The sequence below is a fragment of the Sanguibacter suaedae genome (assembly GCF_016342785.1).
In the GTDB taxonomy this organism is placed as follows: domain Bacteria; phylum Actinomycetota; class Actinomycetes; order Actinomycetales; family Cellulomonadaceae; genus Sanguibacter; species Sanguibacter suaedae.
On record NZ_JAEINH010000012.1, the window covers coordinates 1 to 57,671 of the forward strand.

At 70.8% G+C, this 57,671-nt stretch carries 50 protein-coding genes and 2 pseudogenes (1 of these 52 running past the window's edge); 19 read left to right on the forward strand and 33 right to left on the reverse strand.

Translation table 11 applies throughout. The annotated features are described in order from the left end of the window. Positions 1–113: 113 nt before the first annotated feature. From JAV76_RS12805 to JAV76_RS12815, 3 genes are all read right to left on the reverse strand, one after another. Positions 114–1,145, reverse strand: coding sequence for an aldo/keto reductase (locus tag JAV76_RS12805; protein ID WP_198734464.1), 1,032 nt, complete (start codon positions 1,143–1,145; stop codon positions 114–116). Positions 1,146–1,276: 131 nt separating this feature from the next. Continuing rightward, positions 1,277–3,487 (reverse strand): FAD-binding protein, encoded by a 2,211-nt coding sequence (locus JAV76_RS12810; protein WP_198734465.1) that lies wholly within the window; start codon positions 3,485–3,487, stop codon positions 1,277–1,279. Between the two features lie 67 nt (positions 3,488–3,554). Continuing rightward, positions 3,555–4,349: a 3-ketoacyl-ACP reductase gene (locus JAV76_RS12815; protein ID WP_198734466.1), complete on the reverse strand. Its 795-nt coding sequence runs from the start codon at positions 4,347–4,349 to the stop codon at positions 3,555–3,557. Between the two features lie 244 nt (positions 4,350–4,593). Here JAV76_RS12815 and JAV76_RS12820 point away from each other — a divergent pair, with 244 nt between their 5' ends. Both JAV76_RS12820 and JAV76_RS12825 read left to right on the forward strand, forming a co-directional pair. After that, a complete protein-coding gene (locus JAV76_RS12820) occupies positions 4,594–8,895 on the forward strand; it encodes an Ig-like domain-containing protein (protein ID WP_198734467.1) in 4,302 nt (1,433 codons plus the stop codon). Between the two features lie 140 nt (positions 8,896–9,035). Continuing rightward, positions 9,036–9,932: a sugar phosphate isomerase/epimerase family protein gene (locus JAV76_RS12825; protein ID WP_198734468.1), complete on the forward strand. Its 897-nt coding sequence runs from the start codon at positions 9,036–9,038 to the stop codon at positions 9,930–9,932. A gap of 4 nt (positions 9,933–9,936) precedes the next feature. Here the strand turns inward: JAV76_RS12825 and JAV76_RS12830 are convergent, their stop codons facing one another. The 3 genes from JAV76_RS12830 to JAV76_RS12840 form a co-directional block, all read right to left on the reverse strand. After that, entirely contained in the window at positions 9,937–11,247 is a 1,311-nt protein-coding gene (locus JAV76_RS12830) for a GNAT family N-acetyltransferase (RefSeq protein WP_198734469.1), read from the reverse strand. Positions 11,248–11,339: 92 nt separating this feature from the next. Beyond that, positions 11,340–11,879 (reverse strand): GNAT family N-acetyltransferase, encoded by a 540-nt coding sequence (locus JAV76_RS12835; protein WP_198734470.1) that lies wholly within the window; start codon positions 11,877–11,879, stop codon positions 11,340–11,342. A gap of 22 nt (positions 11,880–11,901) precedes the next feature. Further along, the gene (locus tag JAV76_RS12840) at positions 11,902–12,510 is read right to left on the reverse strand and encodes a TetR/AcrR family transcriptional regulator (protein ID WP_198734471.1); all 609 of its coding nucleotides are present in this window, start codon (positions 12,508–12,510) and stop codon (positions 11,902–11,904) included. Between the two features lie 156 nt (positions 12,511–12,666). On the opposite strand from JAV76_RS12840, the gene JAV76_RS12845 reads away from it, so the two are divergent. The 4 genes from JAV76_RS12845 to JAV76_RS12860 all read left to right on the forward strand — a co-directional run bounded on the left by JAV76_RS12845 (position 12,667) and on the right by JAV76_RS12860 (position 14,529). Then, complete coding sequence (locus JAV76_RS12845) at positions 12,667–13,254, forward strand: hypothetical protein (protein ID WP_230402283.1); 588 nt, start codon at positions 12,667–12,669, stop codon at positions 13,252–13,254. Positions 13,255–13,303: 49 nt separating this feature from the next. Then, the gene (locus JAV76_RS12850) at positions 13,304–13,801 is read left to right on the forward strand and encodes a MarR family winged helix-turn-helix transcriptional regulator (protein WP_198734473.1); all 498 of its coding nucleotides are present in this window, start codon (positions 13,304–13,306) and stop codon (positions 13,799–13,801) included. Then, positions 13,779–14,201, forward strand: a complete 423-nt coding sequence (locus tag JAV76_RS12855; RefSeq protein ID WP_198734474.1) for an organic hydroperoxide resistance protein — start codon at positions 13,779–13,781, stop codon at positions 14,199–14,201. The genes JAV76_RS12850 and JAV76_RS12855 overlap by 23 nt, the downstream gene beginning before the upstream one ends. Before the next feature lie 100 nt (positions 14,202–14,301). Next, on the forward strand, positions 14,302–14,529 hold the full coding sequence (locus JAV76_RS12860; RefSeq protein WP_198734475.1) for a hypothetical protein: 228 nt from the start codon (positions 14,302–14,304) through the stop codon (positions 14,527–14,529). Positions 14,530–14,542: 13 nt separating this feature from the next. Here the strand turns inward: JAV76_RS12860 and JAV76_RS12865 are convergent, their stop codons facing one another. Both JAV76_RS12865 and xylA read right to left on the reverse strand, forming a co-directional pair. Continuing rightward, positions 14,543–15,988 carry a xylulokinase gene (locus JAV76_RS12865; protein WP_198734476.1) on the reverse strand — a complete coding sequence of 482 codons (1,446 nt, stop codon included), beginning with the start codon at positions 15,986–15,988 and terminating at the stop codon, positions 14,543–14,545. A gap of 1 nt (position 15,989) precedes the next feature. Further along, positions 15,990–17,174 carry a xylose isomerase gene (gene xylA / locus JAV76_RS12870; protein ID WP_198734477.1) on the reverse strand — a complete coding sequence of 395 codons (1,185 nt, stop codon included), beginning with the start codon at positions 17,172–17,174 and terminating at the stop codon, positions 15,990–15,992. Between the two features lie 128 nt (positions 17,175–17,302). On the opposite strand from xylA, the gene JAV76_RS12875 reads away from it, so the two are divergent. The 3 genes from JAV76_RS12875 (at position 17,303) to JAV76_RS12885 (ending at position 22,501) form a co-directional block, all read left to right on the forward strand. Then, positions 17,303–18,514, forward strand: a complete 1,212-nt coding sequence (locus JAV76_RS12875; RefSeq protein ID WP_198734478.1) for an ROK family protein — start codon at positions 17,303–17,305, stop codon at positions 18,512–18,514. 269 nt (positions 18,515–18,783) lie between these two features. Then, positions 18,784–20,121 carry a hypothetical protein gene (locus tag JAV76_RS12880; protein WP_198734479.1) on the forward strand — a complete coding sequence of 446 codons (1,338 nt, stop codon included), beginning with the start codon at positions 18,784–18,786 and terminating at the stop codon, positions 20,119–20,121. 124 nt (positions 20,122–20,245) lie between these two features. Continuing rightward, entirely contained in the window at positions 20,246–22,501 is a 2,256-nt protein-coding gene (locus JAV76_RS12885; protein ID WP_198734480.1) for a SpoIIE family protein phosphatase, read from the forward strand. Between the two features lie 21 nt (positions 22,502–22,522). Here the strand turns inward: JAV76_RS12885 and JAV76_RS12890 are convergent, their stop codons facing one another. Next, positions 22,523–22,861 (reverse strand): STAS domain-containing protein, encoded by a 339-nt coding sequence (locus JAV76_RS12890; RefSeq protein ID WP_198734481.1) that lies wholly within the window; start codon positions 22,859–22,861, stop codon positions 22,523–22,525. A gap of 145 nt (positions 22,862–23,006) precedes the next feature. Between JAV76_RS12890 and JAV76_RS12895 the strand changes: the two genes are divergently transcribed. Then, positions 23,007–23,486 (forward strand): ATP-binding protein, encoded by a 480-nt coding sequence (locus JAV76_RS12895; RefSeq protein ID WP_198734482.1) that lies wholly within the window; start codon positions 23,007–23,009, stop codon positions 23,484–23,486. A gap of 45 nt (positions 23,487–23,531) precedes the next feature. On the opposite strand, the gene JAV76_RS12900 is transcribed toward JAV76_RS12895, so the two are convergent. The 3 genes from JAV76_RS12900 to JAV76_RS12910 all read right to left on the reverse strand — a co-directional run bounded on the left by JAV76_RS12900 (position 23,532) and on the right by JAV76_RS12910 (position 26,055). Further along, positions 23,532–24,233: a ThuA domain-containing protein gene (locus JAV76_RS12900; RefSeq protein WP_198734483.1), complete on the reverse strand. Its 702-nt coding sequence runs from the start codon at positions 24,231–24,233 to the stop codon at positions 23,532–23,534. A gap of 7 nt (positions 24,234–24,240) precedes the next feature. Next, the gene (locus JAV76_RS12905; protein WP_198734527.1) at positions 24,241–25,251 is read right to left on the reverse strand and encodes an aldo/keto reductase; all 1,011 of its coding nucleotides are present in this window, start codon (positions 25,249–25,251) and stop codon (positions 24,241–24,243) included. A gap of 114 nt (positions 25,252–25,365) precedes the next feature. Further along, positions 25,366–26,055, reverse strand: coding sequence for a class II aldolase/adducin family protein (locus tag JAV76_RS12910; protein ID WP_198734484.1), 690 nt, complete (start codon positions 26,053–26,055; stop codon positions 25,366–25,368). A 371-nt stretch (positions 26,056–26,426) separates the two neighbouring features. Between JAV76_RS12910 and JAV76_RS12915 the strand changes: the two genes are divergently transcribed. The 3 genes from JAV76_RS12915 (at position 26,427) to JAV76_RS12925 (ending at position 31,407) form a co-directional block, all read left to right on the forward strand. Then, positions 26,427–27,986, forward strand: coding sequence for a peptide chain release factor 3 (locus JAV76_RS12915; RefSeq protein ID WP_198734528.1), 1,560 nt, complete (start codon positions 26,427–26,429; stop codon positions 27,984–27,986). A 107-nt stretch (positions 27,987–28,093) separates the two neighbouring features. Next, positions 28,094–29,782 carry a ribonuclease J gene (locus tag JAV76_RS12920; protein WP_230402284.1) on the forward strand — a complete coding sequence of 563 codons (1,689 nt, stop codon included), beginning with the start codon at positions 28,094–28,096 and terminating at the stop codon, positions 29,780–29,782. A gap of 140 nt (positions 29,783–29,922) precedes the next feature. Continuing rightward, a complete protein-coding gene (locus JAV76_RS12925) occupies positions 29,923–31,407 on the forward strand; it encodes a GGDEF domain-containing protein (protein WP_198734485.1) in 1,485 nt (494 codons plus the stop codon). Positions 31,408–31,417: 10 nt separating this feature from the next. Here JAV76_RS12925 and JAV76_RS12930 read toward each other — a convergent pair whose 3' ends face one another. The 11 genes from JAV76_RS12930 to JAV76_RS12980 all read right to left on the reverse strand — a co-directional run bounded on the left by JAV76_RS12930 (position 31,418) and on the right by JAV76_RS12980 (position 41,470). Then, entirely contained in the window at positions 31,418–33,118 is a 1,701-nt protein-coding gene (locus JAV76_RS12930) for a dipeptide ABC transporter ATP-binding protein (protein WP_198734486.1), read from the reverse strand. After that, positions 33,115–34,134, reverse strand: coding sequence for an ABC transporter permease (locus JAV76_RS12935; RefSeq protein ID WP_198734487.1), 1,020 nt, complete (start codon positions 34,132–34,134; stop codon positions 33,115–33,117). Before JAV76_RS12935 ends, JAV76_RS12930 begins: the two co-directional genes overlap by 4 nt. Then, complete coding sequence (locus JAV76_RS12940; RefSeq protein WP_198734488.1) at positions 34,134–35,177, reverse strand: ABC transporter permease; 1,044 nt, start codon at positions 35,175–35,177, stop codon at positions 34,134–34,136. Before JAV76_RS12940 ends, JAV76_RS12935 begins: the two co-directional genes overlap by 1 nt. Positions 35,178–35,250: 73 nt before the next feature. After that, positions 35,251–36,870 (reverse strand): ABC transporter substrate-binding protein, encoded by a 1,620-nt coding sequence (locus JAV76_RS12945; RefSeq protein WP_307844223.1) that lies wholly within the window; start codon positions 36,868–36,870, stop codon positions 35,251–35,253. Positions 36,871–37,069: 199 nt separating this feature from the next. Continuing rightward, on the reverse strand, positions 37,070–38,275 hold the full coding sequence (locus JAV76_RS12950; protein WP_198734490.1) for a cation:proton antiporter domain-containing protein: 1,206 nt from the start codon (positions 38,273–38,275) through the stop codon (positions 37,070–37,072). A gap of 142 nt (positions 38,276–38,417) precedes the next feature. Next, entirely contained in the window at positions 38,418–38,966 is a 549-nt protein-coding gene (locus JAV76_RS12955) for a helix-turn-helix domain-containing protein (protein ID WP_230402285.1), read from the reverse strand. 109 nt (positions 38,967–39,075) lie between these two features. After that, positions 39,076–39,273, reverse strand: a complete 198-nt coding sequence (locus tag JAV76_RS12960) for a hypothetical protein (RefSeq protein ID WP_198734492.1) — start codon at positions 39,271–39,273, stop codon at positions 39,076–39,078. A gap of 134 nt (positions 39,274–39,407) precedes the next feature. Further along, positions 39,408–39,737 carry a branched-chain amino acid transporter permease gene (locus JAV76_RS12965; protein ID WP_198734493.1) on the reverse strand — a complete coding sequence of 110 codons (330 nt, stop codon included), beginning with the start codon at positions 39,735–39,737 and terminating at the stop codon, positions 39,408–39,410. After that, entirely contained in the window at positions 39,730–40,479 is a 750-nt protein-coding gene (locus JAV76_RS12970; protein WP_307844224.1) for an AzlC family ABC transporter permease, read from the reverse strand. The genes JAV76_RS12965 and JAV76_RS12970 overlap by 8 nt, the downstream gene beginning before the upstream one ends. Positions 40,480–40,515: 36 nt before the next feature. Then, positions 40,516–40,995: a DUF421 domain-containing protein gene (locus JAV76_RS12975; RefSeq protein WP_198734495.1), complete on the reverse strand. Its 480-nt coding sequence runs from the start codon at positions 40,993–40,995 to the stop codon at positions 40,516–40,518. 64 nt (positions 40,996–41,059) lie between these two features. Further along, complete coding sequence (locus JAV76_RS12980) at positions 41,060–41,470, reverse strand: hypothetical protein (RefSeq protein WP_230402286.1); 411 nt, start codon at positions 41,468–41,470, stop codon at positions 41,060–41,062. Positions 41,471–41,678: 208 nt separating this feature from the next. Here JAV76_RS12980 and JAV76_RS12985 point away from each other — a divergent pair, with 208 nt between their 5' ends. The 4 genes from JAV76_RS12985 (at position 41,679) to JAV76_RS13000 (ending at position 45,152) form a co-directional block, all read left to right on the forward strand. Beyond that, positions 41,679–42,701 carry a protein kinase family protein gene (locus JAV76_RS12985; protein WP_307844225.1) on the forward strand — a complete coding sequence of 341 codons (1,023 nt, stop codon included), beginning with the start codon at positions 41,679–41,681 and terminating at the stop codon, positions 42,699–42,701. A 118-nt stretch (positions 42,702–42,819) separates the two neighbouring features. Beyond that, positions 42,820–43,128, forward strand: a complete 309-nt coding sequence (locus JAV76_RS12990; protein ID WP_230402292.1) for a VOC family protein — start codon at positions 42,820–42,822, stop codon at positions 43,126–43,128. Between the two features lie 184 nt (positions 43,129–43,312). Beyond that, positions 43,313–43,669, forward strand: coding sequence for a hypothetical protein (locus JAV76_RS12995; protein WP_198734498.1), 357 nt, complete (start codon positions 43,313–43,315; stop codon positions 43,667–43,669). Positions 43,670–43,727: 58 nt separating this feature from the next. Beyond that, positions 43,728–45,152, forward strand: coding sequence for a serine hydrolase domain-containing protein (locus JAV76_RS13000; protein ID WP_198734499.1), 1,425 nt, complete (start codon positions 43,728–43,730; stop codon positions 45,150–45,152). A gap of 95 nt (positions 45,153–45,247) precedes the next feature. Here JAV76_RS13000 and JAV76_RS13005 read toward each other — a convergent pair whose 3' ends face one another. Then, positions 45,248–45,580, reverse strand: coding sequence for a hypothetical protein (locus tag JAV76_RS13005; RefSeq protein WP_198734500.1), 333 nt, complete (start codon positions 45,578–45,580; stop codon positions 45,248–45,250). Between the two features lie 237 nt (positions 45,581–45,817). Beyond that, a pseudogene (locus JAV76_RS13010) lies at positions 45,818–45,966 on the reverse strand (ISL3 family transposase); the annotation flags it as partial. Positions 45,967–46,497: 531 nt separating this feature from the next. Here JAV76_RS13010 and JAV76_RS13015 point away from each other — a divergent pair. Then, positions 46,498–46,821, forward strand: a pseudogene (locus tag JAV76_RS13015) (transposase family protein); the annotation flags it as partial. Positions 46,822–46,893: 72 nt separating this feature from the next. On the opposite strand, the gene srmL reads toward JAV76_RS13015, so the two are convergent. Further along, positions 46,894–48,015 carry a PheS-related mystery ligase SrmL gene (gene srmL, locus JAV76_RS13020; protein WP_198734501.1) on the reverse strand — a complete coding sequence of 374 codons (1,122 nt, stop codon included), beginning with the start codon at positions 48,013–48,015 and terminating at the stop codon, positions 46,894–46,896. A gap of 212 nt (positions 48,016–48,227) precedes the next feature. After that, a complete protein-coding gene (gene soxR, locus JAV76_RS13025) occupies positions 48,228–48,716 on the reverse strand; it encodes a redox-sensitive transcriptional activator SoxR (RefSeq protein ID WP_198734502.1) in 489 nt (162 codons plus the stop codon). 87 nt (positions 48,717–48,803) lie between these two features. Here soxR and JAV76_RS13030 point away from each other — a divergent pair, with 87 nt between their 5' ends. Beyond that, on the forward strand, positions 48,804–49,667 hold the full coding sequence (locus JAV76_RS13030) for an MBL fold metallo-hydrolase (RefSeq protein WP_198734503.1): 864 nt from the start codon (positions 48,804–48,806) through the stop codon (positions 49,665–49,667). Positions 49,668–49,910: 243 nt separating this feature from the next. Here the strand turns inward: JAV76_RS13030 and JAV76_RS13035 are convergent, their stop codons facing one another. The 6 genes from JAV76_RS13035 to rhaI form a co-directional block, all read right to left on the reverse strand. After that, positions 49,911–51,437, reverse strand: coding sequence for an Abi family protein (locus tag JAV76_RS13035; protein WP_198734504.1), 1,527 nt, complete (start codon positions 51,435–51,437; stop codon positions 49,911–49,913). Between the two features lie 134 nt (positions 51,438–51,571). Then, on the reverse strand, positions 51,572–51,790 hold the full coding sequence (locus tag JAV76_RS13040; protein WP_198734505.1) for a hypothetical protein: 219 nt from the start codon (positions 51,788–51,790) through the stop codon (positions 51,572–51,574). A gap of 47 nt (positions 51,791–51,837) precedes the next feature. Further along, positions 51,838–52,716 (reverse strand): hypothetical protein, encoded by an 879-nt coding sequence (locus JAV76_RS13045; protein WP_198734506.1) that lies wholly within the window; start codon positions 52,714–52,716, stop codon positions 51,838–51,840. A 163-nt stretch (positions 52,717–52,879) separates the two neighbouring features. Continuing rightward, positions 52,880–54,400: a rhamnulokinase gene (locus JAV76_RS13050; RefSeq protein ID WP_198734507.1), complete on the reverse strand. Its 1,521-nt coding sequence runs from the start codon at positions 54,398–54,400 to the stop codon at positions 52,880–52,882. Next, a complete protein-coding gene (locus JAV76_RS13055) occupies positions 54,397–56,481 on the reverse strand; it encodes a bifunctional aldolase/short-chain dehydrogenase (RefSeq protein WP_198734508.1) in 2,085 nt (694 codons plus the stop codon). Before JAV76_RS13055 ends, JAV76_RS13050 begins: the two co-directional genes overlap by 4 nt. 4 nt (positions 56,482–56,485) lie before the next feature. Then, positions 56,486–57,671 carry the 3' portion of an L-rhamnose isomerase gene (gene rhaI / locus JAV76_RS13060; RefSeq protein ID WP_198734509.1) on the reverse strand. It continues 2 nt past the right edge of the window, so only the last 1,186 of its 1,188 coding nucleotides appear in the window; its start codon straddles the right edge of the window (only 1 of its three bases is visible, at position 57,671); the stop codon is at positions 56,486–56,488.

Consider the following 57,671-nt stretch of genomic DNA (forward strand, 5'->3'; position numbering starts at 1 on the left):
GTGCATCTGCGCGCACGCCCCGTCCTCGAGAGCACGCCCCGTCCTGGCGCTTCAGCGCACCTCCCTGTGGTCCCCGGGTGGCCGGGCACCTCGGGACGACGGGTGGTGGGTGGTCAGCGGCCGCCCGTGAGGTTGCGGTGGCGCTGCTGGACCCCCGCCGTGCCGTAGGGGTAGTCGTCGACCCGCGGGGCGCTGGCGTCGGTGAGGCGCTGCATCTCCTCCCCGGTGAGCTCGAGGTCGGCCGCCTGCATCGTGTCCGTGAGCTGCTCGACCGTGCGGGCTCCGAGGATCACCGACGTCACCCCGGGCCTCGCAGCGAGCCACGCCAGCGACACCTGGGACGCCGAGACGTCGTGGGCGCGGGCCACGTCGTGCACCGCGTCGAGGACCCGCCACGTGCGCTCGTCGTCGTTGCGGGCCTGCCAGGCCTCCATGCCGCGGTTCGGGTTCTCACCCAGGCGCGTGGCACCGCTCGGCGGGACGTCCCGCTCGTACTTGCCGCTGAGCCAGCCGCCAGCCAGCGGTGACCAGGGCAGGAGCCCGATTCCGGCGTCGAGGGATGCGGGGACCACCTCATGCTCGATGTCGCGGACGAGGAGGTTGTACTGGGGCTGCAGGGTGACGGGCGCGGCCCAGCCGTGAGCCTTCGCGACGTGGACCGCCTTGGTGAGCTGCCAGCCGAGGTAGTTCGAGAGCCCGTAGTAGGAGATCTTCCCGGCGGTGACGGCGTCGTCGAGGAAGCGGAGCGTCTCCTCGACCGGGGTCGTCGCGTCCCACGCGTGCACCTGGTAGAGGTCGATGTGCTCGACACCGAGACGGCGCAGCGAGTCGTCGAGCGCCGTACGCAGGTGGCGCCGCGAGAGGCCGAGGTCGTTGGGGCCGTCCCCCATGGGGAACCGACCCTTCGTGGCGACGACCACCTGAGCGGCCTCCGTCGGGTGCGCGGCGAACCAGCGTCCGACGATCTCCTCGGAGCCCCCGGCGCTGTAGACGTCGGCGGTGTCGAAGAACGTCCCGCCGTTCTCGACGAAGGCCGTCATGATCTCGCCCGAGGTGGCCTCGTCGGCCTCGGCGCCGAACGTCATGGTGCCGAGCGCCTGAGTGGACACGACAGCGCCGCTGGCGCCCAGGGTGCGGTACCTCATGGGTTCTCCTCGTGGTGGTCGGACGCGGTCGTCGTCGACCACCCCTTCACACTGCCAGGACAGGGCTCCGCCGGCGATCGCTCGTTCCGACCCGCACCCGGGAGCCCTGCCGGGCGCAGCGCCTCGGTGGCTCAGTACACGTTGCGGTTCTCGCGGTAGGTGCGCCACACGTTCTCGAAGAAGTCGTCGTCCTCCGGGATGGGGCGCACCGGGCGCCAGGTGATGGTGCACTCCCCCGCGCCGGGCGGGACGCCGGGCGCACCGGCCGCAGCCTCGGGGAGGGCGGCCGCACCGGCGGCCCAGGCGGCCTCCTGGACGACGCCGTCGAGCGCCCCGCCGTCGAGGCGGAAGCGGAAGAGCTCCGGCAGGTCGAGCTCGGCGTCGGCGTCGTCCCCGAACCCGACGTGGGGCAGGTGGCCCTCGGGGTCGGTGTAGAGGACGGAGCCGCGGCTGGTGCCGCCGTGCTCCACGTAGTCGGCCATGGCGGAGAGGTACACGTACTGGGTGGTGAGGATGTCGCGCACCAGGAAGGTGCGGTTCACGGACCGGCGGCTCGACGCGTCGGCGGCGACGAGGTCGTCGTAGGTGGCGAGCCACTCCGTGACCTGCGCGAGCGCCTCGTCGATGGACCGCGACGACCGGACGGGACCGGCCTTCTCGCTCATGAGGGCGCTCGTCGCGCGGAGCAGCTCGCCCGTGTTGTCCTCGACGCCGGCCGCGACGCGTGCGGACGCGCGGGCGACGAGGTCGGCGGCGGCCTCCACGAGGGGCGCGGCGACGTCCGAGAAGGCGTCGAGGGCGACGGGCTCCTCGGTGCGCTGGACGGCGATGTACTGGGCGGCGCGCGTCGCCCCGACCTGCCCGGAGTTCAGCGCCGACCCGCCGGGGCGGTAGATGCCGTGCGCTCCCCCGGCCTCGCCGACGGGGAAGAACCCGGTGACGTTGGACTGCCACCAGGCGTCGACGACGAGGCCACCGTTGTTGTGCTGGGCGCACACGTCGACCTCGAGCCAGTCCTTCTCGAGGTCCACGTACGGGTTCTTGCCGAGGTAGAGCTCGTAGGACGGCATGTTCATGTGCTTGAGGCGCTCGATCGGCGTCCCGAACAGGGCGCCGCCCTTCTCGAGGTACGCGTACGCCTCGGGCGAGATGCGCGACGGGTCGAGCTCGTCCTGCACGGGATTCCGCGTGAAGTCGAGGTACACCTTGCGGCCGCGCAGCACGGTCTCCTGGTAGACGAGGAGGTCGATGAGGGACGACCCGTCGAGGGCCTTGCGGATGTCGAAGGGCCACTGGTAGCCCTTGAGGAAGATCATGGAGAGCTGGCGCCCGTAGTCGGGGATGGTGTCGCTGAGGAACTCGCGCTCGTCGCTGCCGTCCGCGGCGGTCGACACGAAGCGCGGCATGACCTGCATGTACGTACCGGACACGTTCCAGCGCGGCTTGGTCGACGCGAGCCCGAACTGCCACTCGGTGAGGTTCTTGCCGTGGACACCGGCCCGGTATGCGGCGCCGGAGGCACCCCACTGGCCGTTGGGGAACACGGAGGTCGCGTACATCCCGGCGGGGCCGCCGGTGGCGTACACGAGGTTGCGGGCCCGGAAGAGGACGTAGGGGCTCTGCGTGCCGTCGTGCACGACGTCGGTGCGCAGGCACAGCAGCCCGACGACCTCGCGGGCGCCGTCGTCGCCCGGGCGGGTGACGACCTCGACGACGCGGCACTGGTCGTAGATGCGGGTGCCGTTGCGGTGCACCTTCTTCTCGAGCTGCTCCACCATGCTGCGCGACGTGTAGGGGCCCACGGACGTCGCGCGGCGGCGCGGGTCGTGGTCCGTCTTGTAGCCGATGAACTCCCCGAAGCGGTTCTGCGGGAACGGCACCCCGAGCTCGCACAGGCGGAGGAACCCGCGGGCGGACAGCGCAGCCTCGCAGAGGGCGTTGTCGCCGTCCATGGCACCGCCGGAGAAGAGGGTCTCGGCCATCTCCCGCACGGAGTCCCCGTCACCGCCGGACAGGGTCATCTTGTAGTAGGTCTGCTTGTCCGAGCCCGCGTTGCGGGACGACCCGGCGTTCACCTTGTCCGCCACCATGACGACGTCCTGCTGGCCGAACTCCCACAACCGGTCGGCGGCGCAGAAGCCCGCGGACCCGGTGCCCACGACCACGGTGTTCGCGGACACGACGGGGACGTCGTACCCGGCGATCCGCAGGGTCGCCACGTCGTAGGTGGCGTTCACCGAGTGGTCACCGGCGACGGGCGTGGTCGCGGGTGCCGACGGGTCCGTCGGTGCGCCCGGAGCCTCGGTGGCCGCGGGGGTGTCGGTGGGGGGCGTGTCAGGCATGAGGTCTCCTGGCGGGCAGGTCGAGGGTGCGACGGGGCGGGTGCGTGCTGGGCTGGAGCGTGCGCGGTCAGAGGCGCGGGATGTGCATGCCGCCGTCGACGTGGAAGACCTCGCCCGTGGAGTAGGGCGTGTTCCCCGAGGCGAGGACGGCGACGGCGCCGGCGACGTCGGAGGGACGGCCCCAGCGGGGGTTGGGTGCGAGGCCGTCGGCGAGGAGCCGGTCGTACTTCTCGGTGACGCCCGCGGTCATGTCGGTCGCGATGACGCCGGGGCGCACCTCGTAGACGACGATGCCCTCGGGGGCGAGGCGCGCCGCGAAGAGCTTGGTGGCCATGGACACCCCGGCCTTGGAGACGCAGTACTCGCCCCGGTTGGTCGACACCGTGGTCGCGGAGATGGAGGAGACGTTGACGATGGTCCCGACGGGCCGGTCGTCGGGCACGTCGTCGCCGCGCGTGGCGATCATGGCGTTCGCGACGCGCTGGGTGAGGAAGTACGGGCCGCGGAGGTTGATGCCGAGGACGCGGTCGAAGCTCTCGTCCCCGGCCTCGAGGAGGTCGGCCCGGACCGACGGGGCGACGCCCGCGTTGTTCACGAGGAGGTCGATGCGCCCCCACCGGTCGAGCGCGGTGTCGACGTAGCGCTCATGGTCGGCGAGCTCGGCGACGGACCCCTGGACGTAGACGACGTCGGCCGGGCCGTCGGGCCCGGCGGCACGGAGCTCGTCGAGGAGCTCGGTGGGTTCGGGGCGGGTCGCGAGGATCGCGACGGCGTAGCCGTCGGCAAGGAGACGACGGGTGATCCCGAGGCCGATGCCACGGTTCCCCCCGGTGACGAGTGCGACCTGTGCGTCGTGCGGCATCGGTGCCGTCCTTCCGTGCTCGAGCGCGGCGGCACCGCGCTGTCGGCCCCCATCGTCGCAGAGTGGGCGCCCCTCGGGCAAACGCTTTCCAAAGGGACCTGGCGGCCGCGCCCGTCCCGTCCGGGCGGGCGCGCCCGGGTGGTCTCCGACCCTCGGGATCATGGAGAGACGTCAGAACCCTCACTTTTGGCTCGGACGAGCCGATGCGCAGTCGCTGCTACCCCCACTCCCACCTGGACGCCCCATGCTCCCGATCACCGACGATCGCAGTCCTCGGACCGCCACCCGCACCACCCCACCCACCGCCCGCCGGATCGCGGTCGCTCTCGTCCTGGCCCTCCTGGGCCTCCAGCTCACGGCCGTGGGCCTCGCCGCCCCGGCGGACGCGGCGGTGATACGGCAGTTCGACCCCGTGTTCTCGGCGAACACCAACGGCGACGTCATGCTCGTGGGGAACACGCTCATGACGTGCGTGGACAGCGCCGACTGCACGACGTCGCGCAACGTCGTCAACGGTCCGGCAGGCTCCAACAGCAACAACAACTTCACGTCCAGGTACGTCGACGTCGACGGGGTCGCCGGCACCTTCAACTCGTCCTCCGCCGACCTGGACCTCCCGTCCGGCAGCGCGGTCCTCTTCGCCGCGATCGTCTGGGGCGGCCGGCTCGGCGCGACGAGCACGACCAACGCCGACGCCGCTCTCCGTGGGCAGGCACGCATGACCGTCGAGAACGGCACGGGCTCCCAGGTCCACGACCTCGTGGCGAGCCGCGTCGACTCGACGGGGAACAACTACGCGTCGTACCTCGACATCACCGACATCGTCGCGGACGCGGGCGACGCCACGTACACCGTGGCGAACGTGCAGGCGGCCGTCGGTGGGAACGACCAGTACGCCGGGTGGTCGCTGGTGCTCGCCGTCGCCGACCCGAGCGCCCCCGCACGGAACCTCACGATCTTCAACGGCTACGGCTCGGTCGCCGGGGGCGACACCGTCCCGACCACGTTCGCGGTCGACGGCTTCCTCACCCCGCCCAGCGGACCCGTCCGCACCACCCTCGGCGTCATGACCTTCGAGGGGGACATGGGCCTGCAGGGCGATGCCCTCCTCCTCAACGGAACCACCATCTCCGACACGCGGAACCCCGCCAACAACCCGTTCAACTCGACCGTCACGGACCGGGGCGTGCCCGTCACGACGCGCAACCCCGCCTACGCGAACCAGCTCGGCATCGACGTCGACCTCTTCTCCGCCGACGCCGTCCTGGGGAACAACGCGACCAGCGCCGCGATCGAGCTGCGCACCTCGGGCGACGCCTACCTGCCGTCGCTCGTCACCTTCGCCACGGACCTGTACGACCCCAAGCTCCTCGGCACCAAGACCGTCACCGACCTCGACGGCGGGTCCGTGCTGCCCGGTGACGTCCTCGAGTACCGGGTCCCGGTGGAGAACATCGGCCTGGACACGTCCTCCCTGAGCCGCTTCTTCGACGCGATCCCCACCGGCACCACGTACGTCCCCGGGTCGATCGAGCTCGACGCGACACCGCAGACCGACGCGCACGACGGTGACACCACCCGGTTCGTGGCCGACGGCAACGGTCACATCGAGGTCTTCCTGGGCGACGGCGCCACCCCGGAGCGGGGCGGCGAGATCCCCATGTCGACCGGCGCGGCCCAGCACGTGGTGACCTTCCGCGTGACCGTCGACGCCGACGCGACGAACGCCCAGGAGCTCATCAACGCCGCCGTGCTCACCTACCGGGGCCAGACCACGTTCGCTTCCGCCGCCTCGGCGACGAACGCCGTGCTCAGCCCCGTCGTCACGGACCCGATCGCGGGCAACGCCCCTCCCGAGGCCACCCCGCACCTCGTGTCGTTCGCACCGGCACCCGGCGCTCGGACCCTCGTCCTCGACGTGCTGGCCGACGACACCGACCCCGACGGCGACCTCCTCACCGTGGTCGGTGTCACCGACGCTGCCGGCGGGACCGTGTCCGTCGGCCCTGACGGCACCGTGACGTACGCGCCGCGCGAGAACTTCGCCGGGCGCGACGTCTTCACCTACACGATCCAGGACACGGCGGGCAACCGCGCCACGGCGGCCGTCCAGGTCGAGGTCGTCAACACCGCGCCGGACGCGGTGGACGACTCGACGTCCGTGCCCGGCGCCACGCCCGCGGTGCTCGACCTCGTCGCGAACGACTCCGACCCCAACGGTGACGCGCTCACCGTGCGGAGCGCAGACCTCATGAGCGCCGAGGGCGGGACCGTCACCGTCACCGACGGCGTCGCCACCTACACCCCGGCGCCCGGCTTCCGCGGCACGGACACGTTCACCTACACGGTGGAGGACAGCCGCGGCGCGTCCGACGTCGCGACGGTCACCGTCACCGTGACCAACAACGCACCCGTCGCCGTCGACGACACGGTGAGCGGGAACATCGGCGTCGCCATCCCCGTGGACGTCCGCGCCAACGACTCGGACCTCGACGAGGACGCTCTCGCCGTGTCCGTCCTGACCGGCCCGTCGCACGGGACGCTGACGCTCGCGGCCGACGGCACGGGGACGTACAGGCCGAACCCCGGCTACAGCGGTCCCGACTCCTTCACCTATCGGGTGTCGGACGGCTTCGGAGGCACGGACGACGCGACCGTGACGATCTCCGTGAACGGGTCCCCCGTGGCCGTCGACGACGCGAGGAGCACGCCTGGCGACACCCCGGTGTCGGTCGCGGTCCTGGACAACGACTCCGACCCCGAGGGCGACCCGCTCACGGTGACGGCCACGAGCGTCCCGAGCCACGGCGCCGCCGCGGCACAGCTCGACGGCACCGTCGTCTACACGCCCGACCCGGGCTGGGCGGGCGACGACACGTTCACGTACACCGTCTCCGACGCCGGTGGCCTGCAGGCGACCGCGACGGTCACCGTGACGACCGCGAACGCCCAGCCGGTCGCACGTCCCGACGCCGTCTCGACAGCGGCCGGCACCCCGGCCACCGACGTGGACGTCCTGTCGAACGACAGCGACGCGAACGTCACGGCGGGCGTCCCCGGTCAGGCCCTCGCGGTCTCGGGAGCGACGGCCGACCACGGAGCCGCGGTGACCGTCGGCGACGCCGGCACCCTCACCGTCACCCCTGCACCCGGGTACCGGGGGATCGTCACCGTGACCTACACCCTCACGGACGGCGCAGGAGGCACCGCTACCGGCACCCTCACCGTAACGGTGGACAACGGCGCACCGTCCGCGCTCTCCGACGGCCCCGTGACCACCCAGACCAGCACACCCGTCGTCGTCGACGTCCTCGCGAACGACACGGACCCGAACCCGGCCGACACCCTCGTCGTCGTCCCTGGCTCCCTGACCGCACCGGTGGACCGCGACGGCGCTCCCCGCGGGACCGTCGAGCTCGTCGACGGCCGGATCCGCTACACACCGCCGACGGGCTGGGCGGGGACGGCCACCTTCGCCTACGACGTCTCCGACGGCAACGGCGGGACAGCCACCGGCACGGTGACGGTCGTCGTCGTCAACGCCGCCCCCTCCGCGGTCGACGACGCGGTCACCACCCCCTCGGGTACCGCGACCACCGTCGACGTCCTGGCGAACGACAGCGACGCGAACATCCCCGGATCAGGTCAGAGCCTCCGGGTGACCGCCACCTCGGCCGACGAGGGCGCCAGGGTCGTCGTGCGGCCGGACGGACGGCTCACCGTCACCCCGGCGGCGGGCTTCGAGGGTGTCGTCACCGTCCTCTACACCGTCGGGGACGGTGCCGGAGGGTCCGCCACCGCGACGTTGCTCGTCACGGTGCGCAACGCCGTGCCCGTCGCGGCACCGGACACGGCGTCGACCGCCTACCTGCAGCCGGTCGACGTGGATCTCCTCGCCAACGACACCGACCCGAACCCCGGCGACCGTCTCTCCGTGAAGCGGGGCAGCGCGACCCGTCCGACGGACGCCGCCGGGACGCCGCGCGGGTCCGTGACCCTCAGCGGGGGTGTGGCGACGTACTCACCTCCGGCCGGGTTCTCGGGCGAGGTGACCTTCCGGTACACGGTGACCGACGGCACGGACGAGCACACGGCGACGGTGACCGTCACCGTCGGCAACGCCGCCCCGGTGCTCGCCCCGGGCGCGCGGACGACCCGGGCGACGACCACGAACGGGTCGACGGTCGTCATCGACGTCCTGGCGGGGATCTCCGACCCTGATGGGGGGACGCTCCGGCTGGTGCAGGTGGCGCAGCCCGCCTCGGGCACCGTCCGGATCGTCGACGACGTGCTCGTCTACTCCCCCGCGCCCGGGTACACCGGGACCGTGAGCTTCACGTACACGGTGGACGACGGCCAGGGCGGGACGCTGACCGGCACCGTGACCGTGGAAGTCGTCTCCGCGCCCGCGTCGCCGGACGTCCGCTCCGGCGAGCCGCTCGCGCGCACCGGCGCCCAGGTGGTGGGTCTGGCCGCGACCGCAGTGCTCCTTCTCGGGGCTGGTGCCGCGCTGGTCCGGGTCACGGGGCGGAGCCGAGCGTCCTGACGGGTCGACGGCACGGCATGCGCACGCGTGCCGTGCCGTTGACTCGGCAGGCGCACCGTCCTAGGCTGCGCGGAAAGCGCCTTCCGCACCGGGGTGGTGGCGCATCGTCGCCCCGGGCCCGCTCCCGGACGGAGAACCCCATGCCGCACGACCTGTCCCGCCTCTCGCTCAACACGGCGACCACCAAGCTCCTCACGCTCCCGGACGCGGTCGACGCAGCCGCACGCGCGGGGTACGGCGCGGTCGGCCTGTGGCGGGACCGCGTCCAGGAGACCGGCGCCGAGAAGGCCGCGAAGGTCGTCGCCGACGCCGGGCTGCGCGTGTCGTCGCTGTGTCGCGGCGGGTTCCTCACCGCGTCCGACGAGGCGGGAATCGCGTCCGCGCTCGACGACAACAAGGCGGCCATCGTCGAGGCGGCGACGGTCGGGACGAGCGAGCTCGTGTTCGTCGTCGGCGGGCTCCCCGCCGCGACCGTCCCCGGCGGACCGGCCCGGACTCCCGAGACCTCCGCCGAGCGCGATGCGGAGCGTGACGTCGTCGCGACGCGGCAGCGGGTCGCCGACCGCATAGGGGACCTCGCGCCCTTCGCGGCGGAGCACGGCGTGCGCATCGTGCTCGAGCCGCTGCACCCGATCTTCGCCGCCGACCGCGCGGTGATCTCCACCCTGGGCCAGGGCCTCGACCTGGCGGCCCCGCACCCGGCCCACGTCGTGGGCGTGGTCGTCGACACGTACCACGTGTGGTGGGACCCGGACCTCCAGGCGCAGGTCGCCCGGGCCGGGGCGGAGGGCCGGATCGCGTCGTACCAGGTGTGCGACTGGATCCTGCCCCTCGCCGCCGACCCTCTCCTGTCCCGCGGCTACATGGGTGACGGCTACGTCGACTTCCGCACCATCACGCGGTGGGTGACAGCCGCCGGGTACACCGGGGACGTGGAGGTCGAGATCTTCAACCAGGAGATCTGGGACACCGACGGTGACTCCGTCGTCGCGACCGTCGCCGATCGCTACGCGGAGCTCGTCCTGCCCCACCTGTGACGGGCTAGAAGCTCGTCACCCCGTACACGGAGCGCTCCGGGGTGAGAAGCGTCCGCAGCCGCTGCACGGCGCCCGGCGCGTGCTCGTGGAGCAGACCGGCGGCGGCGAGGGTCACGACGTCGGAGCCGCCGAGGTAGCACGACGCGAGGACGGACACGTCGAGCTCGACGTCCGCACCCTGCGCAGGGTCGCCGTCCGGGCCGACCAGGCGCTCCACCGTGCCGTCGCCCCCCGACGCGGTGAGCCGGAAGGTGCCGTCCGCGAGGCCCAGCCGGTCGTGGACGCGCAGGGTGACCGTGGCGTCAGCCGCGTAGGGGCGCGCCTCGAGCGCGGCGACGGGATCGAGGATCCGCAACCACACGTGGTCCTGCTCGCGGGCGACGGTGAGGTGCCGGTTGTCGGCGAGCGCGTGGACGAGGACGTCGTCGATGGGCGCGGCCTTCCAGGTGATCTCGGTGACGAGGTCGATGGACGCGAGGAGCTCCCAGAGGCCCAGGTAGGCGTCGTCGGACGCGGTGACGAGGTCCACGACGGTGAGGACCACGTCGTCGCCGCGCTCGGCGCTGCGGTACGTGACGTACCCGTCGGGTGTGCCCTCCGGTGAGAAGTGGAGGGCGGCGCGGAGGTTGGGGTCGGGCTTGGTGCCGTAGTCGACGCCGGCGAGCATGCGTGACCAGTGGCCTGCGTGGCGGTCGACGGACCCTGTGGTCCTCGCGTGGAACGCGTCGAACACGGCCTCGGCGACAGGACCGAGCGTGGTGGGGTCGGCGAGCTCCACGGTCCCGCGGGAGGAGGTGAGGAGCTTGAGGGGTTCGCGCTTGCTCATGCTGATGGTGCGCTGGCGGGTGGCGGGACCGAACCCGAAGCGGCGGTAGATGGTGGCCTCCGTCGCGGTGAGGGCGGCGACGGCCGCACCGCGCTCGGCCGCACGGTGGAGGTCGCCCGTCATCATACGGCGCAGGATGCCGCGGCGGCGGTGCGTGGGGCGCACGGTGACGTCCGAGATGAGGTGCGCGTCGACCAGGCGGCCACCGCCGACGTTGAGGGTCTTGGTGAACGACACGAAGGTCCCGACGGGCTGGTCGGCACCGAGCGTCCCGGGGCGGGTCTCGCGGGCGTACACGCCGGTGAGCTCACGGTCGTCGGTGATCATGCGGCGTGCCTCGGCGGCGACGGTCTCGGGGTCGTCGTGGTGCGTCTCGTGGAAGGCGAGGCGTTCGGCGGCGACCCAGCCGGCGGTCGCGGGCGTCGCGGCACCGTCGACGATCTCGGGGGCGAAACGGCGGAGCTCGTAGTCATGGTCGAAGGAGGGCATCCGTCAACCCTAGGGGAAGGGCCGCAGGTGGGGGTGGCGCGCCGGTGCCGGTGAGGTGCAGGACGGCTACCACGGGGCGTGGACGGCCGACGTCACCGTGCGATGACGAACGGAAGCGGCTCGACCGCAGGGGACGGGTCCGTCGCGAGCCGGGCATGGGTCTCGACGTCGAACCGGGTGTCGTCGTATCGCAGCTTCTGGCGCTCGACACCCTCGGCCGGGAACCCTGCCCGGGTGGCGACCGCGCAGGAGGCGGGGTTGTTGGTCCGGTGCCCGAGCTCGAGCCGGAAGAGACCGTCCTCGAAGGCCCACGGTGCGACTGCGGCGAGCGCCCGCGCGGCGAGCCCGCGTCCGCGCGCGGGCTCTGCGAGCCAGTAGGAGACCCACGCGGTGCCGTGGCGCCGCTCGATCGCGGAGAGACTCACGTTCCCCACGGCCTGGTCGTCCACGACGACGGCCCACGACCGCAGGCCGGAGTCGGAGCGCAGGTAGTGCTCGATGTACGTGGCAGCGAGCGCGTCGGTCGAGAGGTCGGCACCGCCGACCTGGGCGGCGAGGTCCGGCGCGGAAGCGACGGCGAAGCGGAGGGCACACGCGTCCTGCGGGCGCCAGGGGCGGAGGACCGCGGTCACCAGGCAGCCGTCCGGCACCGGGTCATGCGGCGCTCTCGCCGTCGTGGAGGATGCCGAGGACGGCGAGCCGCAGGGTGTCCTCCTCGTGGGCGAGCCGCGTGCTGTCGGCGGGCAGGGCGCGTTCGACCGCCAGGCCGTTGACGACCGTGACGAGGAATCGGGCGCGGCGCTCGTCGTCCCCGGCGGGGACGGCGCCCTCGTCCCGGAGGACCGTCAGCCATCGTTCGATGCGTCGCACCGCGAGGCGTTCGAGGGCGAGGTACGTGGTCGTCGCGTCTGCGGTCGGTGGGGTCGCCACGTAGGCCTGGAAGGTCGACCGCCACGTCTCTCGCGCCTTGTCGCCCGTCCCGATCGCGGCGAGGAGCTGCCGGAGGCACCTGATGAGCCGTTCCGCCGGTGGCGTGTCGAGGTCGTGGATGGGGTCGCCCGGGATCTCGATGTCGTAGAGACCGGCGACCACGGTGTCGACGAGCTCTCGCTGGGTGGGGAAGAAGTGCCGCAGCGACCCCGTGCTCACCCCGGCCCGGGCCGCGACGGCGCGCACCGACAGCCGTGCCGTGGGGTCCTCTCCCAGCATGGTGGCTGCCGCGATGAGGATCTTGTCCCGGGTGCTGTGCTCGTGCGTCGTCATCCGTACCTCCTCACCCCATCCTACTGATACACCGTGCTAGCGTTCTTCATGGTACTAGCACGCTGTACTAGACGAGTGTAGAGGGGAAGACCGATGGAGACACGCTGGAGCCGGTGGCGTCAGGCGAGGCGCCTCAGGTCCGGGGACGGGCGCCCGATGCCTCGGTTCCGGTGGTGGCAGATCTTCTCGAGGTCGGTGTTCGCGATCGACCTCCGAGGACCGGACGGCCGCGCCCGGAACCACTGCGTCGACGTCCGCCCGTGGGGCGACCGCGACGACGGCGAGGTCCGAGCCCGTCTCTACGTCGACGGCGCGCTGGAGCTCGTCTCGCGCGTCCCCGCCCGCTTCCCCGTCCCGGGCGGGGAGATCGAGGTCGCCGTCGGGTCCTTCGGCATGAAGCGGTGCCACCACGTCGGTGACGACAGGACGTCCACCCCGCTGACACCGCACCCCCGGTCGGCAGAAGGCCGACGGGCGCACCTCGACCGCGCACACCCGACCCTCAGCCGCACGGTCGGGGCCGTCTCCCTGGCCCTCGTGCTCGTCGGGCTCTGCCTCGCGCTCCCCCCGATCATCGAGCCCATCTCGCAGATCCCCCCGATCGCCGAATCCGTCGGCACCTTCGAGTCGCCCGTGGACCTCCCGCTGTGGCTCGAGATCACGCTCGGGATCCTGGCCGTCCTCGGCAGCGTGGAGCGCGCCCTGCGCCTGCGCTCCACGTGGATCGACGACCTCGCCAGCTGACGACACCCAAAGGGTTGTGCACAACTTGATCGCGTCCTACTGTCGAGTCATGGAGTCCGCAGCACCCTCACCGTCCGTCCTGCAGCTCGACCAGCAGGTCTGCTTCCAGCTCTACCGCGGCGAGCGCGCCGTCCTCGGCGCGTACCGGGACCTCCTGACCGACCTGGGCCTCACGTACCCCCAGTACCTCGTCCTCCTCGTGCTGTGGGAGGACGACGGGGTGCGCGTCTCGCACATCGGGGCGCGCCTCTCCCTGGAGTCGGGGACGCTCTCGCCGCTCCTGCGCCGCATGGAGCAGGCGGGGTGGGTGGCCCGCACGCGGGACACCGACGACGAGCGTGTCGTGCGCGTCGCGCTCACACCGGAGGGCGCGACCCTCCGGGAGCGCGCCCTCGGGATCCCCGAGGGCCTCGCCCGACGGGGTGGGCTCGACCTCGAGGAGACGGCGACCCTCGCCCACCTCCTCGGCAAGCTCTGCAACAACCTCTCAGGCGTCGCCGACGCCCCGACAGAAGGAGAACACCATGGACGCCCTGTACACCGCTGAGGCCCTCGCCACCGGCGGCGGCCGCAACGGCCACGTCGTGACCCCGGACTCCCGCATCGACCTGGACCTCGCGGTCCCGCAGGCGATGGGCGGCTCGGGTGCGGGCGCCAACCCGGAGCAGCTGTTCGCGGCCGGCTACGCCGCGTGCTTCCACTCGGCGCTCCAGAGCGCCGCGCGCACCGCGAAGGTGAAGATCGACGGGTCGAGCGTCGGGGCGCAGGTGAGCATCGGCTCCATGGGCGACGGCGCGTTCGGCCTGGCCGTGACGCTGGAGATCGTCATCCCCGACGTCCCGGCCGAGCAGGCCCGTGAGCTCGCCGAGGCGGCGCACCAGATCTGCCCGTACTCGAACGCGACGCGCGGCAACATCGAGGTCACCCTCGAGGTCGTCGAGGACTGACCCCTGAGCGAGGCCCCGCGAGCGCGGGGCGGGCGGGCGTGTCGGTGGCCGCGGGTACGGTGCGGGTGAAAATGCCGTCACCACCTGGGAGAACGCGTCGATGCGCCTGCGCCTGCCGTCCGTCTGGCCGGTCGCGCTCGTCGCGATCCTCGTGACCGGCATCGCCGGCGGGGCCTTCGAGGGCTGGTCGTGGGTCCCGCCCCTGGGCCTCATCCTGGTGGGTCTCGCCGCGGCGTTCGTCCCGGAACCCCGGCGTCGCAGGCGCACGCGCTCCGGACGCCGCGCCCGGGCACGGACCCGGCGGGCGGCACGAGCCGCCCGCCGGTGACCGTCCTCGTCCGCTAGACGAGGTCGCGGACCGCCGCGTACTGCTCCCGGACGACGGGCGTGGGGTCGCCGTCGAGGACGGCGTTCGCCGGTGCGGCCGCCGACCACACGGGCGGCTCCTGCGCCCCGGACAGCACCCACGCCGCCTGCCTCGCGGCACCGTCGGCGACGTACTCGCCCGGCTGGGGCACCTCGACGGGCATGCCCAGCACGAGCGGCGCGATGCGCCGGACCGCCTCCGAGCGCGCTCCTCCGCCGATGAGCAGCAACCGGTCCACCTGTACGCCCTGGGCGCGCAGCGCGTCCAGACCGTCGGCGAGACCGCAGAGCATGCCCTCGACGGCCGCGCGCGCGAGGTGCGCGGGGGTCATCGTCTCGAGCCGCACCCCGTGGAGCGTCCCGGTGGCGTCGGGACGGTTGGGTGTCCGCTCGCCCTCGAGGTAAGGCACGAGCACCAGCCCGTCCGCCCCTGCCGGCGCGGACAGCGCCAGCGCGGACAGCCCCGCGTGGTCGACTCCCAGCATGGCCGCAGCCCCGTCGAGCACCCGGCTCGCGTTGAGCGTGCACGCGAGCGGCAGGAACGCCCCCGTCGCGTCGGAGAACCCGGCGACCAGGCCGGACCCGTCGGCGGACGGGCGGTCCGTGATCGCCGAGACGACGCCGGACGTGCCGATGGAGATGGCGACGTCCCCGGGGACCATGCCGAGGCCCAGGGCCGCGGCGGCGTTGTCCCCGGCACCCGGGCCGAGCGTCAGCCCGTGGAAGGTCCCCACGGCCTCCCCCGGAGCGAGGACGCGCGGCAGCGTGACTCGCTCCGACGCGCCCTCGCCGAGGGCGAGGTCGAGGAGCTCCGGGAGGTACTCGCCGGTGGCGCCGGAGAAGTACCCCGTGCCCGACGCGTCGGACCGGTCGGTGACGAGCGCCGAGAGGTCCTTCGCGGCGCCCACCGTGCCACCGGCACCGGAGATCTGCCACGTGAGCCAGTCGTGCGGCAGCGCGACCGCCGCCACACGGGCCGCGTTCTCCGGCTCGTGGGTGGCGAGCCACCGCAGCTTGGTGACCGTGAGCGACGCGACCGGCACGGAGCCGATCGCGTCGGCCCACGCCTGCGCGCCGTCCGTGCCGCGCGCCTCACCGAGCTCGGCGACGAGGTCGAGCGCGGCCCCGGCGGACCGGGTGTCGTTCCACAGCAGCGCGGGGCGGATCACCTCGCCGTCGGCGTCGAGCACGACCATGCCGTGCTGCTGGCCGCCGACGGACAGCGCGGACACGTCGTCGAGCCCTCCCGCGGCCGTGACCGCCGCACCGAAGGCCTCCCACCATGCGGCAGGGTCCACCTCGGTGCCGGCGGGGTGCGCCGCGGACCCGAAGCGCACGAGCGCCCCGGTCTCCGCGTCGCGGATCACGACCTTGCAGGACTGCGTCGAGGAGTCGACGCCTGCGACGAGACGGCGTGCCACGTCAGCTCCCGACGAGGTGACGCAGCGCGAGCTGGTTGAGGCGCACGAACCCGAAGTCGCGCTCCGCGGCGGCGTCGGCGTCGAAGTCCTCGAAGGACGCCGTGTCCAGGAGGAGCTCGGTGACGGACTCGCCCTCGGCGAGGGTCGGGGTGGCGAGCTCGAAGATCCCGGCGGTACGGAACGCCTCCTGGACCTCGGGGTCGGCACGGTACGCCGCGGCCTTCGCCGCGAGCATGTCGTACATCTCCATGTTCGCCTTGGCGGAGTCCCACACGCCCGCGTCGGTCTCGGTGCGCGACGGCTTGTAGTCGAAGTGGCGCGGGCCCGTGTAGCGGGGGGCGTCGGGGCTGCCCGGGAAGCCGTTCTCGACGAGGTCCACGGTGAAGAACGCCGAGAGCAGGTCGCCGTGACCGAACACGAGGTCCTGGTCGAACTTGATGGACCGCTGACCGTTGAGGTCGATGTGGAAGAGCTTGCCCGACCACAGGGCCTGAGCGAGGCCGTGCGTGTAGTTGAGGCCGGCCATCTGCTCGTGGCCCGTCTCGGGGTTGAGACCCACGATGTCGCCGTGCTCGAGCTCGGCGATGAAGCCGAGGGCGTGCCCGACGGTGGGCAGGAAGATGTCACCGCGCGGCTCGTTGGGCTTGGGCTCCAGGGCGATCTTCACGTCGTAGCCCTTGGCCTTGATGTAGCTCGCGACGAGGTCCACGCCCTCCTTGTAGCGCTCGAGCGCGGCGTGGAGGTCCTTGGCGCCGTCGTACTCGGAGCCCTCGCGCCCGCCCCACATGACGAAGGTCTTGGCGCCGAGCTCGGCCGTGAGGTCGACGTTGCGCAGCACCTTGCGGAGCGCGAAGCGGCGCACGGAACGGTCGTTCGACGTGAGGCCGCCGTCCTTGAAGACGGGGTGGGAGAAGAGGTTGGTGGTGACCATCTCGATGGTCAGGCCGGTCTCCTCCGCGGCGGTGCGCACCTCGCCGAGGAGGCGGTCGCGGGTCGCGGCGTCGGACCCGAAGGGCACCACGTCGTCGTCGTGGAAGGTGAAGCCCCAGGCGCCCAGCTCGGCGAGCTTGCGGACGGCACGGGCGGGGTCGAGCACGGGGCGCGTGGCGGCGCCGAACTGGTCCTGGGCGGCCCAGCCGACGGTCCAGAGGCCGAAGGAGTAGTTGATGCCGGAGGTGGTGGTCACAAGGGTCTCCTCGTCGAGATGCGGTGGTCGCTCGCGCCCGTCGGACGCTCCGGGGTACCGGCGTCGGTGCCGTACCCTCGATTTGTTGTATGGCTGAACTTATCCCTCCGGGCCGGTAGGGTCAACCCATGGCCGCCACCCCTGCCGTCGGGCAGCACTCGCTGCGCGAGCAGAACCTCGCGGTGGTCGCCCGCGCCGTCTTCGAGGCCACCGCACCACCCTCCCGCGCCGACGTCGCCGCCGCGACCGGGCTCGCCCGCGCCACCGTCTCCGCGCTCGTCGACGGCCTCGTCGCCGGTGGGATCGTCGCCGAGCTCCCCCCTGTCGCCGCCCGCCGCGCAGGCCGCCCGGCCGTCCCGCTCACCCCCGCGGAGCACACCGTCGTGGGGGTCGGGCTGGAGGTCGCCGTCGACCGTCTCGAGGCCGTCGCCGTGGACCTCACCGGCACCGTCGTCGCCCAGGTGGCCGCCCCGGGCGACCACCACGACAGCGACCCGGGCACGGTCCTCGCGCTCCTCGCCGACCTCGCCGGCGACCTCGTCGCCGCGTGCCCCGCACCCGACGGCCGCCCGCTGCGCATCGCCGGGGCGCGGCTCGCCCTCCCCGGCCTCGTCGAGCCGCGCACCTCCACCCTGCGCGTCGCCCCCAACCTCGGCTGGGCGGACCTCTCCCCCGTCGACACTCGCCTCGTCTCCGAACGCCTCCGGGGGGCGCCCGTCGCCATCGGCAACGAGGCGAACCTCGCGGCTCTCGCACAGCTGGAGCACCGGCGTCCCCGGCCCGACGCGCCCCGCTCGTTCCTCTACGTCTCCGCCGACGTGGGCATCGGGTCGGCCATCGTCCTCGACGGCGACGTGTTCCTCGGCGGGCGTGGATGGAGCGGCGAGCTCGGGCACGTCGTCGTCGACCCCCGCGGGCCCGCCTGCCAGTGCGGGTCCACCGGGTGCCTGGAGCAGTACGCCGGCAAGGACGCGCTCCTCGACGCCGCGGGCCTGCCCCGCGGCGTCGACGTCGCCGCCGCCCTGGCCGGGGCGCCGACGCCTGCCGCCGCGGACGCCCTGGAGCGCGCGGGCCACGCCCTCGGCAGCGCCCTGGCCGACTTCGTCAACCTCATCGACATCCACACCGTGCTCCTCGGGGGCATGTACGCGCACCTGGCACCCGAGCTCGCACCCGTCATCCTCGCCCAGCTCGACGAGCACGTGCTCTCCGCGCCCTGGACCACGTTCGACGTGCGCCCGGCGCCCGTGGCGTCCGGCGCGGCGCCGCTCGGCGGGGCGCGGAGCGTCGTCCGGTCGGTCGTCGAGGACCCCGCCCCCTGGCTCGCCCCGTCGCCCTGACGAGGGCCTTCAGCGGACCGCGACGTCGGGGCCCATCGTGAAAAATCAACGACCAGAGGAATGTCGCAGGTTTCATTGACCCGGTGCGCACGCACTGCTTGTATGTGATCCGTCAGACATCTCGCTCGAGCACACCGACGACGGCGTCCACGAGCACTCCGGATCACCGACGGGCATTTCCGAGGATCCGCACCTCTGTTGCTCCCCACCATTCTTTGTCATTCCGGCCGCTCCCGCGCGCCCGGAAGTCCACAGCGAGAGGAATCGCCATGCCCATTCCCCGACGGAAGATCCCCGCACAGCTCGCGACCGCGACCCCCACGGAGCTCACCGTGGACGATCTCAAGCGGCAGCTCACCGACATCGGTCTCACCTGCCCCGACTCCGCCGAGGACAAGCTCCAGGAGTACATCACGGAGGTCGAGTCGCAGCTGCAGCGCGGGTCGACCGAGACCCTCGCGATCCTGCGCCCGGCGACGGACCCCACACGCCTGGCAGCGGGCCTCGGGGCGCTCCACGAGGACTGGGAGAAGTCCTCGGAGGGCAACTGGACACCGGACGCCACCGGCTTCGGGTACGGGCCGGACCTCGAGTACATCCAGTTCCCCACGCACTTCGACTGGCTCGCCGCGAACAACCCGAGGTTCGCCGGTGTCGCGAACTCACCCCCGACGTACACGGGGGACTTCGACAGCGTGAGCGCCGTGAAGATGCTTTTCGTCAACGTCGCTCTCGACGCATCCTCGACCTTGGTCAAAGGCCTCGACAAGGCGTCCATGCAATCGGTCCTCAGCAATGCGATCTCCCCGCTCTCGGACGCGAACGCCAAGAATTACGAGCCCGGGCCCGACACCCGGGTGATCTTCCTCGTCGAGAATTACGACCCGTCGACGCAGGAGGCGGACGCCATCGGCGTGCTCACCATCTGGTGGGACCTGAAGATCCACGACTACAAGAAGAAGAGCAAGGACGACCCGAAGCACCGGACGTCCCTCGAGGTACGAGCCCGCTCCGTCCTCTACTCCTCGGTGGAGGAGCTCAAGGCGGACGTCCTCGCGGTCGAGACGCACTTCAAGTCCAACGCCTTCATGATGATCCCGAAGCCCACGACCGAGGTGACGATCTTCGAGAAGCGCCCCCCGGCGACCCGGGACACCTTCGTCCACAGCCTGCCGAAGGTCGCCACGGAGGACTCTCTCCAGGCGATCGTCCTCTTCGCGCCGAACCTGCAGAACGTCGGGTGCATCGACAACACCGCGTCACCGACGACCACCACGTACAGCAAGAGCATCACGAGCGGCTTCACGTTCTCCACGACGCAGACGCTCGGCGCGGAGGCAGCGTTCGAGGCCACCGTGCTCGTCGCGAAGGTCAACTTCAAGGTGACCTTCAGCATCTCCTTCACCGAGCAGTGGTCGGAGGAGACGACCGAGACCTTCAGCTTCTCGGTCCCGCCCGGTGAGAAGGCCTTCACCTACCAGGGATACCTTCTCGCGCAGATCCTCACGTTCGACGCAGCGACCGGCACCTACTCGTACGGCAAGCCCGCACGGTTCGTGACGAACATCCTCACGACGAGCGCAGAGCCGCTCGTCGACCCCACCTGACGGTGGGAGCCGGGTGTCGGCTCTCCAGGAGCCGACACCCGCGCGACCCCGCACGACGTGCCACGTCACCTTCGGTCGGTATCGTCACCCCCATGCACGATGACGACCACGCAGGCGCTGCGCGATGACGCCACCCCCGGACGCACCGGGAACCCTCCTCTCCCCCGGCGAGCCCGTCGACCTCGACAACTGTGCGCGCGAGCCCATCCACGTGCCGGGCCGCATCCAGCCGCGGGGCTGCCTCCTCGCCGTGCGGCTGGACGACTGGGTGGTCGTGCAGTGCTCCGAGAACGTCGAGCAGCACCTCGGCCTCCCCCCGGCCTCGGTCCTCGGCAACCCGCTCTCCGCAGCCCTGGGGGCCGACAACGCCGACGCCCTCGCCCGTCACGTGCGGATCGCGTCGACGCTCCACGACCGCAACCCCCTGGTGCTGACGGTGGGCCCCGAAGACCGCAGGTCCGTCGTCGACGCGATCCTCCACCGCGCCCCCGGGCCCGACTCGATCCTCGTCGTCGAGCTCGAGGCCGTCGACGGCCCGCGACCCCTGACCTTCGCCAACACGTACCAGGCCGTCCGTGACGCGGTCGCCGAGCTGAACACCGCGTCGTCCCTCCAGGCCGTCGTGGACGTCGCCGCCCGACGCGTCCGAGAGCTCACCGGGTTCGACCGCGTGATGATCTACCGCTTCGACGCCGACTACAACGGCGAGGTGATCGCCGAGGCCAAGCAGGCGGACCTCAACTCGTTCCACGGCCTGCACTACCCGGCGTCGGACATCCCCGCGCAGGCGCGGTCGCTGTACGAGAAGAACTGGATCCGGCTCATCGCGGACGTCGGGTACGTCCCGTCGCTCGTGGTGCCCACGGACAACCCCGTGTCCGGCAGCCCCCTGGACCTCACCTTCTCGACGCTGCGCAGCGTCTCCCCCATCCACGTGGAATACCTGCAGAACATGGGCGTCCGGGCGTCCATGTCCATCTCGCTGCTGCGCGAGGGCAAGCTGTGGGGGCTCATCGCGTGCCACCACTACTCCGGCCCCCACGAGCCGCCGTACACCGTGCGCGCGGCGGCCGAGTTCCTCGGGTCGACGCTCTCGCTGCGCCTCGTGGCACAGGTGGAGGAGGACCGGATCGCGGAGTCGCGGCGCGCTGCTCGGCTCCTCGCGGACCTCGTCGCCCGCAGCCGCGACGAGGACCGTCCGCTCACGGAGAGCCTCACGGCGACGCGGAGCCTCCTGGACCTCGTCCGCGCCGACGGGGTCCTCGTCTCCGCCGAGGGCGCGGTCGCGACGGCCGGTGCGGTCCCGGACGAGGAGACGTGCCGTGCGACGGCCCGCTGGGCCGCCGCGCAGGGCGACGAGGTGGTCGTCACCGACGCCCTGCGGCTCGCCGCACCCGACCTCGACGTGTCACCGGAGGCCGCGGGCGTCCTCGCCGCCGTGCTCCCCGGCGACGAGGTCGTCGTCTGGTTCCGTCACGAGGCGTCGCGCGACGTCGACTGGGGCGGCGACCCGCACAACAAGGCGATCGCCCACCGGGAGGGCGACACGGTCCGGCTGAGCCCTCGACGGTCGTTCGACCGCTGGCGCGAGGTGGTCCGTGACCACAGCGCCCCGTGGGACGACGAGGTCGTGGAGGCCGCGACCACGCTCCGCAGCCACCTCGTCGAGGCCCTGTACCTCCGCGGACGACGCGACCTCCGCGCCGCTGAGGCCATGCAGCGCAGCATGCTCCCAGCGTCGCTGCCCACGCTCGACGGCTGGTCGCTGTCCGCCCGCTACCTGCCCGCCGACGGTGGCCGCGTGGGCGGGGACTGGTACGACGCCCTCCTGCTGCCCGACGGTCGTCTCGCGGTCATCGTCGGGGACGTCGCGGGCCACGGTCTCGAGGCGGCGGCCTCCATGGGTCAGCTGCGGAACGCGCTGCGGGCGCTCATCGTCCAGGAGGGGTCTCCGTCCGGTGCGCTCACGGCGCTCGACGCGATCGTCCGGTGGACGCTGCCCGACCAGCACGCCACCGTGCTCGTCGCCGTCGTGGACCTGTCCACCGGTGACGTCGAGTACGCGTCGGCGGGACACCTGTCGCCGCTGCTCCTCGGCCCGGGCGGCACGTCCGCCTGGCCGGACCCTCTCGGATCCCCTCCTCTCGGGGTCGTGAGCGTCCCGACGGCCTCGCGGCACGCCACCATCTCGGCCGGTGGTGGCATCGCGCTCTTCAGCGACGGGCTGGTGGAGCGACGCACGGAGTCGATCGACGTCGGTGTGCAGCGCCTGCAACGTTCGCTCGCCGGGAGAGGCGGTCTCGACGCGGCCATGGGCGCCGCTCAGGAGGTGGACGCGTTCGACGACGCGACGCTGCTCCTCCTGTGCCGGGACGAGTGATCCGTCCCGGAACGTCGAGGGTCACTCGCCGCTGTCGGGCCCGTCCTGGAAGTCGAAGAGCGATGTGAGTCCTGTCACATCGATGATCCAACGGGCCCGCTCGGGCACCGCCACGAGCTGAGGCTTCTCGCCGTCCGGGGAGGCCTTGATGGCGTCGTAGAGGATCCGCAGACCGCTGGAGTCGAGGAAGGTCACGTCGGTCATGTCGATCCGCACGGCCTCCTCGGCGGTGCGCCCAGGGGCCCAGACCTCGCGGAACCGTGCGTGCACGTCGATGTCGATCTCACCGGTGAGGACCCACCTGTGCTCGTGCGCCTCGTCCAGAGCGAACGACCCGCTCGCGGTTCCTACCTCAGTCATGGCCCACCCTCACGCGTCTCGCACCGTCGACTCGTCATCTTCCCAGATGACCGGCCTCCCAGCGACAGCACGACCGTGGCGCGCAGGGACCTCGCGGCGGTGGCATAGTACGAGTTCCTGCCAGACGATCACGAGGAGCGCACCTGTGAGTGAGCTGAAGGCAACCCGTCCTCCGGAGCGCTTCGGCCAGCGGAGCACGTGGGTGCTCGACTCGACCGACGGCCTCGCGCGACTCCGCGGGTCGCTCTACGAGGAGCTCACCGGCACCTCCTGGAGCAAGGGCTCGTCGCTCGACGAGGTCCCCGAGAAGATGGTGCTCGTCGTGAGCGAGCTCGCGACCAACGCCCTGCGCCACGGAAAGCCCCCGACCATCGTCACGCTCATGTCGGACGGCACCGAGTACCTCCTCGACGTGGCCGACCACGACACGGAGTCCATCCCCGCCCTCGCGGCGGCGCGCCTGCCCGGGGAGGGCGGGTTCGGCCTGCTCCTCGCCCAGCGGCTCGCGATCGACGTCGGCTGGTACGTGACCGACCGCACCAAGCACATCTGGGCGCGGTTCCCGGCGAACGAGGCGGTCAACGCCCTCGACAGGAACCCGCTCCACCAGCGCGCCGAGGGCTGAGCCCGCGCCCGACGGTGGGCACGTACCGGGTGAGCCGCTCGCGGCTCACCCGGCCAGCAGCCATCCGACCTCGGACGCGAGGAGCGCCCGGCGCGACGGCGAGTCGTACGACCGCACGTCGTGGCCCAGCGCGTCGTAGACGAGACGCGCTGCCCCACCATCACGTACCCACACGACGGGGTGGTCCACCCCGTCGTGCCGCTGCGTGACGAGGACGCGGACGTCCTGCGACACGCGGAGGAACGAGTAGCGCTCGTCGAAGGCGACGATCCGCGCCCGGTCACCGTCCTGCGCGCCGGCGACCGCCGGGTGCGCTGCGTCGACGACCTCGAAGGTCGCCTCGTCGATGGGCGGGTGCATGGACGCGCCGTCCACCCACCGCCCCCCGAGGACACGCTCCCAGTGCGGGCTGTCCGCGAACGTGTTCGCGGCCTGGTGCAGGGCGAGCACGGGCTGCCCGGCGTCGGCCCAGCGACGAAGGGCCTCGTGGAACGGCACCCACGTCGCGTCGTCGCCGTCGAAACCGGGATCGGACCTGCCCGACGCGCAGTTCACCACGAGGAGGTCGAACGCGTCGACGTCGTCGAGGGCGTCCGGGAACGACCCGCGGACGACCACCTCGCCGACCGCGTCCACCGTGCCCCGGAGGACGTCGGCGACGCGGTGGGAGGTGGCCGCCATGTCGTGCCACGGGTCCTCGTACCGGCCGCGGCCGGACAGGACGAGGACCCGTGCGCTGCGCGTCACCGCTGCCTCAGAACGTGGTGCCGTGGACGGCGAGCGGCTCGATCGCGGCGACCTCGTCGGCCGTGAGCGGGGCCGCGTGCGCGGCGGCGACGTTGTCCTCGAGCTGCGCCACGCTGCTCGCCCCGATGAGCGCCGACGTGACGCGGTCGTCGCGCAGCACCCAGGTGAGGGCGAGCTGGGCGAGGGACTGCCCGCGGCCCTTCGCGATCTCGTCGAGGGCGCGGGCACGGGACAGGTAGTCCTCGTTGATGCGCTCGGGCTTGAGGAAGTGCCCGACGGCGGCGCGCGAGTCCTTGGGGATCTCCCCGGACAGGTAGCGGCCGGTGAGCAGGCCCTGGTGCAGCGGCGAGAAGACGATCATGCCGATGCCCAGGTCGCCGACGGTGTCCAGGAGGGACTCGCCGGTGGCGTCCGGTGCGTCCTCGACGCCGGCGTCGGGGAGCTCGACGTGGCGGTTGAACATCGAGTAGCTCGGCTGGTGGATGAGGAGCGGGGTGCCGAGGTCGGCGAGCACCTGCTGGGCGACGCGCGTCTGGGCGGGCGTGTAGTTGGAGATGCCCGCGTAGAGGGCGCGCCCGCTCGTCACCGCGGTGTGCAGCGCCCCCATGGTCTCCTCGATGGGGACGGACGGGTCCGGCCGGTGCGAGTAGAAGATGTCGACGTACTCGAGGCCCGTGCGCTCGAGCGACTGGTCGAGCGACGCGAGGAGGTACTTGCGGGAGCCGCCGTCGCCGTAGGGCCCGGGCCACATGTCGTAGCCGGCCTTGCTGGAGATCACGAGCTCGTCGCGGTACGGGCGGAGGTCGGCGGCCATGTGGCGGCCGAAGTTCTCCTCGGCCGAACCGTAGGGCGGCCCGTAGTTGTTGGCGAGGTCGAAGTGCGTGATGCCGAGGTCGAACGCACGGCGCAGCACCGCGCGCTGCGTCTCGAAGGGGGTGGTGTCCCCGAAGTTGTGCCAGAGGCCGAGGGACAGGGCGGGGAGGTCGAGGCCGCTGCGGCCGGCCCGCCGGTAGGGCATCCGGGAGTAGCGGTCGTCGTCTGCGCTGTAGTGGGTCACGTCCCGATCATGGCACGACGAGCGCGCCCCGGACAGACCGGTCTCGAATCGATTCGAGACCGGTCTGTCGCACAGTCAGGGCAGGCGGGCGCCCTCGGGGACGTCGATGTCGGCGTAGACGAGGACCCTGGGCTCGCCCGCCTGGCTCGCGTGGTGCAGGACCTCGGCGTTCTCCTCGACGGCCACCGCGACCTTGAAGGCGAGCTTGAGCGACGTGCCGACGGCGAGGAGGCCGTGGTTGGCCCAGACGACGGCGTTCACGTCGTCGCCCAAGAGCTCGGCGCTGCGGCGCCCGAAGTCCGCGTTGGTGGAGAACTCGAAGGGCATGACGGGGACGGGGCCCTTGGCGTAGAGGACCATGTTGAGGAGCACGGGGTCGATGCGCCGGCCCAGCGCGCCGAGGACGTTGACGAAGGTCGACTCGGTGTGGACGATCGCCCGGGCGTCGGGACGGCGACGGTAGTGGGCGAGGTGCACCGGCAGCTCGGTCGAGGGCAGGAGGTCGCCCTCGAGGACCGTGCCGTCCATGGCGACGACCACCATGTCGGCGGGCACCATCTGGTCGTAGCGGACGTCGCTCGGGGTGATGACGATCGCGTCGGGCTCGCCCTCGACCGATGGCAGGCGCACCGAGATGTTGCCCTGGGTGTTGAAGTTCAGCCCCGCGCGCACGGACTCCCGGCAGTAGCCGAGGATCTCCTCGCGGAGGGCGGTCGACGCCCTCGAGCGGACCACGGGCGAGGGGTAGGGCGTCGTGAGAGTCATCGTCATGCTCCTCCTGGCCGTCGGCCACTGTCTTGAATCGTTTCATCAATCGTCGCAACATGCCTCGCGCAGCGCGCGGGACGTTGGTCCCGTGCGTCGGCGCACCCCGCCAGGACGCCGCGCCTCCCTCACGCGTGCACCGGTGCGTAAGGTGGACCCGTCCCCGATGTCCGCAACAGCGCCGATCCGCGAGACAATGGACCCGGACGGAGCGCGCGCTCCGACGTCAGACCCCCGACGAGCAGCCGACGACCGCAGGATGTGCAGTGCCCCAGGCAACCCAGGCAGACCAGGCCGACGACACCGTCGCCAGCGCCCCCACGACCGGTGGCGCCGCGAGCGCGACCGCACCGGACGTCACCGTCGACACCGTGCTCACCGAGGCCTCCCGCCGTCGGTCCTTCGCCGTCATCAGCCACCCGGACGCAGGGAAGTCGACCCTCACCGAGGCCCTCGCCCTCCACGCCAAGGCGATCCGCGAGGCGGGGCGCGCCGACGGCAAGACCGGGAAGCGCACCGTGTCCGACTGGATGGACATGGAGCAGGCGCGAGGGATCTCCATCACCTCCGCGGCCCTCCAGTTCACCTACCGCGACGCCGTCATCAACCTCGTCGACACCCCGGGCCACGCCGACTTCTCCGAGGACACCTACCGCGTGCTCTCGGCCGTCGACGCCGCCGTGATGCTCGTCGACGCCGCCAAGGGCCTCGAGGCCCAGACCATGAAGCTCTTCGCGGTCTGCAAGCACCGCGGCATCCCCCTCATCACCGTCATCAACAAGTGGGACCGCCCCGGCAAGGACGCCCTCGAGCTCATGGACGAGATCCAGGAGCGCACCGGCCTCGTCCCCACGCCCCTCACCTGGCCCGTCGGCATCGGCGGCGACTTCCGTGGGGTCGTCGACCGTCGCGACGGCCGGTACATCCGCTTCACGCGCACCGACGGCGGCAAGACCATCGCTCCCGAGGAGGTCATGACCCCCGAGGAGGCCCTCGAGCGCGAGGGCGACGCGTGGACCACCGCCACCGAGGAGTCCGAGCTCCTCGAGGCGTCCGGCGCCGACCACGACCAGGAGACGTTCCTCGCCGGCCAGACCACCCCGGTGCTCTTCGGGTCCGCCGTCCAGAACTTCGGGGTGCACGCTCTCCTCGACGTCCTCGTCGACGTCGCCCCCTCCCCCGCGCCCCGGCCCACCGTGTCCGGGACCACCCGCCCCGTCGAGGCACCGTTCAGCGCCTTCGTGTTCAAGATGCAGGCCGGGATGGACACCGCGCACCGCGACCGCCTCGCCTTCGCCCGCATCTGCTCGGGTGTCTTCGAGCGCGGCATGGTCGTCACCTCCGCACGGACCGGGCGCCCCTTCGCCACCAAGTACGCCCAGCAGGTCTTCGGTCGCGAGCGCACCATCGTCGACCACGCGTACCCCGGGGACGTCGTCGGCCTGGTGAACGCCGCCAACCTCCGGGTGGGCGACACCCTGTACCTCGACAAGTCCGTCGAGTACCCGCCGCTGCCCACCTTCGCCCCCGAGCACTTCGCCGTCATGCGGGCCAAGGACGTGTCCCGGTACAAGCAGTTCCAGCGGGGTGTGATGCAATTGGGTGCCGAGGGCGTCGTCCAGGTGCTGCGCTCCGACCTGCGCGGCGACCAGGCGCCCGTCCTCGCGGCGGTCGGCCCCATGCAGTTCGAGGTGGCCGAGCACCGCATGGCGACGGAGTTCAACTCGCCGGTCACGCTCGACCGGCTGCAGTACGAGATCGCCCTGCGGACCACACCCGAGTGGATCGACCAGCTCAACGCCCAGCTCGGCGTCGAGGTGCTCCAGCGGGAGGACGGCGAGCACCTCGCCCTGTTCCCCGACCGCTGGCGCGTCACGTCCGTGCGCAACCGGCTCCCCGACGCGGTCCTCGAACCGCTCGTCGCCACCTGACGACGACCCCGGCGCGCAACGCGCCCCACGACTTGTGCAGTACCCGTAAGCCCCGCACGACCCATTGTTCACCGGCCCTCACGGGCCACCAGACGACTGAAGGTCACATGCTCAACTCCACGAAGATGAACCTCAACGCGCCCCCCGCCCTGCCCCGGGGCGGTCTGCGCATCACGCCCCTCGGCGGCCTCGGCGAGATCGGCCGCAACATGACCGTGTTCGAGCACGAGGGCAAGCTCCTCGTCGTCGACTGCGGTGTCCTGTTCCCCGAGGAGCACCAGCCCGGGATCGACGTCATCCTCCCGGACTTCACCTCGATCCGGCACCGCCTCAAGGACATCGTCGCGATCGTCCTCACCCACGGCCACGAGGACCACATCGGTGGTGTCCCGTACCTCCTCAAGGAACGCGCCGACATCCCCGTCATCGGGTCCAAGCTCACGCTCGCGTTCATCACCGCGAAGCTCAAGGAGCACCGCATCCGGCCCAAGACCATCGAGGTGGAGGCCGAGGGGCACCTCAAGCAGGGCCCGTTCGACCTCGAGTTCGTCGCGGTCAACCACTCGATCCCCGATGCCCTCGCCGTCGCGATCCGCACCCGCGCCGGCCTGGCGCTCCACACGGGTGACTTCAAGATGGACCAGTTCCCGCTGGACTCGCGGATCACGGACCTCAACCACTTCGCGCGCCTCGCGCAGGAGGGTGTGGACCTGTTCCTCACCGACTCCACCAACGCCGAGGTCCCCGGCTTCACCATGTCGGAGCAGGACCTCATCCCCGCCATCGACACCGTGTTCCGCACGGCGCCCAAGCGGGTCATCGTGTCGAGCTTCGCGAGCCACGTGCACCGCATCCAGCAGGTCCTCGACTCCGCGCACGAGTCCGGCCGCAAGGTCGCGTTCGTCGGCCGCTCCATGGTCCGCAACATGCAGATCGCGGAGGAGCTCGGCTACCTCAAGGTCCCCCGCGGCCTCGTCGTCGACCTCAAGAAGCTCGAGTCGATGCCCGCCGAGAAGATCTGCCTCGTGTGCACCGGCTCCCAGGGCGAGCCCATGGCCGCCCTGTCGCGGATGGCCAAGAACGAGCACGTCATCAAGGTCGAGGAGGGCGACACCGTCCTCCTCGCGAGCTCCCTCATCCCGGGCAACGAGAACGCCATCTACCGCGTGATCAACTCGCTCACCGACCTGGGCGCGAACATCGTCCACAAGGGCAACGCGAAGGTCCACGTCTCCGGGCACGCCAGCGCCGGCGAGCTCGTGTACTGCTACAACATCGTCAAGCCGCGCAACGTCATCCCCGTGCACGGCGAGGCCCGTCACCTGCGGGCCAACGCGGCGCTGGCCGTGAAGACCGGTGTCCCGGAGAAGAACGTCGTCATCGCGCAGGACGGCGTCGTCATCGACCTCGTCAAGGGCCGCGTGTCCATCTCCGGGAAGGTCCCCGCGGGCTACGTGTACGTCGACGGCCAGACCGTCGGCACGGCCACCGAGGACACCCTCGCGGAGCGTCGTGCGCTCGGCACCAAGGGCATCGTCACGGTCCTCGCGCTCGTCGACCTCGACCTCGGGGTCATGGCCGAGAAGCCGGAGTTCATCACCCGCGGGTTCGTCCACGACGGGCACACCTTCGACGACGCCGTCGTGGAGATCGAGAAGGCCCTGGCCCAGATCCCCAAGAAGGACGTCGGCGACATCGACCGCCTCGAGGCCACCATCTCCAAGGCCGTCGCCCGCTGGCTGCAGCGCAAGTACCGTCGCGAGCCGCTCGTCAACGCGATCGTCGTCGACGCCTGACCGGCACGCACCACCCCGGGCCACGCCCGGCAGCACGGCCCCGAGGCCCGCACGGACACCCGTGCGGGCCTCGCCCGTCCCGCAGGACCACCCGCATCATCCCTTCACTTCCTCGCCGACCGGTCGATAGGTGAGGAACAATGAGCGAACCGACGTGCCTCGACGGCCGAGCCCTCCACCTGGGTCTCGCGGCGACGGCGCTCACCCTCGTGATCGCCCACTCCGTGACCGACGGTGTCATCGCGGCCCTCGTCTTCCTCCTGTCGACCCTGGCCCCCGCCGTGGCCGTCCTGTGGGTGCTGAGGACCCGCACCCCACCCGACCCGCGCCCGTGGTGGTTCGTCGTCGGGTCGCTCGTCGTGCTCAGCGTGAACAACGTCTCCCGGGCGGTCCACGTGGCGGTCGCCGGGGAGGACGCCCCGGAGGCGGGGCTCATGCAGCTCGTCAACCACGTGACCATCCCCGTGGGGTACCTGGGACTGTTCGTCGCGAGCCTCCTCGTCGTGGTGCCCATCGCCCGGGGCGACGGCGGGAAGATCGTCGACGCCGCGATCATGTCCGTCGCCGGCGCCGGACTGCTGTGGACGTTCGTCCTGGGACCGGCGCTCGACGCCCGCGAGTCCCCTCCCTCCGTGCGCGTCTACACGCTGTTCGTCGTGCTGGTCGCGTGCGCCATGACCGGGGCCGTCGGCCGGTCCCTCGTCGCCGCCGTCCACGCCCGCACCACGCTCGCCTACCTCCTCCTCGCCGCGTGCGCGACGCTCCTGGGGAGCGTCGCGACGACCACGTCCGCGAACACCGTGACGGGCGTGGTCCCCGGGTGGGTCGACGCCGCCTGGATCGTCGCGTACCTGTCGGTCGGTGCGGCCGTCGTCCACCCGGCGAGCATGTTCCTCGCGTCGCCCGGCCGTCCGGGCTCGCGGAAGTTCACGCGTCAGCACCTGGCGTTCCTCGGGGTGGCGCTGTCCCTCAACCCGGCTCTCGCCGCCGTGCGCGAGATCGCCGGGTACCCCACGGACGCCCTCATCCTCGCCCTGAGCTCGTTGCTCCTCGTCCCGCTGGTCCTCGTCCGCGTGTCCCAGCTGGCACGCCTGCACGCGCAGGCGCAGGAGGACCTCGTCCACCAGGCGACGCACGACGCCCTCACCGGGCTGCCCAACCGGCGCATCGTCGACACGCACCTCGAGGAGGTGCTGCGGCGTGTGGACGACGGCGAGCTGCCCGGCGCTGTGGTGTGCTTCATCGACCTCAACGACTTCAAGATCGTCAACGACGAGTTCGGTCACCACGTGGGTGACAACCTCCTCGTGGCCGTGACGCGCAGGCTGCGCGACGCGGTGCGGGCGGGCGACTTCATCGCCCGGTTCGGCGGCGACGAGTTCGTCCTCGTCCTCACGGGAAACCCCGAGCACCTCGAGGCGACGACCGTGTCACGCATCCACGCCGCGCTCGAGCCGCCCATCACGGTGGGGCCGCTCACCGCGCGGGCGTCGACGAGCATCGGGGCCGTGACGGTGCGCCCCGGGGCCCACCTCACCGCCGACCAGCTGTTGTCGCTCGCCGACGCCCGCATGTACGTCGACAAGCGGCGGCGGCACAGCGCGACGGGCCAGCCGCTGCGCTGAGCCGCCGCTCTCAGGTGCGGGCGGGGAGCTCCGCGCGGGCGCGCCTGCGCACCGCCTGCTCGGCGGGGTCCGGCACGGGGACGGCGGCGAGGAGCGCCCGCGTGTACTCCTCCTTGGGCGTGCGCAGCACGTCCGCCGTGAGCCCGGTCTCCACGAGACGCCCCGCGCTCATGACCGCGACCCGGTCGGCGACGATGTCGACGACGGCCAGGTCGTGGCTGACGAACAGGCACGCGAAACCCATCTCCGCCTGGAGCGTGCGGAACAGGTCGAGGACCGTGGCCTGCACGGACACGTCGAGCGCGCTGGTGGGCTCGTCGGCGACGAGGAGGTCCGGCCCGAGGACGAGGGCCCTGGCGAGGCTCACGCGCTGGCGCTGACCGCCGGAGAGCTCGTGCGGGTAGCGCGCTGCGAACGACGTGGGCAGCTCGACCGCGTCGAGGAGCTCGAGGACCTTGGCCCGTCGGGACGCCTCGGTGCCCTCGTCGTGGACGATCATGGGTTCCGCGATGCACGCCCCGACGCTCGCCCGGGGGTTGAGCGAGGCGGCCGGGTCCTGGAAGACGAACCCGAAGCGACGCCGCACGTCGCGCAGCTCCTTCGCGGACGTCCGGGCGAGGTCGTCGCCGAACACCTCGACGGTGCCCTTGGTCGCAGGGACGAGGCCGACGGCCACGCGGCCGATGGTCGTCTTGCCGGACCCGGACTCGCCGACGAGGCCGAGCACGGCGCCCGGGGCGATCTCGAGGGAGACGCCGTCGACGGCTCGCACGGCGGGGCTTCCGAGGCGCCCGGGGAACTCGACCACGAGATCGCGGATCGCGAGGGCGGGGACCTGGGCGGGGGTGACGTCGGGAGAGCGTGCCTCCCCCGTGGCGGCCGGGACCTGAACCCCGCGCGTCGTGGCGCTGCCGGCCCCGTGCCCGAGGTGGGGCACGGCGGCGAGGAGGCGACGGGTGTACGGGTGCTGGGGGCTGGCGAAGAGGTCCGCGACGGGAGCCTGCTCGACGACCTCCCCGCGGTACATGACGACCACCCGGTCGGCGAGGTCGGCGACGACGCCCATGTTGTGGGTGATGAGGACGATCGCCGTGCCGAGCCGGTCCCTCAGGTCGCGGAGCAGGTCGAGGATCTGCGCCTGGACGGTGACGTCGAGGGCTGTGGTGGGCTCGTCGGCGATGATCACCTCCGGTTCGCACGCGATGGCGATGGCGATCATGACGCGCTGCTTCTGCCCGCCGGACATCTGGTGGGGGTAGGAGCCGACGCGCTTGGCGGGGTCGGGGATGCCCACGAGGTCGAGGAGCTCGACGGCCCGCGCCCTGGCGGCGCGGCGGCTCATGCGCCGGTGCGCGCGCAGGGCCTCGACGATCTGCCAGCCGACGGTGCGCACGGGGTCGAGCGACGTCGAGGGTTCCTGGAAGATCATGGCGATGCGGCGCCCGCGCAGGGACCGCACGGCCTCGCCGCGCAGCCCGGTGAGCTCCTCGCCGTCGAGCGTCGCGGAGCCGGTGACGGTCGCATACCCGGGCAGCAGCCCGAGGAGCGCCCGGGAGCTCACGGACTTCCCGGACCCGGACTCGCCGACGACGGCGACGATCTCCGCGGCGCCGACGTCGAAGCTGGCCTCGCGGACCGCCTGGACGGCTCCGGCGTCAGCGCGGAAGGAGACGCTCAGGCGGTCGATGCGGAGGACGGGTTCGGTGCTCATGAGCGCTCCTCGTCGGTGGCGTCGCCCGCGGCGACCTCGGCCTCGTCGGCGGTGGTGGTCCCACCGCCGCGGGTGCGCAGCAGGGGGTTGAGGACGTCGTTGAGGCTCTCACCCACGAGGGTGACGCCGGTGACGACGAGCACGATGGCGAGTCCGGGGAACATGCCGGTCCACCAGATGCCGTTGGTGGCGTCGGACAGCGCCTTGTTGAGGTCGTACCCCCACTCGGCGGCGGCCGACGGCTCGATACCGAAGCCGAGGAACCCGAGGCCGGCGAGCGTGAGGATCGCCTCGGACGCGTTGAGGGTGGCGAGGACGGGGATGGTCTGGGACACGTTGGGCAGCACGTGCTTGAACATGATGCGCCGCGGCTTGGCGCCGGTGATGCGGGCGGCGTCCACGTAGGGCTCGTGCTTGACGGACACCGTGGCGTTGCGCACCACCCGGAAGTACTGGGGCACGAAGACCACGGTGATGGAGATGGCCGCCGCGGCGATGCCCCCGGCGGGTGTGGAGCGGCCGCCGGTGATCATGATGGCGACGACGATGGCGAGCAGGAGCGACGGGAACGCGTAGAGGGCATCGGTGACGAGCACGAGGACGCGGTCGAGGCGGCCGCCGACGTACCCGGACACGAGACCGAGCGGGACGCCCACGACGAGCGACAGGGCGACGGCGAGGAGGATCACCATGAGCGCGGTGCGCGCCCCGTAGAGCACGCGGGACAGGACGTCCTGCCCGCCGACGGTGGTCCCGAACCAGTGGGCGGCGGACGGTGCCTGCTGGGTGCCGAAGATCTCGCCGTCGGCGGTGCGGTCGGCGTTGAAGCCGTAGGGCGCGAGCAGGGGCGCGAAGATCGCGACGAGCACGAACAGCGTGATGATCACGAGCCCGGTGATGAGCATGCCGCGCTGGAGCCCGTGGGTGGAGCGCAGGAGCGCCACGCCGGGCACCCCGCGGCGCTTGGGCGAGCGGCCTTCGAGACCTGCGGTCTCTGCGGCGACGATGGCGGTCATCAGTACCTCACCCTCGGGTCGACGAGTGCGTTGATCAGATCGATGAGGAAGCTCGTCACGGCCACGACGACGGCGATGGCGGTGACGATCCCCTGGACGGCGACGAAGTCCCGGGCGAGCAGGTACTGGGACAGGATGTACCCGAGGCCCTGCCACTCGAAGGTGGTCTCCGTGAGGATCGCACCGCCGAGGAGCATGGCGATCTGCATGCCCATGACGGTGACGATCGGGACGAGGGCGTTGCGGAACGCGTGCTTGCGGACCACGGCCCCCTCGGCGACGCCGCGGGCGCGGGCTGCGGTGACGTAGTCGGTGCGCATCGTCTCGAGGAGGTTGATGCGGATGAGGCGGATGAACACGCCGGCGGTGAGGAGCCCGAGGGCGAGGGCGGGGAGCACGGCGTGCTGGAGGACGTCGACGATGTACTCGGGCTCCCCGTAGAGGATCGCGTCGACGATCATGATGTTCGTCTTGGGGCTCACGTTGTTCAGCGCGATGGACACGGCGGGGGCGGCGCGCCCGGAGGCCGGCAGCCACCCGAGGGTCGCGGAGAACAGGAGCTTGAGGAGCAGCCCGATGAAGAACACGGGTGCGGCGTAGACGAGGATCGCGAAGAGGCGGATCGACACGTCGGGCAGCTTGTCGCGGTAGCGGGCGGCGAGGCGCCCGAGGGGCACGCCGACGCCGAAGGCGACGAGGAGCGCCCAGAAGCTCAGCTCGAGGGTCGCGGCACCGTTGGTGACGAGGACCTCGCTGATCTCGCGGCGGTCGGTGAGCGCGGTGCCGAAGTCGCCGCGGAACAGGCCGCCGAGGTACTCGAGGTACTGGGTGAGGATGGGGCGGTCGAACCCGGCCTCGGCGCGCCGGACGTCCAGCTGCTCCGGGGTGAGGCGTCCGCCCTGCGCGGCGGTGATGGGGTCACCGATGACCCGCATGAAGAAGAACACGACCGTCACGAGGATGAGCACGGTCGGGATGATGAGCGCGAGCCGCACGAGGAGGTACCTCACGAGCGGGCTGCGGGGGAGGATCCGGGCTGCCATGGTTTCCGTTCGTCGACGTCGGGCGCGCGCGACGGGGTGGGGCACCCGCAGGTGCCCCACCCCGTCGGTGCGGTCAGTCCTTGCTGAGGACCGAGTAGCGGAACTGGAAGGACGCGTTGAGCGTGTCCTCCAGCCCCGTCACCCCGTCGCGGGCGGCCGCGACCTGCGCGCCCTGCAGCAGCGGAACGGTGGAGAGGTGCTCCTCGGCGAGGAGCGTCTGGATCTCCTCGAGGATCTCCGCACGTGCGTCCGCGTCGGCCTCGGTGCGCTCGGCGTCCAGGAGCCGGCTCACCTCGGCGTCCTCGAAGTGGTTGCCGAGGAAGTTGTCGGTGTCGAAGAACGGCGTGAGGTAGTTGTCGGCGTCGGGGAAGTCCGGGAACCAACCCAGCTGGTACGCGGGGTACGCGTCGGCGGTGCGCTCCTCGGCGTACGTGACCCACTCGGTGGACTGGAGGTCCACGGTGAACAGGCCGGTCGCCTCGAGCTGACGCTTGATGGCGTTGTACTCCTGGTCGGAGCTGGGCCCGTAGTGGTCGGGGTTGTACTGGAGGTTGAGCGCGACGGGCGTGGTCACGCCGGCGTCGGCGAGGAACGCGGTGGCGGCGTCGACGTCGGGGTCGGCCCCGTAGATCTCCTCGAAGGGGGTGGCCGCACCGGGCAGGCCCTCGGGGACGTTGGAGTACAGGGGCGTGTAGGTGCCCTTGTAGACCTGCTCGGAGAGCTCGGCGCGGTCGATCGACGAGGCGAAGGCCTTGCGGATCGCGAGCTTCTGCTCGGGCGTCTCGCCGGGCATGGTGTTGAGGTTGAAGACCACGTAGCGGATCTCACCGCCGGGCCCGGTGACGACGTTCACGCCATCGGTCTCCTCGAGGGCCTCGATGTCCGTGGGGGTGAGGCTGCGGGTCGCGACGTCGATGGCGCCGCTCGCGATGTCGAGGCGGAGGTTGTTGGAGTCCGTGTAGTACTTGAGGGTGGCGCCCTCGTTCTTCACGTCGCCCTGGACGCCCGTGTAGTCGGCGTAGGGCTCGAACTCGACGAGCTCGTTCTTGCCGTAGCTCGTGATCGTGTACGGGCCGGAGGTGGCCATCTCGTCGACGATGGCGTCGTCGTCGAGGAGCTCGTCGGCGGGGAACGTCGCCTGGTCGACGATGGGGCCCACCGGGGAGGCGAGCACCTGGGCGAAGGTCTGGTCGTTCGGGGACTTCAGCGTGAACTCGACCGTCGTCTCGTCAGGTGCCGCGACGGACTCGAGGTTGGCCAGGAGCGACGACGGCCCGTTGGGGTCGGCGATCTCCAGCTGACGGTCGAAGGTGAACTTCACGCTCTCCGCGGTGAGCGGGTTGCCGTTGGCGAACGTGAGCCCTTCCTTGAGGGTGCACGTGTAGACCACGTCCGACGTGAAGTCGCACTCCTCGGCGGCGTCGGGGCCGAGCTCCGCTCCCCCGGGCTCGAAGCTCATGAGGAACGAGAAGATCTGCGTCTGGACGTGGTAGGACCCGTTGTCGTACGACCCGGCGGGATCGAGCGTCGTGAGCTTGTCGGTGGTGCCGATGATGATCCCGGCCGAGCCCGACGATCCGTCGGTGCCGTCGGAGCCGCCGTCGGTGCGGCCGGAGCCGCACGCGGTCAGTGCCAGCAGCGTGACGGCCGCGACGGCGGCAGTCCCTGCTGAACGAGTGGTACGTGCAATCACTGGAGGTCCTCCTGGATGACAGGTGGTGACGGGCGTCGGGGCGCCGAGGTGGGCGGGTCCCGTCCGGAACGATCGCATCAGCGTATTACCACCGTGTAACACCCGATGCGTCGGAAGGGTAACGATCGTCCTGTCCGCCAGAGCGTGCACGGGTGTGCCACATCGTGGACACGCCCCGCCGAAACGGCGTCTTTGCAGGTCAGCGCGCGGCAGCGCGGGCGTAGGCGCGCCGTCCGGGCGTGCCGGTGAGCCCGAACGCCACGACGCTCGCGGCGACCGCGAGGGTGCCCGCGGCGAAGAGCCGCGGGTCGTCGGCGCCCTCGTGGGCGGAGTGCGCGAGGTAGAAGACGGCGCTCACGCCCATGGGGCCGAACCACCCGACGAAGGTCGCGTCGCGCAGCCGCAGCCCGAGCGGCCGGGCCAGGGCGAGGACCACGGGCAGGCGCCGGACACCGAGGACGAGGACCACGAAGAGCACCGCGGCGGGGCCGAGCGCCCCCCAGTCGGACCACGGGAGGACCGCACCGAGCACCAGGAGGAGCGGCAGCACCGCGTACCGGTTGATCGCCTCGTCGATGTCGTCCTGGGCGACGCGCTCCCCGTCGCCGACGACCGCGTTGTAGGCGAGGCCTGCGACGAGGACGGCGAGGACCTCGGCGGTCCCCGCGAGGCGCCCGACGCCGAGCGTCGCGACGGCGAGGAGGAGGGTGAGGACGAGCTCGGGACCCTTCTCGAGGTCGCGGTCGCGCGTAGCGCGCTGCAGGGCCCACCCGGCGAGGACCCCGAGGGCCGCCCCGACGAGGACGGCACCGAGGACCTCCCACACAAGGCGCCCTGCGACGTCGCCCGGCCCTGTGGTGGGGAGCACCACGGCGAGCGCGACACCGACGACGGGGAGGGCGAGACCGTCGTTGGCACCGGACTCGGCGGTGAGCATCTGCCGCAACCGGGTGGGCAGGTCGCGTTCTGCGGGTTCGCCGGTGACGACGGACGCCGCGAGGACGGGGTCCGTGGGGCACAGGCACGCACCGAGGAGGAGGGCGAGGCCGAGGGGCAGGCCGAGCAGGAGGCCGGCAGCGGCCCCGAGGGCCACGGACAGGGGCATGACCACGCACAGCAGGACGAGGACGGGGCGCACGATGCGCCGCAGGTCGTGGACCGGGAAGCGGAGGGCGGCGGCCATGACGGACCCGGCGAGGAGGAGCCGGGATCCCTCGAGGAGCACGAGGTCCCGGTTGTGGTCGTCGAGGTCGAGGAGCCCGAGCGCCGCCGGGCCGAGGACGACGCCGACGGCGAGCGCGACGAGGGGTTCGCTCACGGGGAGCTCGCGGATGGAGCGGCTCACGAGCGCGAGGGCGACGGCGACGACGCCGACGCACGCGTAGAGCAGGTGCAGGTCATTCACGCCTGGTCCTCCGGAGGTGTCGGGTGCGTCGTTCCCGATGCTCTCCCACTTCCCGGTGCTCCGCACACTGCACGACGGGGCGGGAACGCCCGTGGACGTCTTCCCACCGGCAAGGAGCGATCCCATGCCGCACGGGCGCGCGTCAGCAGGTGCGGGCAGTCTCGCAGTGCGGTCTCGTGACCCGCGTCAGGACCTCGTCGTACACGTGCCGCGGCAGCGCGCCGGACACGACAGCATCCTCGACGTCGTCGAACGACCCGCGCACGGTCACGAGGAGATCGTCCATCGGTCCTTCAAGCCCGTCGGACGGCAGATAGGGCCACCGTGAGAGCTCATCGACGACCTGCTCACGCGAGAGGTCTCCAGCAGCGAATCGCATGATGATCTCCTGCGGGTCTGAACCGTGGAAACCCTCGCGGACAGGTGCCAGCTTCGCCTCCTCCTGGAGGTTCTGGCTCACCGCCGACTGGGAGATCCCCAGCTCACGAGCGATCGCGCTCTGCGTCGCAAGACCGCTGTGCGTGACAGCACGCAGTCCCCGCAGGAAGTCCAGGCGCGCTACCGACTGCCGGGCCCTGGCTGCGCGGAGCGACCCGATCGCAGACTGCAGGTCGTCGACGCCGGTCGCCCCGCGATCATGAGGAGCGGGCACGGACGGCCGCACCCACTCTCCGACGTCGATCCCCTCCACACCCTGTGCAGTGCACTTCCGTCTCGAATCCATGGACAGACCCCTCCTGTTGATCGGCGACCTTCATAAGAGACCTTATAGCCGCCGCGCGGAGACCTCCTCTCCCGTGTCACTTCGCTGCATACCTACTGAGGTACTCCTCGACGTCGAGGCCTGCGGCTTCGAGCATCGCCCGCCCGGCAGCGCGCGCCTCGTCTCCGGTGAGTGCGGGGCTGGCCTCCACGTCGTGGAAGTCGCCGGCCTCCGCCCAGGCCACAAGATCCGCAGTCTGCTCGGGCGTGGGCCCTTCGTCGTGCTGGGTGTTCATGTTCCCTCTCCTCCATCCCGGACCGCTCGCGCGGTCGGGTCGTAGCAAGAACTGCCGTCCAGGAGACCCACCAGTTGTTGATGTCCCCGATCGGCGTTCATTCTGGCGGGTCGCGCGCCCTGAGCGGGGTGGTGTCAGGCGAGGACTGTGTTCACGAGGAGGACGTAGAGGGCGGTGCCGACGACGATGCTCAGCAGCGCGTTGCGCCGCCACAGGTGGACGGCCACGGTGACGAGGAGCGCAACGGCCTCCGGGAAGCCGCGCCACCCGGAGGTGAGGGACACGTCCTTGAGGGTGTAGACGACGAGGACGACCATGACGCCGACGGGCATGTACCGGGCGAGGAACGTCATGAACGTCGACGCGCGCAAGGGTTCGAGGACCGCGAAGGGCAGGGCGCGCAGGGCGAAGGTGACGACGAGGATGGTGGTCAGCGCCGCGAGGAGGTAGCCGGTGCTAGGCATGCTCCGCCTCCTCGTCGGTGGTGCCGGGGTCTGGCTCACCCGGGGGGTCCAGGTGGCTACGGTGTCGTCGGCGGACCGCGATCCGGTACCGCACGGTGAGTGCGCCGAGGTAGAGGAGCATGGCCACCACGAGCATTTGGCCGGGTGCGACGAGGAGCGCTACGAGCGCGCACGCGAGGGCCATGAGGGGCGAGGGGACGTCCTTGGTGACGCGGTGGGCGTCGATGGCGAGGACCACGAAGAGGGCGGTGAGCGCGAAGCCCATCCCGGACGGGATGGACGGGAGCACCTCGCCGAGGGCGGCCCCGAGGATGCCACCGAGGACCCAGTACGACTGGCAGAAGACCTGCATCCAGAGGATGCGCGCGGTGGTGCGTTCCTCGGGCGGGATGTGGTGGGCGAGTGCGTACGCCTCGTCGGTGAGCGCGTACATGCTGTACGTGCGGGCGGCCCGGCCGCGCACGGCATGCAGGGGGAAGGACAGGGCGTAGAAGACGTGCCGGAAGTTCACGAGGACGGTCGCGAGCGCGATCTGCGCGAGCGGCGTCAGGGCGACGACGAGCCCGATGGCGAGGAACTCCAGGGACCCCGCGTAGATGAACACGGAGAACAGGGGCGCCCACCACCAGGCGAGCCCGGCGTCGACCACGAGGAGCCCGAAGGCCACCCCAAGCGGCACCAGCGCCACCCCGACACCGACGGTGTCGCGCGCGGCGGCACGGAACGGACGACGGGAGGGCACCGGCACACGTTACCCGCCCGTCAGGCGGATGGCCGCTCATCCTGCCTGGGGTTGCGGCGGGGCTCCGTCGGACGAGCCGTCCGACGTGAAGAAGGACAGCTGCCCGTTCGTCTCGAGCACCGCGAGGCGGATGTCGGCCACGCGTTCGATGCCTTGCTGACGCGCTGCCCCGAGCAGGTCGTCGAGCGCGAGCCGCTCCGCTCGCATGATGTCCAGCGCGGGCTCGCCGTCGTGCACCACCACGACGGGCGTACCGTGCGTCAGACGTCGGGCACGAGGGAAGCGCGCGTTGACCCAGGACAGGATGACCGTGAGGAGGGCGAAGGTCCCCACCGCGAGCATGGCGCCCGTTACCGAGTAGTCCTGCTGCGTGACTCCTTGCTGGACGAGGTCCCCCATGGTGATGAACACGATGAGCTCGAAGGAGCTCAGCTCCCCCAACGTCGACCGCCCCACCACCCGTGTGACCATCCGCAGGAAGAAGAAGATGACGGCGGCGCGGATCACGATCTCCATGCGATGTCCTTCCGGCGGGGAGCGGCGGCGAGGAACGCACGGGGCGGGCGGCCGACGGTCACCGTCATGGCAGCAGCCGGGTGGCGAAGTCCACGCTCACCACCTGCTCGCCATCGACCAGGACGGCGACCGTCCCGCTCCTTCCTGTCTGGGCGGCCGGCTGCACGTAGGCGTCGAAGTCGACGGTGAACGTGGTGCCGGGCGGAGGGGAGAAGGTCCAGTACCGCCACGTGCCGTCCGCGGTCTCCTCCGCGGGCGCCGGGTCCAAGCCCTGGGTCTCGTACATCTCGAAGTACTCGCTCGTCACTGCCAGCGTGATGTCCTCGTCGAAGCCGTCAGGCCTGTCCACCCGCACCGACCACGGGACGTCGAGCCCGGTCCGGGCCAGCGACGCGTGCTCCACCGACAGCTCGTAGCCCCCTCCGGAGGCGCTGGCCGTGGTGCTCCGCACCCCGAGCACACCGAACAGACCCAAGCCCACGAGGACGACTAGGGCGGCGGCGCCGACGCGCCTGCCGGTGCGCGCCCGTGGACCCGCACCATGAGGTCGGACCTTGCTCAGGGTCGACTCCGGGATCAGTCAATCGGTCTCCATGGCCCGTGTCTAGCACCGATGCCTCACCCCGGCGATCCGGGCGGTGTGCCAGCCTGACCCGTTCCCCCGCTCGGGGCAGAATGGCGTGGTGCTCACCACCCGGCGCGTCCGACACGACCTCCTGTCGGTGTCGCTCGCAGTCCTCGACGACGAGGAGCTCGCGGAGCTCCTCGATGACGCGCCCACCGGCGCCGTGGGCGCGGGCGGTGGTTCCTTGGTGCTCGATGTCAACGGCATCACGGTGTTCGCCAAACGCATCCCGATCACCGACCGGGAGCTGGAACACCCGCTCAGCACCGCCAACCTGTTCGATCTGCCTATGTCCTGCCAGTACGGCATGCATCCCCTGCCTGGACCTGGTTTCGGGGCGTGGCGCGAGCTGGCCGCGAACATTGCCGTCACGGAAGGTGTTCTCGCGGGCGAGGCCGAGTCCTTCGCACTGCTTCATCATTGGCGGGTGCTCCCGGGGCGCCCACCTATCGCGCCCGAGCACCAGGACGTCGACGCGGTCGTCGCGCAGTTCGGCGGTGACCGTGCGGTGCGTCACCGCTTCCACGAGCTGGCCGAGGCAGGCTCCAGCCTCGTGCTCTTCCTCGAGCACATCCCTCATCCGTTGCTCGAGGAGCTCAGCAAGGATCCGATCGGCAGCGCCCAGACGTTCGAGCGACAGCTGTTCGACGCCGTCACGTTCCTCCGCGACCGCGAGATCCTGCACATGGACGGACACCTCGGGAACCTGCGCTCCGACGGCGAACAGATGTACCTGGTCGACTTCGGGCTCACCACGTCCCCACGGTTCGACCTCTCGACGGTCGAACGCACCTTCGTCGCCGAGAACGTGGAGCACGACGCCCACTACGCGGCCATGCGCCTGGTGAACTGGCTCGTCACCGCAGTCGGCGGTGTCGTCGCAACGAACCCCGCAGGCCTCGCTGAACGGAATGCCTACGTCCGCCGCTGCGCCCAGGGCGACATCCCGCAGGGCCTCCCGGCGGTCGTGGCGGACATCCTCGCTCGGCATGCTCCCGCCGTGGCTCGGATGAACGACTTCTGCTGGCGGCTCGTCGACGGCGACATAGATGCCCGGTACTCCTCGTCGCCGTCGCGCTGACCAATCGCAGCAGGGATACTCAGGGCGTATGACCGGACTGGGAGCGGTGCATCACCTGGAGCTGTGAGTCCCTGATCTCGCCGAGGCTCGCAGCTCCTGGGGTTGGCTGCTCACCGCCCTGGGGTATCGCGAGAACGACACCTGGGACGGTGGTTGCAGCTGGAGGCGCGGCGAGACGTACATCGTCCTCGAGGCCGGACCGGACGTCCGGGGTGAGGAGCACGACCGGCGTCGTCCCGGCCTGAACCACCTCGCCTTCCACGGTGGGACAGCCAACCAGGTGGAGGCCCTCGCCCGCGAGGCTCAGGGCCACGGGTGGTCGGTGCTCTTCGCAGACCGGCACCCGCACGCGGGTGGCCCCCTGCACTACGCCGCCTACCTGGAGAACGGGGACGGCTTCGAGGTCGAGCTCGTGGCATCCGCCTGACGGACCACCTGGGTCGGGCACCGGTCGCCCGGCTCTTCCCATTGATCGATGATCGCCTCGTAGACCTCCAAATCCAGCACCCGATCGCTGTATGCGCGCGGAGGTATTGATCCGGTGGCAGAGCGCGCGGCATACTCTGAGCGCCGGGGCTGCAGAGGTTCCCCGATAACCATCAGGGGGATCTGTGAAGGCCTACCTGCTTGTTGTCTACGCGCGACTCGGACTCGGCTTTGACGAGCCACGAATATCTTGCGTGAGAGACGAGAAGGAACTGCAGGGCGTGGTCACGCACGTCAATACGGTGCATCCCGAGTTCGAGGTCCGATGGGAGTCTGTCCCCTGGGACCACGTCGACGGAGATCACACACCTGGAAGAAGCGACCTCGTCCACCTCGTCAGCGTCGGCGCTCATCGAAACCTCATCGGCGTACGAGCATTCGACGTCAGGGATAACGCGGACATGTTCGCCGCCGACGACCCCGAGTACGTTGTCGAGTCGTGTCGTCTCGGTGAGATCGACTGGGAGCCTCTTCGCGGTTGAGTAGTTGCGAGACCGCTGCGACGACGCCGGACGCGGACGATCGCGTTAGGGTGCGTTGGTGCTTTCTCGACGCGCGCTCCTGCCACGGTCTGCACCGGCAGCCTCCGGGGTCTCGTCCCGCGCGGTGCTTGCGCTCCTCGACCAGCTCGAGGCTCACACCGTCGAGTGCCACTCACTCATGGTCGTGCACAAAGGTCACGTCATCGTCGAGGGCTGGTGGGCGCCGTTCTCGGCAGGACGCCCGCACCTGCTGTACTCGCTGACCAAGTCGTTCGTGTCCGTCGCGGTGGGGATCGCGGTGGGCGACGGGTTGCTCTCGGTCGAGGACCGCGTGGTCGACGTGTTGCCTGAGCACGTCCCGGACGACGTCTCGGCGCAGGGACGCCGCATCACCGTCCACCACCTGCTGACCATGACGTCCGGGCACGGGACGAACAGCCTCGAGGAGGCCTGGCGGCTGGAGCCTGACGACCTGACCCGGGGCTTCCTGCGCATGCCGTTCACCGAGCCCGAGGGCACCCGCCACGTCTATGACGACGCGACCACGTACGTCCTGGCGCGGATGGTCGAGCGGGTGACGGGCCGTGGCGTCCCGGAGCTGCTCGACGAGCGCCTCTTCGCTCCGATGGGCATCGGTCACGCCGAGTGGGACCGGGTGGGCAGCGGGGCGTCCTTCGGGTTCCACGGTCTGCACCTGACGACCGAGGCCGTCGCCGCGTTCGGCGAGCTGCTGCTCCGCGGAGGCCGTTGGGGAGACAGGCAGCTGGTCCCGCGCGAGTGGGTCGAGCTCGCGACACGGGTGCACGTCGCCACACAGCACGTCGAGGGATCGGTGGAGGGCCCTGACGCGTGGTGCGGCTACGGCTACCAGTTCTGGATGTCACGTCACGGCTACCGCGGGCACGGAGCATTCGGCCAGCGGTGCGTGGTCGTCCCGTCCCACGACCTCGTGGTCGCTGTGACCGGTGCTACGGAGCCTCAAGCAGTGCTCGACCTGTTGTGGGACCACCTGCTGCCAGGCATCGACGACGTGCACAGCGCAGAGGACGACGCCCTCCTCGCCGAGCGGCTGCAGCAACTGTCACTCGAGCCGGTCCGGGGCGCGGCCGCCCCTGAGCGGTCCGTCACCGCGAGACTCGACGCCTCGACCGAGGACCCGCCCTTGCCGGACGGGACCACGGTGACCATCGACCCCGCGGACGGTGGGTGGCTCGTGGGGCTCGGCTCGTACAACGTCGAGGTCGGCCACGAGGAATGGCGAGAGAGCTCACCGCTCGGCCGTCCGGTCGTCGCGACCGGCGCCTGGCAGGGCCAGACGTTCGTCGCCGACCTCTACGTCGTCACCACCCCGCACCGGGTCCGGCTGGTGGTCGACGCCGGCACGCGCTCGGCGGACGCGACGTGGAGCACCGTACCCCTGACCAGTCCATGCCTCGAGATGCATCTGCGGTCGCCACTGATGACACGGCCCGACGTCGCGTAGCTGGTCTCGAACTGGCTAGCACGACGTCGATCGCCGCAGACGGCTGCCCAGCGGCGTGCGGGCATACCGCTGGGCAGCCGTCATGATCGAGACGGTCAGAATTCACTGCACCACTTGGCCCAGAGCTCACCGAGCGTCAGAGAGGCGACATCCTCCTCGAGTGATCTCAGTCGCCGCTCCCCGGCCGTGCCGAACCAGGATCGTTGACGGAACGTCGGCCACTCCTGTCCATCGCGCCATTGCAGACGGATACGGCGCCTACCGAGCAGATCCCTGTCAGTGGTGGCGGTCACGACGTCTCGGGCGCGCATGAGGCCCAGATCTGGAGGGACGAGAACGCACATCTCGGCCGTCGCGCGCTCGCCGTGGTCTTCCTCCGCGATGCACAACGCGCATGCCCTGACCATGACGACGGCGACGGGGTGCATCCGCCAAGGGTGGGCGCACGAGGGACAGGCCCCGGTGACAGTCTCCATCTCCCCAGGTTCCCAGGGTGACTATCGATCCCGCACCGGCATTCGTACGCGGTCATCCGACCTTTGCCCGGGCACCCCGGTCGCCCTCCATCCAGTCTGGCTCCACCATCGCCGACCGGCCTTGTGGAAGAGCTCCGAGCCGGGGCAGCCACTTTGCCGGCAACGGCCTAGTAAACCGGCTCGTCGGAGTTGAGGGTGCAGCCAGGGTCTGAAGCCTCCGGACTCGAATAGGGATCTCGCGATGCGGTCGATGAGTTTGCGGAAGCCGAGTGCCGCGCCTCGAAGGGGCCATTGCTGGTGCCGGGTCGGTCGAAAGAGGCGAGCACATCCGCGGCCCGAGCTGGGCTGCGCGGCGCGGCGTGGCGCGGATGAATAGTTGGTCGCCTCTTGCCGTGGTCATAGACCGTCCTTACGCTCAAGAGTGTTACGCCGAGCTTGACCTCACCTCACACTTGGAGTCGACGTGAAACGTACCTCTCGCGTAGCTCTCACGTTCGCTACCGCTTCTCTGCTCACGTTGGGGATCGCGCCCGCGGCGCCTGCCGCCGCGCCTGCCGCAGCATCGGTCAAGGTCGTCCCCACCGCTTTCGGTGGCGAGTGCTCCACGTTCCAGTGGATCATCGCCCCGCACCCGTGCTTCGTCTTCACCGTCCTGATGTGATGTAGCGCCGCTCGATTCGATCTGATCGAGGTCAGCACCGGTCGCGCGGTTTCGGTGCACTCTCGATTCCGTCAGCATGTCGTCTCTGCACTCGGTCGATGCTTTATCGGGTTCTTCGCAGGTGAGGGTGTAGGCGGGGGTGGCTGGATAGGCATCAAGGTCCCCCGAGGATGGAGTCTTCTACACGCGCCATCCGGTAGATCTCGACGTGCTCAACGCTACCTTCACCGCATCCTTCCTCACCACGTTCTGCCGCCTCGATGAGCCCGGCCTCGAGGCCGTCGGGCAGCATCTCGACGCGGATCGGGCGGTGATCGAGTGCCGGATCGTCCACGACGATCCGTGGTGCCGCACGTGCGGAGCAGAGGGCGTGCCGCGGCACACCGTGGTCCGTCGGCTCGCGCATGGGCCCTTCGGGCACCGGCCCACATTCCTGCAGGTGAGGTTGCGCCGCTACCGATGCGCCCACTGCGGGAAGACGTGGCGGCAGAACACGTCGAAGGCCGCGGCGCCTCGCGCGAAGATCTCGCGGCGGGCTGGGCTGAGACAGTCCGACGGTCAACGTCTCGACCCATCACCCACCTGTTCCGGACTGAACTTGTGATCAGATCAGTTCCATCACCGGACCTTCGTGCACAGCCTTGTAGATGGTGTTGCGGATCGTGTTGGCTTGTTCCGACGTGAGTGTGCGGTCGATGGGGCGCAGGGTGATCCTTACGAGGAGGTTCACCTGGTCCGGTTCGATGCCGAGGCGCGAGCGAGCCGCTGCCGGCAGATCGTCGTAGGTGGTGCGGCTGAGCAGCTCGACCGATTCGATGACGTCTGCGTCGTCTCCAAGTGCGGTTCGGATCCGGTCGCCCAATGTCTCTTCGTCCTCCTCCTGGCCCGTCACGACTGAGATGTCACGCCTGGAGGAAGGGAGCATGGAGACGTGCTGCCATGATTCCAACGTGAGCATCTGTGCGGCGATCCGGGGGTCTTGCGCTCTGAGGTATCGGATGTCCGGTACAGCCTTGCGCAGCATCAGTGCGCGTTCCAGGCCCATACCCAGCGCGAGGCCCGACCATCGGTCGGGGTTGAGGCCCGAGCCGCGCAGGACGTCGGGGTGGATGCGGCCACACTCGGCCAGTTCGAGCCACTCGCCGTCGTGGAGCACGTCGATCTGACGTCCACTGGTCGTATACGGGTGCACCACGTCGGTCACCTTCCACTCCGCGTCAGGCAGTATCGCCTCGACGACGCGCCCGATCATCGTGACGATCTCTGCGTCGTCGGTCGACGGAGTGCTGCGGATGCGCCACAGGTCCGCCTGGTGTGGCTCGCCCACATGGGTGCGGTCGACCGCGTCACGGCGGTAGACCAGGCCTGGTGCCACGATCAGCTCATCGACGTCCTGCTGGTCTGCATAGACCTCTAGCGCCGCTGGGAGCTCTGCGCTCGTGTGGCTCCGGAGCATGACCGTGGGGCTGACGTACCGGGTGTAGCGGCGAACACGAGTGACGTCGTCACGGGCATAACCGAGACGGTCATAGTTGTCGCGAACAGGCACGACAGGGACGTTGCGCACGTAGCGAAGGGTGGTGCCGCTCCACTCGGTCAGCAAGGCCGTCACGACGGCCTCGAGGAGCGCTTGGATGGCGTGCTCGCCCTGGGCCGGGTCGGTCAGGTCGCGCAGGGACAGAGAGCGCGAGAGCTGGTCAGGGGTCAGGTAATCGAGCTGTGACATGGGGGTCTCCGAGAAGGTTGCTGGCTGGCGAGGATCGAGTTCCCCCAGCCGTGCCTGCGGAGACCGTGCGCCCTAGGGGCGCACGAAGAAGACCCCGCGGCCATGTCCCGGCCGGGGGTGCGAAAATCGCCGATCCCAAGTCACCCCAGCAGGGTACACGCGGATTTCGCGCAGCATCAGGTGGGCCCGATTCCTAGTGCGCCCTCGCCCTCTCAAATGAAGGATTGATCACCCCCGGTGTCGGCGGAGATGGCGCCTCTCAACCACCTGCTGCCCGCCCCCTCGCGTTGCGCTTGATCCTCCGGATTGAACAGAGTGCATCGCCCCAGCGACAGGCAGCCACAGCCGATGCACCCATCAAGGTCCTTCCGCAATGCTTGGAGGACCTCGATGCGGCCCTCGAGCATCTGCGCCCAGCGCTCGCTCATCGCACGCCATTCCCGCTGGGTGGGCGCACGGTCGTCCGGGAGCCCGGACAGAGCCTCGGCGACCTGGTCCAGAGTCATCCCGATGCGTTGACCGGCTGCGACGACAGCAAGCCGCCGCAAGACGTGTCGCGGGAAGAACCGATGACCGTTCGGGCCACGAACTGCTCGGATCAATCCGAGCTCCTCGTAGAAGCGCAAGGCGGACACGCTGACCCCGGCTCGCTGGGCGGTCACGCCGATGGAGAGGAGCTTGTCGGGGTCAACAGGAGGCATGAGGACCACTCTCAGCCACCGGGTGCTTGACCTCAAGTGAACTTGAGGGTGTTCGCTCGGTCGAGTTACCGCCACCGAGAGGACGACATGACCATCTGGACCTGTGCGACATGCGCGATCGAGCACCCCGACACCCCATCGCCGCCGGAGACGTGCGCCATCTGCTCCGACGAACGCCAGTATGTGCCAGTGGGAGGGCAGCGTTGGATCACGAGGGACGAGCTCGAAGCGCAAGGGATGCGGATCGACGTCACCCAGCTGGAGACGGACCTCCATGGAGTGACGACACGGCCTCGGCTCGGCATCGGCCAACGGGCGCTCCTCCTGCGGACCACCGGAGGCAACCTGCTGTTCGAACCACCGGGATTCATCGATGCTCAGGGGGTGGAGACGGTGCGAGTCCTCGGTGGTGTGTCGGCAATTGCGTCGAGCCATCCCCATCTCACGGGGTCGTCGATCCAGTGGAGTCATGCCTTTGGCCGCGTACCTGTGTACGTCTCACGTCAAGACCGGGCCTGGACCCGACGTCCCGATGACGTCATCACCTACTGGTCCGACCGTATCGAGATCCTCCCCGGAGTGACGATGGTGGAGGTCGGCGGTCACTTCGCGGGGAGCAGTCTCGTGCACTGGCAGGCGGGCGCCGAGGGTCAAGGAGCACTGCTCACCGGGGACACCATCGCCATAGGCGCGGATCGGAAGTCCGTCAACGTGATGCGCAGCTACGTCAACAACATCCCGCTCCCTGCGCGCGCAGTCCGCAGGATCATGGACCATGCCGCGTCATTGCCCTTCGAACGGCTCTATGGAGCGTTCGGTGAGCTGCACCAGGACGCCCACACCATCGTCCAGCGTTCCCTGGCCCGGTACATCGCCTGGCTCAGCGACGACGTGGGCGATCGGGCGGTGCTTGCAGCGCTGGACCAATCGCAGTCTTCCAGCAGGGGGTAATGGGGCTTCGCGGGGGTCACGAGGGGTAGATCCTTCGAGCAGGCGGGTGTAGGAGTACCTCCATCCAGCAAGACCGGGACCTACCCCTCGCCTACGCCCACGCTCCCCGACGTCGTCTCACCAACGTCATGACCCACTACATCTAGGCCGACAATCGACCCACTCGGAGCTCTAGCATCACGCACCGTCCACGCACTTGAACTTCACGCACACCGCGGTATCGCGCGAACCGCAGGCTCTGGGTCACCGCTCCCCCGAAACGGCGAAGCTGCGCCTGACGTCCGTCTCGTCGATCGCCGCCGCGAACTCCTTCTCGGTGACCGAGTTCAGCAGGTCGAGGGGAGATCGGTCCGAGCCGTCCGAGTTCTGCGGCAGTTCCGGGTGCGGCGTCTGCCACCAGTCCAGGAGCGCTCGGGCGACTTCGGTCGTCTCCGACCCTCCGCAGGACGAGGCGAGCTCCTTGTTGATCTCGGCGAGCGCGTCGACGATCCTCCCGTCGCGGAACTGGAAGGCCGGGTAGAACTTGGTCTCTCCGAGCTCGACCTCGATCACGACTCGGTGCTTGAGGTAGGTCCGCAGCAGGCTGCGCTGAGCGGCCTTCTTCGCTCGCGCTGCCTGAGCCGGGGTTCGAGTCCGTTCTGATTCGATCACTTCCGCTTCCGTCAACGAAGCACGGGTCTCGGCGGCGGTCATGCACTCGGCTCGGTCGAGCAGGCTCGCGGCCACCATCGGTGAGCGGCCGAGCGCGAAGGCCCGGTCCCAGATCGGGCTGCTCCGCCAGTCGTCCGGGAATCCGAGCTGCGCCATGCCGAAGCCGACGGCGCGGGACTGCTCCTCGATGAAGTCGGTCAGGTCCACGACGTCGCCCTTCTCCGGCGCGATGCTCAGCAGGAGGTGGCGCATGACGAGCAACACGCCGTAGAGCCTGTTGCTAGTGCCGCGGTCCGCGAGCGGCGCGAGCAGGTCGTCGGCATCTTTTCGAGCCTGTCCCGGCGCGTCGATGATCACATCGAACGCGCGGTTCCACAGGCGGCCGTAGTGCGCGCAGATGTTCCGCACGTTCCTGAGGTTGTTCAGCCAGTTCCCGAGGGCACCGCGGTCCCCGTGGCCGTCGGCGGTGCGGACTTGGAACCGGGCTGCGAGGATCTCCTGGTCGGACTGCAGCATCAGGTCATAGAGACTGCCCAGCACGCCGAAGGACATCACCTCCGTGGCCACCCAGATGGGCAGGTGGGGACCGTACTGCTGGCGGAAGTGCACGACGAAGTCGCCGCGGGCGCGCTTCTCGTGCCGGTCGTACTCCTCGAGCCACTCACGGTATGCGGTGGTCGGCTCGAGCGGCATGTTGGGATTTTTCTGCGTCGTCGCGCCGAGCGCCCAGGGGTGCCTGTGCGCGAACGTGTCTACCCTGCCGAGCCGGTGGCCGATGAAGAACCTGAAGGCTGTCTCGATGGTGCTGAGGATGTCGCTGAGGCGCATGCGGAGCTCATGGTCGAACTCGTACAGCGAGACCACGTGCGCGAGGCGGGTACCGGGTACGAACGTGTCCAGGCGGATCTCTCGGCCTTCTTCGTCGAACCGGTGCGCGGCAGGCGCAGGCCGGTCGCGGTAGAGGTGCCAGTAGCCCGACAGCCGGTAGTAGCCGTAGCGCTCCAGGACGTCGGCCGCGTAGGCGTCGTCACCGCAGTCCATGCCCCGCCCGCGCAGCCGACGGATCTGTTCGGGGACCGTGAGGAACGGCTTCGCGTAGGTGCTGTTCGGGGTCGTCACGTGTGCATCGTCCTGGCGTCCCCGACACCGGGGGTAGAAAGAGAACAGGCCCGCGTCTCATCTAGAGAAGCGAGCCTGTCGTGTTACGTCGAGGATATGGGTTCCACCAGTGCCGGTCAAACACGGCGCGACCGTCACCGGCGCGAGCTGGGGGCCCTCCTCCACCGCTCCGAGAACCAGTGCCGCCCGATCCGCACCACACCCACGAGCGCGCAGACGTACCCCACGAGGAGAATCAGCCCGAGGCCGATATCCCCCTCTTCCACGACGCCGATCAGGAGAAGGACTCCGTACACGGCGATCAGCACCGCGCCGACGATCAGGGTGGCGGTGCCGGGCATCCGTGGGCTCATGCGCTCCACGATAAGCAGGCGGCACCGCCCCCCGTGTGACCAGGCCGTCAGAGGCCGATCTCGTGGATCTCCGTGTAGACCGGCTGCAGCATGGCGATCTCCCACGTCACGACGTCGTCGTAGTTGCTCAGCGGGACCTGGTTGCGGACGTTCATCGACGAGTCGCCACCACCCGCAAGGGTCTCGACCGTCGCCGTCTCACCGTCCTCGACGGGTTCGATCACGGTGGTTCCCTTGGCGATGACGTCGCCCTCGGCGTCCAGTCCTACGATGGTCACCGTGTCGTCATCCGCGCTGGCGATGCGGTCGGGCATCTGGGCGTTGCGCCCGATCATCGTGATGTGCGAGACGAGCTTGGCGGTCGCTCCCGTCCCGACGACTCCCTCGACGTCGAGCTCGGTCTCGTAGTAGTCCAGGAGCGGCGCGCGGGACAACGAGTACACCGACGGGGTGATGTCCGAGGTCGGCGTCGCGTCCTCGGAGTCGCCCGAGAATTCCGTGAGGACCTCCAGGTCGAACGCCTGGGCGTGGTAGGACTGCCCTGGGTCGAGCGGGATCGTGAGGTCCTCGTTGCCGGTGTCCCCACCCTCGACGGCAGCATCGAGCTTGACGATGAACACGCAGGGCTTGTCGGACACGTTCGTGATAGTCACCGGGAAGTAGTGCCGCCACTCACGGTCGAGGTCCTCGGCCCACTCGTCGGACGCCGCGGCCATCTCGCCGAACGTCACCTCGAGCTCGTCCGTGACGTCACCCTGCTCGCACCACGGGTTGTCGCCCTCGGTGGCCTCCGTGCCCTCAGCGGCCGTCGCGGTCTCCGTGGCGGACGCGGCACCGGCCGCAGGCTTGGGGTCCGAACCACCCGAGCACCCCACGAGTACCGACGCGGCCAGCCCGCACACAAGTGCCTTGTGCCAGTTCTTCATGAGGTCATGCTCCGTTCGATGTCGATCAATCTCGTCGCGCACGCCCTCCGGCGCACGGTACTGCCCGGCGGCGAGCGGACGCAGGGAGCGTGATAGCGCCCTAGGAGGGTACCGAAGTCCATGACCGCACCAGGCAGGGCTTCCGTCCCCTCCGTGAGCAAGGTCAGCGCAGCCGCGCCTCCGCGGCCGCCCAGTGGTGCTCGTCGACCCCTGACTGCCCGGGCTCGTACCGGACGAGCCCGGCACCGCGCGCCCCGACGGCACGCAGGTCCGCGAGCGACCCGTGGAGAACACCCACGGCCCGCGCCTGGACCAGAACGTTCCCGAGCGCCGCACCCTCGACGGGCCCGGCGACCACGGGCAGTCCGGTCGCGTCGGCGGTGAGCCGGCACAGGAGGGTGTTACGCACTCCCCCGCCGACCACGTGGACCACGTCGACCTCACGGCCCGCGAGCGCGCACGCCTCGCTCACGGCGCGTCGGTAGGCGAGGGCGAGGGAGTCGAGGATGCAGCGGACGGTCTCGGCCTGGGACTGGGGTGGTGTCTGGCCGGTGCGCGTGGCGGCTGCGGCGATGCGGTCGGGCATGTCGCCGGGGGCGAGGAACTCGGGCGAGTCGGCGTCGATGACCACGGTGAGCGGGGGGACCTGGGCGGCGGCTGCCAGGAGGTCGGGGAGGTCGGCGGGGAGGCCGGCAGCGGCCCAGGTGCGCAGGCACTCCTGGAGGAGCCAGAGGCCCATGACGTTGCGCAGGTACCGGACGGTGCCGTCGACGCCGAGCTCGTTGGTGAAGTTGGCGTCCTGGCTCTCGGGGGTGAGGACGGGGGCGTCGAGCTCGAGGCCGACGAGGGACCACGTGCCGCAGGAGACGTACGCGAAGCGTTCGGTCTGGGCGGGGACGGCGACGACGGCGGACGCCGTGTCGTGCGACCCGACGGCGACGAGCGGGATCCCGGCGGGAAGTCCCAGGCCGTGCGCGACGTCGTCGAGGACAGGCCCCAGCACCTGGCCGGGTTCCACGAGGGGTGGCAGGAGGTGCGCGAAGTCCCCGACGTGCACGGCGAGGCGCGCCAGCAGGCCCGTGGCCCACTCGCGTCGTCGCACGTCGAGCAGGCCCGTGGTCGACGCGTTGGTCACCTCGGCGACGCGCCGGCCGGTGAGCCAGTAGCCGAGGAGGTCGGGCACGAGGAGCATGTCTCGTGCTGCGGCGAGCTGCGCGGTCCGCGCGGCGGCCGCGAGCTGGAACTCGGTGTTGAACGGCTGGGTCTGCAGGCCATTCACCGCGTAGTGGTCCCGGGCCGGGACGCGCTCGTAGACGCGTTCCGGCACCCCGTCGGTCCGGGTGTCGCGGTAGTGGACGGGGTTCCCGAGGAGGACCCCGTCGGCGTCGAGGAGGCCGTGGTCCACGGCCCAGGAGTCGATGCCGACGCCCGCCAGCCGGTCACCGCGCGTGTGTGCCTCGCGGCCGGCGGCCCGCAGGCCGTCGAGGACCCCCTGGTGGAGGCGCAGCACGTCCCAGTGCAGCGTGCCCCGCACGTCGACCGGGCCGTTGGGGAACCGGTTGACCTCGTGGAGCTCGACGCGCGGCTCGGCACCGCCGAGCACCCGCCCCACGATGACGCGCCCGCTCGACGCCCCGAGGTCGACCGCGACGAAAGCGTCGGCCCCCTGCCGTGCGGGCGTCACCGGAGGAACGCGGCGGCGACCCCCGAGTCCACGGGCACGTGCAGGCCGGTGGTCTGGGAGAGGTCCGGCCCGGTGAGGGCGAACACGGCGGCGGCGACGTGCTCCGGGAGCACCTCGCGCTTGAGGAGCGTGCGCTGGGCGTAGTACGCGCCCAGCTCCTCCTCGGGCACCCCGTACACGGCGGCACGCTTGGCGCCCCACCCGCCGGCGAAGATGCCGGAGCCGCGAACCACGCCGTCGGGGTTGACGCCGTTGACGCGGATGCCGTGCTCGCCGAGCTCCGCGGCGAGGAGGCGCACCTGGTGGGCCTGGTCCGCCTTGGTGGCGGAGTAGGCGATGTTGTTGGGCCCCGCGAAGAGGGCGTTCTTGGAGGCGATGTACACAATGTCGCCGCCCATGCGCTGGGCGATCATGGCGCGCGCCGCCTCGCGGGCGACGAGGAACGACCCCTTGGCCATGACGTCGTGCTGGAGGTCCCAGTCCTTGCCGGTGGTCTCCAGCAGCGGCTTCGAGATGGACAGGCCCGCGTTGTTCACCACGAGGTCCACGCCACCGAAGGCCAGCGCCGCCTCGTCGACGAGGGCCGCGACGTCGTCCTCGCTCGTGACGTCCGCACGGACCGCGACGGCCACGTCGGGCCCGCCGAGCTGCTCGGCGACGCGCTTCGCGCCCTCGAGGTCGATGTCCGCGACGACGACGCACGCGCCCTCCGCCGCGAGACGCTCCGCGATGGCCTTCCCGATGCCCGACCCGGCACCCGTGACGAGCGCCACCCGTGTGGCGAGGGCCTTGGGCGCGGGCATGCGCTGGAGCTTGGCCTCCTCGAGGGCCCAGTACTCGATGCGGAACTTCTCCGCCTCGTCGATGGGCGCGTACGTGGAGATCGCCTCGGCGCCCCGCATGACGTTGATGGCGTTGACGTAGAACTCCCCCGCCACGCGGGCGGTCTGCTTGTTCTTCCCGAAGGAGAACATCCCGACGCCCGGGACGAGGACGATCGCCGGGTCCGCGCCGCGCATGGCGGGCGACGCGTCGTCGGCGTTGCGCTCGTAGTAGCCCGCGTAGTCGGCGCGGTACGCCTCGTGGAGCTCGGTCAGGCGGGCCGTGATCTCCTCGACCGTCGCGGTCGCGGGGAGGTCCACGACGAGCGGCTTGACCTTGGTGCGCAGGAAGTGGTCCGGGCAGCTGGTGCCCAGCTCGGCGAGCGGCCCGAGCTTCTCGCGGGCGAGCAGGTCGAGGACCTCGCCGGAGTCGGTGAAGTGCCCCACCTGCGGGGCGTCGTGGCTCGCGATGCCGCGGACCACGGGCGCCAGGCGCGCGGCCTTCGCGCGCCGCTCGTCGGCCGGGAGCGCGCCGTACCCGTCGCGCTCCGCACCGAAGGGGTGCTCGCCCGCCTCCGCGAGGCGGGCCGTGCGGGCCGCCACGAACTCCTCGGCGGTGCGGATGATCTCGAGGCTGCGGGCCTCGACCTCCTCGCTCGTGGCGCCCCAGGCGGTGATGCCGTGCCCGCCGAGGATGCACCCGATGGCCTGGGGGTTCGCCTCGCGGACCGCCGCGATGTCGAGGCCCAGCTGGAAGCCGGGGCGCCGCCACGGCACCCAGGCGACACGGTCGCCGAAGCACTCGGCCGTGAGGGCCTCGCCGTCCGCCGCGGTGGCCAGGGCGATCCCGGAGTCGGGGTGCAGGTGGTCCACGTGCTCCGCGCCGACGAGGCCGTGCATCGCCGTGTCGATGGACGGCGCGGCACCACCCTTCCCGTGGAGGCAGTAGTCGAACGCCGCGACCATCTCGTCCTCGCGCTCCACGCCCGGGTACACGCCCACGAGGGCGCGCAGCCGGTCCAGGCGCAGGACCGCGAGGTTCTTCTCGGTGAGCGTCCCGAGGTCCCCGCCGGAACCCTTGACCCACAGGAGCTCCACCGGCTCCCCCGTCACCGGGTCCGTCCGGGTCCCCTTGGCGGACGTGTTCCCACCGGCGTAGTTCGTGTTCCGCGGGTCGGCACCCAGGCGGTTGGAGCGGGCGACGAGATCGGCCGCCGCGTCCTGCGTCGAGGGGGTCGTGGAGGTCGTGGTGTCGGTCATCGGTTCAGGCTCCCCATCCGGCCTGCGCGCCACCGACGCGCTCGGCCACGATCTTCTCGGTGTACCCCGAGGCCGCGAAGGCGGTCAGCGGGTCGGGTGCGAGACCCTGGGACTCGCGGAGCTCGGCCAGGAGCCCGCGGACGTCGGTGTTGTACGCGTCCATGAGCGCGCCGTTGGCGCCGAGCACGTCGCCCGACCGCTGCGCCGCCTCGAGGACCTCGGTGTCCACGAGGAGCGCCTTGGCGGTGGCCTCCTGGACGTTCATCACGGACCGGATCTGCGCCGGGATCTTGGGCTCGATGTTGTGGCACTGGTCGAGCATGAAGTTCACGCCCGAGTCCGGGGCGAGGGCCCCGGCGGACACGATCTCATGCATGATCCGGAACAGCTGGAAGGGGTCGGCCGACCCGACCATGAGGTCGTCGTCCGCGTAGAACCGCGAGTTGAAGTCGAACGCCCCGAGGCGCCCCTGGCGCAGCAGCTGGGCGACGATGAACTCGATGTTGGTCCCCGGCGCGTGGTGCCCGGTGTCGAGGACCACGACGGCGCGGTCCCCGAGCGCGAGGCAGTGCAGCAGCGCGGTGCCCCAGTCGGGGATGTCCATCGAGTAGAACGCCGGCTCGAAGAACTTGTACTCGACGACGAGGCGGTGCTCCGGGTCGAGGGCCGCGTAGATCTCCTGCAGCCCCTCGGCGAGGCGGTCCTGGCGGGCGCGGAGGTTGTCCTGGCCGGGGTAGTTCAGGCCGTCGGGCAACCAGAGCTTGAGGTCCGTGGACCCGGTGGCCCGCATGACGTCGATGCACCGCATGTGGTGCTCGACGGCCTTCTTCCGCACGGCCGGGTCCGGGTGCGTGAGGGACCCGAGCATGTACTCGTCGTCCTGGAAGAGGTTCGAGTTGATGGCGCCGATGGTCACGCCGAGGTCCGCCGCGTGGGCGGCGAGCGCCTCGTAGTCGTCGACGAGGTCCCACGGGATGTGCAGCGAGACGCGCGGGGCGGCACCGGTGTACCGGTGCACCTGGGCGGCGTCGGCGATCTTCTCGAACGGGTCCCGGGGGACGCCCTGCTGGGCGAACACCTTGAAGCGGGTCCCGGAGTTGCCGAACGCCCAGGAGGGCAGCTCGATCGTCTGTGCCAGGAGGGATTCGCGCGCCTCGTCGGTCAGCCGCAGGCGCGGGTCGTGTGCCACC

Coding starts and splice junctions, on each gene's coding strand:
- JAV76_RS12805 (WP_198734464.1), bottom strand. CDS start 1,145: ATGAGGTACCGCACCCTGGGCGCCAGCGGCGCTGTCGTGTCCACTCAG.
- JAV76_RS12810 (WP_198734465.1), bottom strand. CDS start 3,487: ATGCCTGACACGCCCCCCACCGACACCCCCGCGGCCACCGAGGCTCCG.
- JAV76_RS12815 (WP_198734466.1), bottom strand. CDS start 4,349: ATGCCGCACGACGCACAGGTCGCACTCGTCACCGGGGGGAACCGTGGC.
- JAV76_RS12820 (WP_198734467.1), top strand. CDS start 4,594: ATGCTCCCGATCACCGACGATCGCAGTCCTCGGACCGCCACCCGCACC.
- JAV76_RS12825 (WP_198734468.1), top strand. CDS start 9,036: ATGCCGCACGACCTGTCCCGCCTCTCGCTCAACACGGCGACCACCAAG.
- JAV76_RS12830 (WP_198734469.1), bottom strand. CDS start 11,247: ATGCCCTCCTTCGACCATGACTACGAGCTCCGCCGTTTCGCCCCCGAG.
- JAV76_RS12840 (WP_198734471.1), bottom strand. CDS start 12,510: ATGACGACGCACGAGCACAGCACCCGGGACAAGATCCTCATCGCGGCA.
- JAV76_RS12845 (WP_230402283.1), top strand. CDS start 12,667: ATGCCTCGGTTCCGGTGGTGGCAGATCTTCTCGAGGTCGGTGTTCGCG.
- JAV76_RS12850 (WP_198734473.1), top strand. CDS start 13,304: ATGGAGTCCGCAGCACCCTCACCGTCCGTCCTGCAGCTCGACCAGCAG.
- JAV76_RS12855 (WP_198734474.1), top strand. CDS start 13,779: ATGGACGCCCTGTACACCGCTGAGGCCCTCGCCACCGGCGGCGGCCGC.
- JAV76_RS12860 (WP_198734475.1), top strand. CDS start 14,302: ATGCGCCTGCGCCTGCCGTCCGTCTGGCCGGTCGCGCTCGTCGCGATC.
- JAV76_RS12875 (WP_198734478.1), top strand. CDS start 17,303: ATGGCCGCCACCCCTGCCGTCGGGCAGCACTCGCTGCGCGAGCAGAAC.
- JAV76_RS12880 (WP_198734479.1), top strand. CDS start 18,784: ATGCCCATTCCCCGACGGAAGATCCCCGCACAGCTCGCGACCGCGACC.
- JAV76_RS12885 (WP_198734480.1), top strand. CDS start 20,246: ATGACGCCACCCCCGGACGCACCGGGAACCCTCCTCTCCCCCGGCGAG.
- JAV76_RS12890 (WP_198734481.1), bottom strand. CDS start 22,861: ATGACTGAGGTAGGAACCGCGAGCGGGTCGTTCGCTCTGGACGAGGCG.
- JAV76_RS12905 (WP_198734527.1), bottom strand. CDS start 25,251: ATGCCCTACCGGCGGGCCGGCCGCAGCGGCCTCGACCTCCCCGCCCTG.
- JAV76_RS12910 (WP_198734484.1), bottom strand. CDS start 26,055: ATGACTCTCACGACGCCCTACCCCTCGCCCGTGGTCCGCTCGAGGGCG.
- JAV76_RS12920 (WP_230402284.1), top strand. CDS start 28,094: ATGCTCAACTCCACGAAGATGAACCTCAACGCGCCCCCCGCCCTGCCC.
- JAV76_RS12925 (WP_198734485.1), top strand. CDS start 29,923: ATGAGCGAACCGACGTGCCTCGACGGCCGAGCCCTCCACCTGGGTCTC.
- JAV76_RS12930 (WP_198734486.1), bottom strand. CDS start 33,118: ATGAGCACCGAACCCGTCCTCCGCATCGACCGCCTGAGCGTCTCCTTC.
- JAV76_RS12935 (WP_198734487.1), bottom strand. CDS start 34,134: ATGACCGCCATCGTCGCCGCAGAGACCGCAGGTCTCGAAGGCCGCTCG.
- JAV76_RS12940 (WP_198734488.1), bottom strand. CDS start 35,177: ATGGCAGCCCGGATCCTCCCCCGCAGCCCGCTCGTGAGGTACCTCCTC.
- JAV76_RS12960 (WP_198734492.1), bottom strand. CDS start 39,273: ATGAACACCCAGCACGACGAAGGGCCCACGCCCGAGCAGACTGCGGAT.
- JAV76_RS12965 (WP_198734493.1), bottom strand. CDS start 39,737: ATGCCTAGCACCGGCTACCTCCTCGCGGCGCTGACCACCATCCTCGTC.
- JAV76_RS12975 (WP_198734495.1), bottom strand. CDS start 40,995: ATGGAGATCGTGATCCGCGCCGCCGTCATCTTCTTCTTCCTGCGGATG.
- JAV76_RS13005 (WP_198734500.1), bottom strand. CDS start 45,580: ATGCACCCCGTCGCCGTCGTCATGGTCAGGGCATGCGCGTTGTGCATC.
- srmL (WP_198734501.1), bottom strand. CDS start 48,015: ATGTCACAGCTCGATTACCTGACCCCTGACCAGCTCTCGCGCTCTCTG.
- soxR (WP_198734502.1), bottom strand. CDS start 48,716: ATGCCTCCTGTTGACCCCGACAAGCTCCTCTCCATCGGCGTGACCGCC.
- JAV76_RS13030 (WP_198734503.1), top strand. CDS start 48,804: ATGACCATCTGGACCTGTGCGACATGCGCGATCGAGCACCCCGACACC.
- JAV76_RS13040 (WP_198734505.1), bottom strand. CDS start 51,790: ATGAGCCCACGGATGCCCGGCACCGCCACCCTGATCGTCGGCGCGGTG.
- JAV76_RS13045 (WP_198734506.1), bottom strand. CDS start 52,716: ATGAAGAACTGGCACAAGGCACTTGTGTGCGGGCTGGCCGCGTCGGTA.
- JAV76_RS13055 (WP_198734508.1), bottom strand. CDS start 56,481: ATGACCGACACCACGACCTCCACGACCCCCTCGACGCAGGACGCGGCG.